51 protein-coding genes and 2 tRNA genes (1 of these 53 cut by a window edge) are annotated in these 56,884 nt (G+C 68.8%); 28 read left to right on the plus strand and 25 right to left on the minus strand.

The window, feature by feature from the left end; genetic code table 11:
* Window positions 1-101 precede the first annotated feature (101 nt).
* Both D9R02_RS02300 and D9R02_RS02305 read left to right on the plus strand, forming a co-directional pair.
* Entirely contained in the window at window positions 102-563 is a 462-nt protein-coding gene (locus tag D9R02_RS02300; protein WP_101888173.1) for a hypothetical protein, read from the plus strand.
* 318 nt (window positions 564-881) lie between these two features.
* On the plus strand, window positions 882-1,691 hold the full coding sequence (locus D9R02_RS02305; RefSeq protein WP_121566264.1) for a hypothetical protein: 810 nt from the start codon (window positions 882-884) through the stop codon (window positions 1,689-1,691).
* A gap of 199 nt (window positions 1,692-1,890) precedes the next feature.
* On the opposite strand, the gene D9R02_RS02310 is transcribed toward D9R02_RS02305, so the two are convergent.
* The gene (locus D9R02_RS02310) at window positions 1,891-2,265 is read right to left on the minus strand and encodes a hypothetical protein (RefSeq protein WP_019310451.1); all 375 of its coding nucleotides are present in this window, start codon (window positions 2,263-2,265) and stop codon (window positions 1,891-1,893) included.
* Window positions 2,266-2,409: 144 nt separating this feature from the next.
* On the opposite strand from D9R02_RS02310, the gene D9R02_RS02315 reads away from it, so the two are divergent.
* From D9R02_RS02315 to D9R02_RS02330, 4 genes are all read left to right on the plus strand, one after another.
* Window positions 2,410-3,240 carry an aldo/keto reductase gene (locus tag D9R02_RS02315; protein WP_070637260.1) on the plus strand — a complete coding sequence of 277 codons (831 nt, stop codon included), beginning with the start codon at window positions 2,410-2,412 and terminating at the stop codon, window positions 3,238-3,240.
* A gap of 125 nt (window positions 3,241-3,365) precedes the next feature.
* On the plus strand, window positions 3,366-4,877 hold the full coding sequence (locus tag D9R02_RS02320) for a peptide MFS transporter (protein WP_070637262.1): 1,512 nt from the start codon (window positions 3,366-3,368) through the stop codon (window positions 4,875-4,877).
* A gap of 197 nt (window positions 4,878-5,074) precedes the next feature.
* The gene (locus tag D9R02_RS02325; protein ID WP_019310448.1) at window positions 5,075-6,574 is read left to right on the plus strand and encodes an APC family permease; all 1,500 of its coding nucleotides are present in this window, start codon (window positions 5,075-5,077) and stop codon (window positions 6,572-6,574) included.
* A 49-nt stretch (window positions 6,575-6,623) separates the two neighbouring features.
* Window positions 6,624-7,034, plus strand: coding sequence for a universal stress protein (locus tag D9R02_RS02330; protein ID WP_070637263.1), 411 nt, complete (start codon window positions 6,624-6,626; stop codon window positions 7,032-7,034).
* 277 nt (window positions 7,035-7,311) lie between these two features.
* On the opposite strand, the gene D9R02_RS02335 is transcribed toward D9R02_RS02330, so the two are convergent.
* The gene (locus D9R02_RS02335) at window positions 7,312-8,157 is read right to left on the minus strand and encodes a phosphatase PAP2 family protein (RefSeq protein WP_019310446.1); all 846 of its coding nucleotides are present in this window, start codon (window positions 8,155-8,157) and stop codon (window positions 7,312-7,314) included.
* Between the two features lie 272 nt (window positions 8,158-8,429).
* Between D9R02_RS02335 and D9R02_RS02340 the strand changes: the two genes are divergently transcribed.
* The 3 genes from D9R02_RS02340 to D9R02_RS02350 all read left to right on the plus strand — a co-directional run bounded on the left by D9R02_RS02340 (window position 8,430) and on the right by D9R02_RS02350 (window position 13,360).
* Window positions 8,430-9,722, plus strand: a complete 1,293-nt coding sequence (locus D9R02_RS02340; RefSeq protein WP_121566265.1) for an ROK family transcriptional regulator — start codon at window positions 8,430-8,432, stop codon at window positions 9,720-9,722.
* A gap of 344 nt (window positions 9,723-10,066) precedes the next feature.
* Window positions 10,067-11,497 carry a sugar porter family MFS transporter gene (locus D9R02_RS02345; protein ID WP_121566266.1) on the plus strand — a complete coding sequence of 477 codons (1,431 nt, stop codon included), beginning with the start codon at window positions 10,067-10,069 and terminating at the stop codon, window positions 11,495-11,497.
* Between the two features lie 201 nt (window positions 11,498-11,698).
* The gene (locus D9R02_RS02350) at window positions 11,699-13,360 is read left to right on the plus strand and encodes a thiamine pyrophosphate-dependent enzyme (RefSeq protein ID WP_102613343.1); all 1,662 of its coding nucleotides are present in this window, start codon (window positions 11,699-11,701) and stop codon (window positions 13,358-13,360) included.
* A gap of 78 nt (window positions 13,361-13,438) precedes the next feature.
* On the opposite strand, the gene D9R02_RS02355 is transcribed toward D9R02_RS02350, so the two are convergent.
* Entirely contained in the window at window positions 13,439-14,692 is a 1,254-nt protein-coding gene (locus tag D9R02_RS02355; protein ID WP_029603341.1) for an MFS transporter, read from the minus strand.
* A gap of 106 nt (window positions 14,693-14,798) precedes the next feature.
* Here D9R02_RS02355 and D9R02_RS02360 point away from each other — a divergent pair, with 106 nt between their 5' ends.
* Window positions 14,799-15,800 carry a zinc-binding dehydrogenase gene (locus tag D9R02_RS02360; RefSeq protein WP_102613342.1) on the plus strand — a complete coding sequence of 334 codons (1,002 nt, stop codon included), beginning with the start codon at window positions 14,799-14,801 and terminating at the stop codon, window positions 15,798-15,800.
* Between the two features lie 12 nt (window positions 15,801-15,812).
* Here the strand turns inward: D9R02_RS02360 and D9R02_RS02365 are convergent, their stop codons facing one another.
* Window positions 15,813-16,469 (minus strand): DedA family protein, encoded by a 657-nt coding sequence (locus tag D9R02_RS02365; RefSeq protein WP_039101575.1) that lies wholly within the window; start codon window positions 16,467-16,469, stop codon window positions 15,813-15,815.
* Window positions 16,470-16,879: 410 nt separating this feature from the next.
* Between D9R02_RS02365 and D9R02_RS02370 the strand changes: the two genes are divergently transcribed.
* A complete protein-coding gene (locus tag D9R02_RS02370; protein WP_070637269.1) occupies window positions 16,880-18,037 on the plus strand; it encodes an alpha/beta hydrolase in 1,158 nt (385 codons plus the stop codon).
* A gap of 19 nt (window positions 18,038-18,056) precedes the next feature.
* On the plus strand, window positions 18,057-18,737 hold the full coding sequence (locus D9R02_RS02375) for a hypothetical protein (protein ID WP_121566267.1): 681 nt from the start codon (window positions 18,057-18,059) through the stop codon (window positions 18,735-18,737).
* A gap of 12 nt (window positions 18,738-18,749) precedes the next feature.
* Here the strand turns inward: D9R02_RS02375 and D9R02_RS02380 are convergent, their stop codons facing one another.
* The 3 genes from D9R02_RS02380 to D9R02_RS02390 all read right to left on the minus strand — a co-directional run bounded on the left by D9R02_RS02380 (window position 18,750) and on the right by D9R02_RS02390 (window position 21,914).
* Window positions 18,750-20,000 (minus strand): MFS transporter, encoded by a 1,251-nt coding sequence (locus tag D9R02_RS02380; protein ID WP_259463895.1) that lies wholly within the window; start codon window positions 19,998-20,000, stop codon window positions 18,750-18,752.
* A gap of 404 nt (window positions 20,001-20,404) precedes the next feature.
* Window positions 20,405-21,253, minus strand: coding sequence for a rhomboid family intramembrane serine protease (locus tag D9R02_RS12225; protein ID WP_223110077.1), 849 nt, complete (start codon window positions 21,251-21,253; stop codon window positions 20,405-20,407).
* Window positions 21,254-21,359: 106 nt separating this feature from the next.
* Window positions 21,360-21,914, minus strand: a complete 555-nt coding sequence (locus tag D9R02_RS02390) for a peptidylprolyl isomerase (RefSeq protein ID WP_180956145.1) — start codon at window positions 21,912-21,914, stop codon at window positions 21,360-21,362.
* Between the two features lie 159 nt (window positions 21,915-22,073).
* Between D9R02_RS02390 and D9R02_RS02395 the strand changes: the two genes are divergently transcribed.
* Window positions 22,074-22,985 (plus strand): hypothetical protein, encoded by a 912-nt coding sequence (locus D9R02_RS02395; protein ID WP_039101580.1) that lies wholly within the window; start codon window positions 22,074-22,076, stop codon window positions 22,983-22,985.
* A 94-nt stretch (window positions 22,986-23,079) separates the two neighbouring features.
* On the opposite strand, the gene D9R02_RS02400 is transcribed toward D9R02_RS02395, so the two are convergent.
* The 11 genes from D9R02_RS02400 to dnaA all read right to left on the minus strand — a co-directional run bounded on the left by D9R02_RS02400 (window position 23,080) and on the right by dnaA (window position 35,932).
* Window positions 23,080-24,375: an Nramp family divalent metal transporter gene (locus D9R02_RS02400; RefSeq protein WP_019310433.1), complete on the minus strand. Its 1,296-nt coding sequence runs from the start codon at window positions 24,373-24,375 to the stop codon at window positions 23,080-23,082.
* 282 nt (window positions 24,376-24,657) lie between these two features.
* Window positions 24,658-24,730 (minus strand) — tRNA-Ala (locus D9R02_RS02405).
* Window positions 24,731-24,781: 51 nt separating this feature from the next.
* Complete coding sequence (locus tag D9R02_RS12230; protein ID WP_019310432.1) at window positions 24,782-24,904, minus strand: hypothetical protein; 123 nt, start codon at window positions 24,902-24,904, stop codon at window positions 24,782-24,784.
* Window positions 24,905-24,953: 49 nt separating this feature from the next.
* Window positions 24,954-25,027 (minus strand) — tRNA-Ile (locus D9R02_RS02410).
* A gap of 91 nt (window positions 25,028-25,118) precedes the next feature.
* Window positions 25,119-25,604: a DUF3566 domain-containing protein gene (locus tag D9R02_RS02415; RefSeq protein WP_019310431.1), complete on the minus strand. Its 486-nt coding sequence runs from the start codon at window positions 25,602-25,604 to the stop codon at window positions 25,119-25,121.
* Window positions 25,601-28,315, minus strand: coding sequence for a DNA gyrase subunit A (gene gyrA, locus D9R02_RS02420; protein WP_070637273.1), 2,715 nt, complete (start codon window positions 28,313-28,315; stop codon window positions 25,601-25,603). The genes D9R02_RS02415 and gyrA overlap by 4 nt, the downstream gene beginning before the upstream one ends.
* 77 nt (window positions 28,316-28,392) lie before the next feature.
* Window positions 28,393-30,456: a DNA topoisomerase (ATP-hydrolyzing) subunit B gene (gene gyrB, locus D9R02_RS02425; protein ID WP_101888160.1), complete on the minus strand. Its 2,064-nt coding sequence runs from the start codon at window positions 30,454-30,456 to the stop codon at window positions 28,393-28,395.
* Between the two features lie 250 nt (window positions 30,457-30,706).
* Window positions 30,707-31,300, minus strand: a complete 594-nt coding sequence (locus D9R02_RS02430) for a DciA family protein (RefSeq protein WP_019310428.1) — start codon at window positions 31,298-31,300, stop codon at window positions 30,707-30,709.
* Window positions 31,293-32,507 carry a DNA replication/repair protein RecF gene (gene recF, locus D9R02_RS02435; protein ID WP_019310427.1) on the minus strand — a complete coding sequence of 405 codons (1,215 nt, stop codon included), beginning with the start codon at window positions 32,505-32,507 and terminating at the stop codon, window positions 31,293-31,295. Before recF ends, D9R02_RS02430 begins: the two co-directional genes overlap by 8 nt.
* Window positions 32,508-32,511: 4 nt before the next feature.
* Window positions 32,512-33,636, minus strand: coding sequence for a DNA polymerase III subunit beta (gene dnaN / locus D9R02_RS02440; protein ID WP_019310426.1), 1,125 nt, complete (start codon window positions 33,634-33,636; stop codon window positions 32,512-32,514).
* Between the two features lie 601 nt (window positions 33,637-34,237).
* Window positions 34,238-35,932 carry a chromosomal replication initiator protein DnaA gene (gene dnaA / locus D9R02_RS02445; RefSeq protein WP_121566269.1) on the minus strand — a complete coding sequence of 565 codons (1,695 nt, stop codon included), beginning with the start codon at window positions 35,930-35,932 and terminating at the stop codon, window positions 34,238-34,240.
* Between the two features lie 595 nt (window positions 35,933-36,527).
* On the opposite strand from dnaA, the gene rpmH reads away from it, so the two are divergent.
* From rpmH to D9R02_RS02480, 7 genes are all read left to right on the plus strand, one after another.
* On the plus strand, window positions 36,528-36,665 hold the full coding sequence (gene rpmH / locus D9R02_RS02450) for a 50S ribosomal protein L34 (RefSeq protein ID WP_012399425.1): 138 nt from the start codon (window positions 36,528-36,530) through the stop codon (window positions 36,663-36,665).
* A gap of 25 nt (window positions 36,666-36,690) precedes the next feature.
* Window positions 36,691-37,032 (plus strand): ribonuclease P protein component, encoded by a 342-nt coding sequence (gene rnpA, locus D9R02_RS02455; RefSeq protein WP_039101584.1) that lies wholly within the window; start codon window positions 36,691-36,693, stop codon window positions 37,030-37,032.
* Between the two features lie 66 nt (window positions 37,033-37,098).
* Complete coding sequence (gene yidD, locus D9R02_RS02460; RefSeq protein WP_224764933.1) at window positions 37,099-37,533, plus strand: membrane protein insertion efficiency factor YidD; 435 nt, start codon at window positions 37,099-37,101, stop codon at window positions 37,531-37,533.
* On the plus strand, window positions 37,530-38,513 hold the full coding sequence (yidC, locus tag D9R02_RS02465) for a membrane protein insertase YidC (RefSeq protein WP_121566270.1): 984 nt from the start codon (window positions 37,530-37,532) through the stop codon (window positions 38,511-38,513). Before yidD ends, yidC begins: the two co-directional genes overlap by 4 nt.
* Before the next feature lie 13 nt (window positions 38,514-38,526).
* The gene (locus D9R02_RS02470; RefSeq protein ID WP_039101587.1) at window positions 38,527-39,075 is read left to right on the plus strand and encodes a Jag family protein; all 549 of its coding nucleotides are present in this window, start codon (window positions 38,527-38,529) and stop codon (window positions 39,073-39,075) included.
* A complete protein-coding gene (rsmG, locus tag D9R02_RS02475) occupies window positions 39,072-39,806 on the plus strand; it encodes a 16S rRNA (guanine(527)-N(7))-methyltransferase RsmG (protein ID WP_082019302.1) in 735 nt (244 codons plus the stop codon). Before D9R02_RS02470 ends, rsmG begins: the two co-directional genes overlap by 4 nt.
* A gap of 268 nt (window positions 39,807-40,074) precedes the next feature.
* The gene (locus D9R02_RS02480; RefSeq protein ID WP_121566271.1) at window positions 40,075-40,938 is read left to right on the plus strand and encodes a ParA family protein; all 864 of its coding nucleotides are present in this window, start codon (window positions 40,075-40,077) and stop codon (window positions 40,936-40,938) included.
* A gap of 442 nt (window positions 40,939-41,380) precedes the next feature.
* Here D9R02_RS02480 and D9R02_RS02485 read toward each other — a convergent pair whose 3' ends face one another.
* Window positions 41,381-41,716, minus strand: a complete 336-nt coding sequence (locus D9R02_RS02485; RefSeq protein WP_101888157.1) for a hypothetical protein — start codon at window positions 41,714-41,716, stop codon at window positions 41,381-41,383.
* Between the two features lie 331 nt (window positions 41,717-42,047).
* Here D9R02_RS02485 and D9R02_RS02490 point away from each other — a divergent pair, with 331 nt between their 5' ends.
* Window positions 42,048-43,352, plus strand: coding sequence for a ParB/RepB/Spo0J family partition protein (locus D9R02_RS02490; protein ID WP_438819410.1), 1,305 nt, complete (start codon window positions 42,048-42,050; stop codon window positions 43,350-43,352).
* A 144-nt stretch (window positions 43,353-43,496) separates the two neighbouring features.
* On the opposite strand, the gene D9R02_RS02495 is transcribed toward D9R02_RS02490, so the two are convergent.
* The 6 genes from D9R02_RS02495 to D9R02_RS02520 form a co-directional block, all read right to left on the minus strand.
* Entirely contained in the window at window positions 43,497-44,810 is a 1,314-nt protein-coding gene (locus D9R02_RS02495; RefSeq protein ID WP_121241589.1) for an N-acetylmuramoyl-L-alanine amidase, read from the minus strand.
* A gap of 154 nt (window positions 44,811-44,964) precedes the next feature.
* Window positions 44,965-45,300, minus strand: coding sequence for a thioredoxin (gene trxA, locus D9R02_RS02500; protein WP_059281291.1), 336 nt, complete (start codon window positions 45,298-45,300; stop codon window positions 44,965-44,967).
* Between the two features lie 116 nt (window positions 45,301-45,416).
* Window positions 45,417-46,400, minus strand: a complete 984-nt coding sequence (gene trxB / locus D9R02_RS02505; protein ID WP_223246088.1) for a thioredoxin-disulfide reductase — start codon at window positions 46,398-46,400, stop codon at window positions 45,417-45,419.
* Between the two features lie 247 nt (window positions 46,401-46,647).
* Window positions 46,648-48,489 (minus strand): hypothetical protein, encoded by a 1,842-nt coding sequence (locus D9R02_RS02510; protein WP_121241591.1) that lies wholly within the window; start codon window positions 48,487-48,489, stop codon window positions 46,648-46,650.
* A 65-nt stretch (window positions 48,490-48,554) separates the two neighbouring features.
* Window positions 48,555-50,210: a murein biosynthesis integral membrane protein MurJ gene (gene murJ / locus D9R02_RS02515; protein ID WP_019310412.1), complete on the minus strand. Its 1,656-nt coding sequence runs from the start codon at window positions 50,208-50,210 to the stop codon at window positions 48,555-48,557.
* A 65-nt stretch (window positions 50,211-50,275) separates the two neighbouring features.
* Complete coding sequence (locus D9R02_RS02520; RefSeq protein ID WP_029603333.1) at window positions 50,276-50,776, minus strand: NUDIX hydrolase; 501 nt, start codon at window positions 50,774-50,776, stop codon at window positions 50,276-50,278.
* Window positions 50,777-50,941: 165 nt separating this feature from the next.
* Between D9R02_RS02520 and D9R02_RS02525 the strand changes: the two genes are divergently transcribed.
* From D9R02_RS02525 to rpsR, 7 genes are all read left to right on the plus strand, one after another.
* A complete protein-coding gene (locus D9R02_RS02525) occupies window positions 50,942-52,366 on the plus strand; it encodes a CCA tRNA nucleotidyltransferase (RefSeq protein ID WP_235005093.1) in 1,425 nt (474 codons plus the stop codon).
* A 213-nt stretch (window positions 52,367-52,579) separates the two neighbouring features.
* Window positions 52,580-53,839, plus strand: coding sequence for a glycosyltransferase 87 family protein (locus tag D9R02_RS02530; protein ID WP_029603331.1), 1,260 nt, complete (start codon window positions 52,580-52,582; stop codon window positions 53,837-53,839).
* A gap of 15 nt (window positions 53,840-53,854) precedes the next feature.
* Window positions 53,855-55,006, plus strand: coding sequence for a hypothetical protein (locus D9R02_RS02535; protein WP_121241596.1), 1,152 nt, complete (start codon window positions 53,855-53,857; stop codon window positions 55,004-55,006).
* 51 nt (window positions 55,007-55,057) lie between these two features.
* Window positions 55,058-55,447 (plus strand): TM2 domain-containing protein, encoded by a 390-nt coding sequence (locus D9R02_RS02540; protein ID WP_039102103.1) that lies wholly within the window; start codon window positions 55,058-55,060, stop codon window positions 55,445-55,447.
* Between the two features lie 130 nt (window positions 55,448-55,577).
* Window positions 55,578-55,883, plus strand: coding sequence for a 30S ribosomal protein S6 (gene rpsF / locus D9R02_RS02545; RefSeq protein WP_012399407.1), 306 nt, complete (start codon window positions 55,578-55,580; stop codon window positions 55,881-55,883).
* 121 nt (window positions 55,884-56,004) lie between these two features.
* Window positions 56,005-56,631 carry a single-stranded DNA-binding protein gene (locus D9R02_RS02550; RefSeq protein ID WP_059281287.1) on the plus strand — a complete coding sequence of 209 codons (627 nt, stop codon included), beginning with the start codon at window positions 56,005-56,007 and terminating at the stop codon, window positions 56,629-56,631.
* Between the two features lie 66 nt (window positions 56,632-56,697).
* Window positions 56,698-56,884 carry the 5' portion of a 30S ribosomal protein S18 gene (rpsR, locus tag D9R02_RS02555; RefSeq protein ID WP_012399405.1) on the plus strand. It continues 50 nt past the right edge of the window, so the window shows 187 of its 237 coding nt (coding positions 1-187); its start codon is at window positions 56,698-56,700; the stop codon falls past the right edge of the window.

Consider the following 56,884-nt stretch of genomic DNA (forward strand, 5'->3'; position numbering starts at 1 on the left):
TCTCCCTCGTGTGTCTGCGCCCGGGCCCCCGCCGCCGGACCCGGCAGACGGACGGCATCGCGCGCCCCCGGGCGCAGACACACGAGGGAGAGCACCAGAGCATGACCCAGCAGCACGACGCCGCCCGCACCCTCACCCGGCGGACCCTCGCCAAGGGCGCCGCGTGGTCGGTTCCGGTCATTGCGGCGGCGTCGGTTGCGCCGGCGCTTGCCGCGTCCAGCCAGTGCCAGCCCGCGCTCCGGTTCAGCGGGGGCATGTTTTACGACTTCGGCACCATCGATTCCGGCACGGGGAGGACCAATCAGTACCTGACCCTGGGAGGTCAGACCTACGTGGACAACCTCCCACCCGGAGTAATCGTCACGGACATCAGCTACACCTTCTGGATGGAGAACCAACAGGGGCAGGGCAGTAGCGGCCCGGGGGTGTTCTGGATGGGAAACTCCACCGCTAGCACGCGCAACACATGCTCGAACGGGACCTGCAATGCCTCTTGGTCCCCCCACATCTGGCAGTGGATTCCGGTCACGGGTCACCAACACCGTCAACAACACGACTGTTGAACACCCAAATGCTGGCCCGCTGCCTTCGTGGGATGTCAACATGTTCTGGTCAGCCGCCCAAGACACCGGAAACCGGTACAAGGTCGACTCTCAGACTGGGTGCAGGAATTTTGATTCAGGACCTTCTGGCCGGTTCCGCGTGGATTACACAGGGGTGGTAGCCCTCACCACGGCCGATGTGCGCAACGGCAAGAAGAGAATTCGGTCATTCGCGGAAGTCACGGCCACTTTGAACACGGGTCAGAAACTCACCAAGTCCTACCCCGTGGTCTATACAGGCTGATCTACCCCCCTCCCCACTCCCTCATAATGGACCCCATGGATTCCCACGCCACCTGGCCCGCGCCCGTCACCGTGAACGACCGGGGGTTCGACGCCGCCGCGCTGCGCCAGCTGAGGAAGGCGCCCTCTCCCGCGAGCGGCGACGAGGCGGGGCGGCCCCACGCGTCGTCGAGCACGGAGGCCGGGGAGACGGGCGTGGCGGCGGCCGAGTCGGCTGGTTCCCACGAGAGCGCGGTGACGTCTGCCGAGGCGGGCAGCGGGGCGGCGTCGTCGGACGGCGCGGCGGCGGACGGCCCCGGTGGCAGCGCACCTGCCGCGCGGAAACCGCCCGTGGGCGAGCGGCTGGTGGCGTCCCTGCTGCTCGTGATCCCGCTGGTGTCCGCGCTCGTGATCGTGCTGAGCGGAATGCGCTTCGCGGACACCCGCAACGGGCTGTGGCTGGGGGTCGTCGCCGTGGTCCTGGTGGCCGCGGCGCTGGCCTGGGTGGCCGTGCTGCGATGCTCCTTTGCCAAGGCGCAGGGGCACCTGGCCGCGCGGCTGCCCGGCGTGATCGGCTACGGCGTGGGCATCGTCCGCGAGCTGGACGTGGAGTCGCCCTTCGACGAGAACGGTGTCTCGGACACCGTGACCGCGCACCTCACCGTGCGCGTGAACCCCACGCAGGGTCCCGCGTTCACCGGCACCCTGGATGCCGTGTACGCCGTGGCGGACGCGGAGAAGCTCGAGGTGGGCTCCCACGGCCCGGTGCGCTACCTGCGCTCGGACCCGGAGAACACGGTCAGCATCGAAACCCGCCTGCCCGCGGAGAAGGTGCAGCAGATCTACCGTGCCGCCGCGATGAACTGACCACCGACCGTTCTTGCGGGGAGGAGGGCCCCAGGCCCTCGCGCCTCGCCGGAGGAGGACAGACGGCGGACCGGGCCCGCACGCGCCCGCCGTGACGAGCTGGCCCGGGCGACAACCGGTGATGGCGGGACGGCCACCGGCCCGGATCTGGACTCTGCGAGAGCAGTTCCGGAGTGGGAACGGTCCTGGCCGACGCCGCTCAGAACTCGGCGCGGTCTCTGGCGGGGGCTGCGGAGGGACGGACCGCCGAGGAACCGCCCTGCGCGGACGTCCCCGCCGATGCTGCGGAGCGCCCGGAGACCGAGTGCTGGGCGCGTGCGGGGGAGACGACGTCGTGCTGGTCGGTCTCCGGCTCCGGGTCCTCGACCACGCGGGTGCCGGTGCGGCGAGCGCGCGCGGGGAGGTCGTCGATCGCGGTGATGCTCACAGCCATGACGTTGAGGGCGATCCCCAGGATGGTGAGGATCCACGCGAGCACCGCCAGCGAGCCCACGGCGCACAACAGCCCGATCACCACCAGGGCCACGGACGTGAGGTAGGCGGGGGTCTTGACACGCTGGAAATCGAACTTCATGGATCCATTTCACCACGTTTCCCTGACCGCCCCGCCCGGTCGTGGGACAGCTGGGGGAACTTCACCCACAACTTAACTGCTTGTCAGACCCGGCCACCGCGCAGTTGACTGGGAGGTAGTTGTCAACGAAAGGATTCAGTAACGATGTCCAAGAACCAGACCCTCCAGCTTAATGACGGAAACACCATCCCGCAGTTCGGCTTCGGCGTGTGGCAGGTGGACGCGGACGTGGCGGAGGACGTGGTGAGCCAGGCCCTTAAGATCGGCTACCGCCACATCGACACCGCCAAGATCTACGGCAACGAGGAGGGCGTGGGCCGCGCGATCGCCAGCAGCGGCATTCCGCGCGAGGAGCTCTTCGTGACCACCAAGCTGTGGAACGACGACCAGGGCTACGAGTCCACCCTCGAGGCCATGGACAAGTCCCTGGAGCGCCTTGGCCTGGACTACGTGGACCTCTACCTCATCCACTGGTCCCAGCCGGAGAAGGGCAAGTACCTGGAGACCTGGAAGGCCTTCCAGGAGATCAAGGCCTCCGGCAAGGCCCGGTCCATCGGTGTCTCGAACTTCACGGAGAAGGCGTTGCAGGACGTGCTGGACACCGGGGTGGCCCCCGCCGCGCACCAGATCGAGCTGCACCCCTACTTCAACCAGCAGGCCCTGCGCGAGCTGGGTGCCCAGCACGGCATCGTCACCGAGGCGTGGTCCCCGCTGGGCCAGGGCAAGGCGGACCTCCAGGACGAGACCATCGGGAAGATCGCCGAGGCGCACGGCGCCACCCCCGCCCAGGTGGTCATCGCGTGGCACCTGGCCATCGGCAACGTGGTGTTCCCCAAGTCCGTGACCCCTGAGCGCATCCAGGAGAACTGGGACGCACAGAAGCTCACGCTCACCCCGGAGGAGATCGAGCAGATCAACGGCCTGACCCGTGACAACGGCCGCATCGGCCCGGATCCCGCGGACTTCAACGACTGACTCCGCACGGTTCGCGACTGCCGTGTGACGAAGCCCCCGGGTGTCCTGCCTCACAGGAACCCGGGGGCTTCGTCCTGTGCGTCGGAAAGCAGTTCCCCGGGCATCCGGGTGCATCATGGTGACCCATGAGTCACAGCACACCAGGCAGCGGCCTCACCGGCAACGCGCCGAACGATCCGAACCCGACCATCGACCCGCACAACCCCGCGGGCAGAAGAACCTTCTTCGGTCAGCCCGGCATGCTGGCCAACCTCTTCTCCGTGGAGATGTGGGAGCGCTTCTCCTTCTACGGCATGCAGGCCCTCGTCCTGTTCTACATGTACTACCCGGCGGCGGAGGGTGGTCTCGGCCTCGACCAGGGTGTGGCGACAGGCATCGTGGGCGCCTACGGCGGCACCGTGTACCTGTGCTCCATCCTGGGCGGCTGGGTGGCCGACCGTCTGATCGGCTCCGAGCGCACCATGCTCGCCTCGGCGGTGCTGATCATGGTCGGCCACATCGCCCTGGCACTGATCCCCAGCGTGCCCGGTCTGGCCATCGGCCTGCTGTGCGTGGCCGTGGGTTCCGGTGGTCTGAAGACCACGTGCGTGAACCTGGTGGGCACGCTCTACGAGCGCGACGACCCGCGCCGTGACGCCGGCTTCTCCATCTACTACATGGGCGTCAACATCGGCGCCCTGTTCGGGCCGCTGCTCACGAGCTTCGCGTGGGGCACCTGGGGCTTCCACGCCGGCTTCGGCATCGCCGCCTTCTTCATGGCGCTCGGCCTGGTGCAGTACTTCCTCACCCGCAAGGGCCTGCCGGACTCCGTGCACACGGTGGCCAACCCCCTGCCCCGCTCGCAGTACGGCAAGTGGATCGGGATCGCCCTGGGCTTCGTGGTCGTGGTCCTGGTGCTGCTCTTCACCGGGATCCTCAACCCCGGCAACCTGTCCGGCGCCGTGGTCCTCATCTCTCTCGTGGCGGCCATCGCCCTGTTCGCCATCATGCTGAAGGACAAGGGGCTCTCCCCCGAGGAGCACTCCCGGGTGGTCGCCTTCATCCCCCTGTTCATTGCCACAGCGGCATTCTTCGCCCTGTTCCAGCAGCAGTTCACCGTGCTGGCCGTCTACGCGGACACCCGCCTGGACCTGAGCCTCTTCGGCCTGGAGTTCAAGCCGTCCGCGGTCCAGTCCATCAACCCCGTGTTCATCATCCTGTTCGGCATGGTGTTCGCGGGCGTGTGGACCAAGCTCGGAACGCGCCAGCCCAGCACCCCGGTGAAGTTCGGCATCGCCCTGCTGCTGATCGGTGCGGCGTTCCTGCTCTTCATCACCCAGGCGGACACCGCGTCCGTGTTCGTGGGCTGGATCGTGCTGATCCTCCTCGTTGCCACCCTGGGCGAGCTCTTCCTCTCCCCGGTGGGGCTGTCCCTGGCCACCAAGCTGGCACCGCGGAGGTTCCCGGTGCAGATGGTTGCCCTGTACAACCTCTCGGTGGCGCTGGGCACTGCACTGTCCGGCTCGCTGGCCGAGTTCTACAGCCGCGAGAACGAGGTCGCCTACTTCGGCACCATGGGCGCGGTCACCATCGTCCTCGGTGTGGTCATGCTGCTGGCCGCCAAGCCCATCCTCAGGATGATGCGCGGCATCCGCTGATCCAGCTCGTCGCGTGAGAGCGCGTCCCGCCCCACCCAGGGCGCGGGGCGCGCTCTTTCCACTCCTGCCGCAGTGCCCCCTGCGGCGCGCAGCATCCCTTAGGGTTACCTGTACGCAATGAGCCGCGGATCACAGGTCGAACCCCCGAGCGGGTGAACCGTGCGCGGCCGCACTCTGGTCGATCCGCGGAGGACAACATGAGCAGTTCAGCTACGCCGAACGGCGCCGCACCGGCGTCGTCGGCCACGGGCCGTGACACGGCCGCAGCCGGGGGCACGGACCCCTCGGGAGAGAACCACGAACTCAAGCGGGTGATGGGCCCAGGCCTGCTCCTGCTGTTCATCGTGGGCGACATCCTGGGCACCGGCGTCTACGCCCTGACCGGCAACATCGCCGGTGAGATCGGCGGCGCCGCGTGGGCCCCCATCCTCGTGGCGTTCGTGGTGGCCACCATCACCGCGTTCTCGTACCTGGAACTCGTGACCAAGTACCCGGGCGCCTCCGGTGCGGCGCTCTACACGCACAAGGCCTTCGGCATCCACTTCCTCACCTTCCTGGTGACCTTCGCGGTGCTGTGCTCCGGACTGACCTCGGCCGCCACCGCGTCGAGCACCGTGGCGGCGAACTTCGCCAAGGGCTTCCACCTGGACCTGAGCCCGTTCGGCATCACCCTCGTGGCCGTGGGCTTCATGGCCCTGCTCGCACTCGTCAACCTGCGCGGCGTCTCCGAGTCCGTGAAGCTCAACGTGGTGCTCACCGTCATCGAGCTCACCGGCCTGCTGATCGTGATCCTCGTGGGCTTCTGGGCGGCGTTCCAGGGCAACGCGGACTTCAGCCGCACCATGATCTTCGAGACCGCCGAGGACAAGAACATGTTCCTGGTGCTCTCCTCGGTGACGTCCCTGGCGTTCTTCTCCTTCGTGGGCTTCGAGGACTCCGTCAACATGGTCGAGGAGACCAAGGATCCCACCCGCAACTTCCCGCGGGTCATGCTGTTCGGGCTGTGCATCACGGGCGTCATCTATGTGGTGGTGTCCCTGTTCACCGTGGCGATCGTTCCCATCGGTCAGCTCAGCGAGTCCACCACCCCGCTGCTGGACGTGGTCAAGATCGGTGCGCCCAACATCCCGATCGACACCATCTACCCGTTCCTCACCATCTTCGCGGTGGCGAACACCGCGCTGATCAACATGCTCATGGCCTCGCGCCTGCTCTACGGCATGGCCAAGCAGGGTGTCATCCCCGGGTTCCTGTCCAAGGTCCTCCCCGGGCGCCGCACGCCCTGGACGGCCATCCTCTTCACCACCGCGCTGGGCATGCTGCTGATCGTGATCGTGAACAACATCATGGGCAAGAGCACCGCGTCCGCGCTCGGTGGCACCACGGCCCTGCTCCTGCTGGGCGTGTTCACCGTGGTCAACGTGGCCGCCATCATCCTGCGCCGCGACCGCTCCCAGGAGGGCCACGACTACTTCCACGCGCCGCGCGTGCTCCCCTACCTGGGTGCCGTCACGTGCGCGTTCCTGCTGGGCCCGTGGGCGCAGGACACCATCGAGTACCAGATCGCCCTGGTGCTGATCGCCCTCGGCGTGGTGCTGTGGCTCGTGAACTTCCTCTACGCCCGCCTGTTCACGGGGCGCCGCACGCGCTTCCAGCACCCCGAGGACATCGCCCACCTCGAGGACGTGGACCGCTGAGGTCCCCGGCCCACCCCAGAACCCACCACGTCACGGACCAGGAGACCCCATGAACATCGTTGTCGGATACCTGCCCACCCCCGCCGGGCGCGCCGCGCTGCGTGCCGCCATCGACGAGGCCAAGCTGCGTGCCGCGGACCTCATGGTGGTCCAGGGCCACCACACCAAGCGGTGGGGCCGCCACACTGGTCCGGAGGAGACCGAGACCGCAGTGAGGGAGGACCGCGCCGCGCTGGACGCGAGCGGCGTCGCCTACGAGCTGATCCCCATGGCGGACGACGCCGACCCGGCGGACGTCATCCTCGACGTCACCGACCGCACGCACACCACGCTGCTGGTGATCGGCACCCGCCGGCGCACGCCGGTGGGCAAGCTCATCATGGCGCCCACCACCCAGCGTCTGCTGCTCGAGGCCGGGTGCCCCGTGCTGTGCGTGAAGGCCGAGTACACGCAGGACTGACACGCCGCTGGACTCCCCCGGGAAATACCCCGGGACGTCCACGGCGGCGCTGAGGGCCGTGCGACGGGTGCACGCCGCGAGTTCTTCCCGAGACCGGGGCTGCGGGCACATCTCAGACTCCGCGCGCAGGACCGCACGACGACGGCGGGCCGAACCTTCCAGAGGTTCGGCCCGCCGTTCGTCGTGGGCGCGCGCACACCATGTCCTGACGCGTCCGCCAATGCTCAGCGCGGGTCCACCCGCCACCGGCAGTGGGCGCGCGAGGGGGGCGCAGGGATCAAGCCGCTCGGTCCGAGCGCCGCGGATCGTGGGTGTCGGAGGATCCCGTGACGCGGCGGGCCGTGGAGCCGTGCGCCTCGGTGGGAACCGCCGCCCGGGTCGCGGCACGGCGCGAGTCTGGTGCCTCGAGGGACACGCCCACCTGCTGCCACGAGAAGCCGTACGCCAGGGCGGGGACCACCTTGTTGGCCACGGCGGTTCCCACCATCACCCCGGCCCAGGCCACCGGCAGGGCGGCCAGGACGTCGAGGGGGTAGTGGGCCCCCGAGTACACGCGGGCGGCACCGACCACGGCCACTCCGAGGGTGCCCCACAGCAGCACGTTGCGCCGGGTCCGCCGGCGCGCGGCCACGAAACCGAGGGCGAGGACGATGGCGACCAGGGCACCCGTGTGGGACGAGGGGAAGGATGTGGATCCCGCAACCACTTCCAGTGGATCGCCGGACACCGCCGGCCGGGGACGTTCCACGAGCACTTTCACGAGCCCCACCGCGCCCCAGCCCGCGAGCGCGGTGATGGCGAACCCCGTGGCGTCGAGGGGGCGGCGTCGGATCACGGCCAGCCAGCCGATGACGGCCGCGATGATGAGAACCACCCCGCCGTTGGACAGCGTGAACTGCACCAGGGTGGCGATGCCGTCCAGAAGGACGTTGCGATGCTGGGAGAGCCCCTCGAGCAACGCGGTCTCCCCGTCGGTCACCTGCGGTGAGAGCACCAGCAGACGACCGATTGTCGCTGTCAGCAGCACCACGACCAGAGGAACGGCCACGCGGTGACGCAACTGCGGCAAGTGCCACGGGGACCCGCCCGGCGAGGGGGAAGTGTACTGCGCCGGATTGGTCATACAGCAATGGTGACACGAGACACCGTGTGAATCCTGGTGTCGGCGTGTCGTGCTCCGCGTGGCGCCAGCAGACGCTCGTTTCACGTGAAACAGCTTGTGAAAAGGCTACCCATAAGCATTGCATGTCTTGTACGCCATATTAGACGCCCGCTCCCGCGGGCCCCTTCCCGGCACCGGAGGACTTCCGCCCCACTTTCGCCCGGACTTCGTGTTCGTTGCCCGAACGTTGACTACACTCAGGCCACCACGAGCATTCGAGAAGGGAAGAGACGATGACGTCCTCACCCACGGCGCGGCCCGCGGAGCGCCCGGCCACGGGTCGGCTCCGTCCACCGCGTCCATCCCCCGTCGAGAGCCCCGACGAGGCGGAGTCCAACGCCGCGCGGGCCGACACCGCGGCACGGGTCGCCAGTCCCACCGCCCCGGGATCGCAGACGGCCCTGCGCGTGGCCAACCGGCGACGAGTGGTGGACGCCGTGCGCGAACTGGGGGCCGTGACCCAGGCGAGGATCGCGCGGGAGACGGCCCTGGCGCCGTCGACCGTCTCGTCGATCGTCAAGGAGCTCACCCGGTGCGATCTGCTGGCCGTGGAGCCGGATCACGGGGGACGCAGGGGTCAGAATGTGCGGTTCAGCCCCCGCGCCGGGCACCTGCTGGGGGTGGACGTGGGACACCGCCACGTGGCCGTGGCCGTGGCGGACCTCAACGTGGAGATCCTCGCCCGGAAGTGCTGCGAGCTGCCGCCCGACCACGGAGCCGCCGAGGTCCTCGAGACCGCGCGCCGCATGGCCGACGAGCTGCGGGACGAGCTCGGGATCTCCGCTCAGCGCTTCCTGCAGGCCGGGATCGCGGTGCCCGCTCCCGTGGCCGAACGAGGGCGGGAGCTGGACTCCGCGGCCATCCTGCCCCGCTGGGCGGGAATGGACGTCCAGGATCTGGCATCCCGGGTGCTGGACTGCCCCGTGGTCCTGGAGAACGACGCGAATGCCGGCGCGGTCGGCGAGCACTCCCTCGGTGCCGGGCGGGACGTGCGCGACATGGCCTACCTGAAGGTCTCCCACGGGGTGGGTGCGGGGCTGGTCCTGGGAGGTCGGCTCTACCGCGGCGCCACGGGCTCCGCCGGGGAGATCGGCCACGTCACCCTGGACGAACGGGCCGGGCTCTGCCGCTGCGGGAACAGGGGCTGCCTCGAGACCTTCGTGTCCTCCGCCGCCGTGCTCGGTCTGGTGCACTCGTCGGGACGCCCGCTGGGGACGGTGCCGGACGTGGTGGACGCGGCCCTCGCGGGAGACCCGGGCTGCACCCGGGTGGTCGCGGATTCCGGGGGACTCATCGGCGGGGCCGTGGCCCAGCTGTGCAACCTGCTCAACCCGCAGCTCGTGGTCGTGGGCGGGGACCTCGCCCGCGCCGGGGACCTGCTGCTCGAACCGCTGCGACGGGCCGTGGAGAAGTACACCCTGCAGCGCGGGGACCGGGTGCGGATCACCACGTCCGAGCTGGGCCCGTTGGCGCACCTGACCGGCGCGCTGCTGCTCGCCCGGGCGGGGACCCCGCTCCCCGTGTGAGCCACCCGGTCCCGCCGGGTGGCTGTGGCCGGCCCGCGGTGCCTCCGCCCACGGGGCCCGGCGCGAGAGACCTCCGCGGGGCCTGATGCGATGTGGTGCGTCCGCCCTCTGAGCCGGAGCAGACATGACGCGCCGTTGTGTTCGACTCATGGACATTCTGTGATGCGAGTCCTACGCTGGGGTCACCGTCCACACCGGCGGCCGCTCCACATGCCTCCACGGTCACGGAGGCCCGGTCCTCGCCGACCGCGCCCCCTGGTCCCGCGCGTCCAGCTGTGCACGGCGGACGGCGGGGCACGGTATCCACCGAGCGTTGAAATTCACGACAGCAAGGGAGCTGTGGGATGAGCCAAGCGGCGCAAGCACACCCGACGGAACACCACCAGACGAACACCGCGGCGGTGGTTCGCATCACCACCGTGGCCGCCTTCGGTGGCCTCCTCTTCGGATACGACTCCGCCGTGATCAACGGCGCCGTCTCCTCGATCCAGTCCACCTTCGACGTGGACCCCGGACCGCTCGGCTTCGCCGTGGCCGCCGCCCTGCTGGGTGCTGCGGTGGGTGCCTTCTTCGGCTCCCGCATCGCGGACCGCACGGGCCGCATCCCCGTCATGAAGGTCGCGGCCCTGCTGTTCCTACTCTCCGCGATCGGCTGCGGCCTCACGCAGTCCATCGAGTGGCTCATCTTCTGGCGCGTGATCGGCGGCGTGGGCGTAGGCGTGGCCTCCGTGATCGCTCCCGCCTACATCGCCGAGGTCTCCCCCGCCCACCTGCGCGGGCGGCTGGGGTCCCTGCAGCAGATGGGCATCGTGCTGGGCATCTTCCTGTCCCTGCTCGTGGACGCCCTGCTCGCCAACTGGGCCGGCGGAGCCTCCCAGGAGCTGTGGCTCGGGCTGGCCGCGTGGCGCTGGATGTTCCTGATCATGGCCGTCCCCGCCCTCCTCTACGGCATCGGCTCCTTCCTGATCCCGGAATCCCCGCGCTTCCTGGTGGCTGCCGGCCGCGAGGACGAGGCGCGCAGCGTGCTGTCCCGGATCCACGGTGACGACGCCGTGGACGTGCGCGTGGACAAGATCCGCACCACCGTGAACAACGAGCGCAAGCCGCGCTTCTCCGATCTGCGCGGTTCCATGGCCGGGCTCAAGCCCGTGGTCTGGGTGGGCATCGGCCTGGCCGCCCTGCAGCAGTTCGTGGGCATCAACGTGATCTTCTACTACTCCAACACGCTGTGGGAGTCCGTGGGGTTCAAGGAGTCCGACTCCTTCGCCATCTCCGTGGCCACCTCCGTGGTCAACGTGCTCGTGACCATCGTGGCCATCTTCCTGGTGGACAAGGTGGGGCGGCGCCCGCTGCTGCTCGTGGGCTCCGGCGGCATGGCCGTGACCCTTGCTGCGATGTCCTTCGTCTTCGCCACCGCCGGCAAGGAGATGGTGGACGGTCAGCTCACCCCGGTCCTCGGCCCCGTGGCGGGCCCGGTAGCTCTCGTGGCGGCCAACCTCTTCGTGGTGTTCTTCGGCGTCTCCTGGGGCCCGCTCATGTGGGTGCTGCTCGGCGAGATGTTCCCCAACCACATCCGCGGTGCGGCTCTCGCCGTGGCCGGCGCGGTGCAGTGGCTCGCCAACTGGGCCGTGACCGTCTCCTTCCCCACCATGTCCAACAACTCGCTGGGCCTGACGTACGGGATCTACGCGTTCTTCGCCGTGGTGTCCCTGGTGTTCACCATCAAGATGGTGCGCGAGACCAACAACGTGGAGCTCGAGGACATGCACGACTGACCTGTTCCCCCGCACCACACCGTCCGCCCCGGCCTGCACCTGCGCAGACCGGGGCGGACGGCGTCCGCGGCCCTGTCCGTGTCGCATGCTGGACGCATTTCCGTGCGCTTTCCTGCCGTCGGGTATTTTGCGAAGAACACTCGTGGGCGCTGCGGCCTTCCGGTCCCGGCGCCCGTCCTGACGGCGAAAAGAGACCTTCCCATGACGCAGCCAACCGCCACCGCAGCTCCGGGCCGTATGTCCGCCGGGCACGTGATCGTCGAGTCCCTCGCGGCGCACGGCGTGGAGCGCGCGTACGTGGTCCCCGGGGAGAGCTACCTGGACGTTCTCGACGGCCTGCACGACTCCTCCATCGAGACGGTGGTGTGCCGCCACGAGGGCGGAGCGGCGTACATGGCGGAGGCGGACGGGAAGATGAACCAGGTCCCCGGGGTGGCCATGGTGACCCGCGGCCCCGGTGCGGCCAATGCGCACGTGGGCCTGCACACCGCGTGGCAGGACTCCACCCCCATGGTGCTGTTCGTGGGGCTGATCCCGTTCGAGCACCGGGAGAAGGAGGCCTTCCAGGAGTTCGACCCGCACCAGTGGTTCGCCTCGGGCGCCAAGCGCGTGATGGTGCTGGACCACGCGGAGCGCGCCTCCGAGTACGTGGCCGAGGCCATGTTCGCGGCCCGTTCAGGACGGCCCGGTCCCGTGGTGGTGGGGCTCCCGGAGGACGTCATCACCCGTGAGATCGACGCCACGCTGCACCCGGAGATCCCCGTGGCCGGCGGCGGCATGACCGTGGACGACTGGAAGGCCCTCGAGGCCGCGCTGCAGCAGTCCATGAAGCCCCTGTTCGTGTTCGGCGGCAACGACTGGAGCACGGAGGGCGCCGAGCGGTTCACTCAGTGGCTCGAGGAGCACCACATCCCGGCCGCCGCCGAGTGGCGCTGCGAGGGCACAGTGCCCTTCGGATCCCCCTCCTACGTGGGCCCCATCGGGTACGGGCGCCCCAAGCCCACGTTCGACCTCATGGAGGAGACCGATCTGCTGGTCTTCGTGGGCACGGTCCCCGGAGACGTGATCACCAACGGGTTCCTGGTGCGCCAGGACTGGTCCAAGAAGAACTTCATCGTGACCATGGATCCCTCCATGCGCGGTCGTTCGGGCGCCGTGACCTACCAGATCGTGGCCAAGCCGGACGTGTTCGTGAGGGACCTGGTGCGGATGAACCTTCCGGTCAAGGACTCGTGGCGGGACTGGTGCCACCGCATGCGGCAGCAGCAGGTGGACTTCTGCACGCCCCAGCCGTGGCCCGAGCAGGACGGCCCCGCCACCATGGACGCCGTGATGACCGAGCTGACGCGGACCCTCCCGGAGGACGCCATGGTCACCTTCGGGGCGGGTGAGCACACCAACTGGGCGCACCGCTACTTCCCCACCAACGGGTACGCGTCCATGATCTCCGCGCGCAACGGGTCCATGGGGTACTCGGTGCCCTCCGCGGTGGCGGCATCGCTGAACTTCCCGGGCCGCCGGGTGATCTCGATCGCCGGGGACGGCGAGTTCCTGATGAACGGGCAGGAGCTGGCCACGGCCGCCCAGTACGGCGCCACCCCGCTCGTGATCGTGATGGACAACCAGGAGTACGGCACCATCCGCACCCACCAGGAACGCCAGTACCCGGGTCACGTGTCCGGGACGCAGCTGAAGAACCCAGACTTCGCGGCCATGGCCGCCGCGTTCCACGGCGTGGGCATCCGGGTGGAGTGGCAGTCGGAAATCCCCGGGGCGCTGGAGCGGGCATACCGGGCCATCGACGAGGACCACACGTTCGCGGTGATCCACGTGGTCGTGGAGCAACGCCAGAAGGCATACTGATCCGCACATAAATACAGGTCAGCAAGGCATCACGACGCCGCCGCGAGCCTCCCTGCGAGGCTCGCGGCGGCGTCGTCGTCAGCGCAGCGGGTGCTCCGCCTGGTCCCGGTGCATCCGGCCCACGACGACCGCCACGACACCCAGGGCGGGGGTCAGCAGGGCCACGCCCCAGAAGATGGCCTCGGGTGGGACCACCTGCGAGACCGGGCCCGCCACGGCCATGGAGATGGGCATGAGCAGCAGGGACACGAAGAAGTCCAGGGAGGAGATCCGCCCGAGCATGTGCGAGGGGACCCGACGCTGCAGCAGGGTGCCCCAGATGACCTGGCCCGCCCCGCCGGTGGCGCCGAACACGCACAGCGCGCCCGCCATGACCCACCACGAGCCGGTCATTCCCACCAGGCCGAAGGGCAGCGTGCCGAAGCCCCAGAGCCAGATCATGGTGGTGAGATACTTCCGCGGCAGCTGGAGGGAGGCCATCACGCTGGAGCCCACCGCCGTGGAGATGCCGTAGAGACCCAGCATGGCGCCGTAGTCCGCCACCGTGCCCCCCAGCCGGTCCACCACGAGGAACGGGACGAGCACCTCGAGCGGACCCATGAACATGAAGATTGCACTCATGGCCCAGAGCAGGGTCCACAGCAGCCACGGTGTGCGCACGCAGTACTGGAAGCCCTCCAGCATCTCGCGCAGCATCGAGGACTGCGACGCCGCCGCGTCCTGCGCGCCGTCACCGCCCCGCTCCGGGAGCCGCAGCCGCAGCATGAACACGAGCGCCACGGCGTGGCACACGGCGATGGCCAGGACAGAGGCCCCGGGCAGCGCCAGACCGGTGAGCGCACCGCCCACGGCGGGGCCTGCCGCGAGCTGCAGCAGGGGGCGGGCCGTGCCCTCCACGCCGTTGGCCGCGAGCAGCTGGTGGACCGGCAGAATCCGGGGCAGCGCGGCGGAGTAGGCCGGGTAGAAGAAGCCCACGGCCCCGGAGAACACGAAGGCCGCAACGCCCAGGTGCCACAGGGCGAGGGTGTCCGTCCAGGTGAGGACCACGATGGTCGTGGCCGTGACCAGGTTGGTGACCTCCACGCACCGAAGGATCACCGTCAGTCGGAACCTGTCCGCAGCCACTCCCCCCACGAGCACGAAGACGACCATTCCCACGGCCCCTGCCGCCGTGACCAGGGACAGGTCCACGGCCGATCCCCCGAGCTCCATGACCCGGGCCACCATGGCCACGGCCCACAGCCCGGACCCGAACACGCTCACGCCCATGGCCAGGGCGAGCACCGTGTAGGCGCGCGAGGAGAAGGGGGCGAGGGCCCGGGGAAGTTTCACCGTCACAGGCTATCGGCAGCCGGAGACGCCCCGCGTGTGAGCCGGAACTCACCATGGCGTAGCGTGCAGAGTGACCAGCACACCTGCACCGATCCGAAGGAGCACCATGCGCGCCACCCACGTCCCCAGCCCCGGAACCGTCGTGGTGAAGCAGTGGCCCGATCCCGAGGCCACGCAGGACGGCGAGTTCGTGGTCAAGATGGTCGCGGCGTCGGTGTGCGGCTCCGACCTGCACTCCGTGCTGCACGGGACGCTCCACCCGCGGGGCCCCGAGCTCCCCGGCTACCCGGGTCACGAGGGAGTGGGCGTGGTCACGGAGTCCCGCTCGGAGAAGTTCCCCGAGGGCACCGCGGTGCTGTGCCTCGCGCCCGGGGAGCTCGGCGGCGCCTTCGCCGAGTACATGCTCCTGGACGAGGACCACGCGGTGGCGCTGCCCCCGGAGGTGGACCCCACGGACCTCACCGAGATGCGGCGCTACCTCATGGCCCAGCAGATGGGCACCTGCATCTACGCCATGAACCTCTACTGGCCCACCGAGGTGCCGCCCCGGCGTGCCGGGACCTGTGTGGTCATGGGAGCGGGTTCCGCGGGGCTGTTCTTCCTGCAGGACGCCCTGCGGCGGGGCTTCGAGCAGGTGATCGTCTCCGACAAGGAGGAGTCGCGGCTCGAGATCGCCCGGCAGCTGGGTGCCCGCACCGTGCACGTGCCGCACGAGGAGCTGACGGCCGTGGTCTCCGAGGCCACTGGCAACACGGGTGCGGACCTCGTCATCGAGGCCGTGGGCTCGGACGCCCTGCGCGCGGAGGCCGTGGAGATCGTGGCCGACCGCGGAATCGTCGGGTGGTTCGGCCTCTACGAGAGCTTCGAGTCCGCACCCGTGCCGGTCTACGAGGTCTTCCGCAAGTCGGTCCGGCTCCAGGGCTCCGTGGCCGCCCAGTCCGAGCCCGGTCTCGTGTCCTTCCACGAGGCCGTCCGGCGCATCCGGGACGGCGAGGTCACCGTGGACTACTGCCTGGGCCCCGTGCACCCGCTCGAGGAGACCATCGACGTGCTGCGCACGGCCGAGCGCGGCGGGGACGGCCACGTGAAGTTCACGATCGTGCCGTAGGCCCCGCGCGGGTCAGCTCTGCACGCTCCTGCCCCGCATACTCGTGATGATCTGGACGGCCACCGGGATCAGCGAGAGGAACACGATCAGGATGGCGATCAGGTCCACGTGGTCGCGGATCAGCGGGATGCCGCCCAGCAGGGAGCCCGCCACCACCATGATGGTGACCCACAGGAAGCCGCCCAGCACGTTCCAGCCCACGAACTGCCGGTAGGGGTGGCGTGCGGCCCCCGCCACGAGGGGCACATAGGTCCGCACGATGGGCACGAAGCGCGCGAGCACGATCGACCGGCCCCCGTACTTGTGGAAGAAGTCCTCGGTCTGGCGCAGGTACGCGGTCTTCAGGAACCGGGCGTCGTCCTTGAAGAATCGCCGCCCGTACCGGTGCCCCAGGAAGTACCCCACCTGGTCTCCGGCCACCGCGGCGATGAACGGCACCAGGATCATGAGCCACAGCGGAATGTTCAGCGCCTCGTGCAGCAGACCGCCCGTGAACAGCAACGAGTCGCCGGGCAGGAACGGGAACAGCAGCCCGGACTCGATGAAGACGATCACGGTCATGCCGGCCAGGGCCCAGGGTCCGAGCTGCTGCAGCAGCTGCTCGGGGTCCCCCAGTGGGAGCAGCTGGGGCGCGAGGGCTCCCGCAGTCTGCGTCAGTTCAAGCGTCATGGTGACCCATTATGCGCCCTCGGGACCGGGTCGCCGCGGCGGGGGTTCACGACGCCGCCCGGACCGTCCACGCTCCCGTCACCCGATTCCCGGGGCGCGTTCCACGGGGCGCGTTTCCCCGGGCTCGCTTTCCCCGGGCTCACTTTCCCCGGGGCCCGTCGTACCTGGGCAGGCGGGTCCGGAGTCCCCGTGCGGCTTCCTCGCCGGCCGAGCTCCGGCCGGGAGTGCGCTGGTGTGCACCTGGCAGCAGCCCCCTTGTTTTCTGCCAACACCCTGCCGTGTTCCGTGCCGTGCCCGTCCGGCACTCCGGATACCTATGCTGTCCCCGTGCGATGATCCAGTCTCCGTGGGGAGACCACCGGTCGTCCCACGGAGTCCACGGACAGTCCACAGGAAACGAGCAGTGTGCCATGGCGTTCTTCGAGCTGACAGGGTGGCCCCTCTTCGTCGTCGTCGCGGGAGCGGCGCTGGCCCTGCTCGCGGTCACGGTGGTGGTCCTGCCGCGCCGTCGTGGGCCCGGGCTGGGGAAGTACCTGCTCCAGCTGGTGTGCGTGGTCCTGGTGGTCCTGCTGACCCTGGTGGGTGTCTTCCTGAAGATGAACATGGACAACCAGTGGTACTCCAGCTGGGGTGACCTGCTCTCCAACGGCGGGGGGCCGGTGACCACCGCGACCGTCGGCGCCGTCCCGGCCGCCGTGACCACGCCCGCGAAGGATCTTCCCCACCAGCCCTTCACCGCCGCGCAGACGAACCCCGCCAGCAGCTCCTTCTTCGGGTCGCAGGTGGATGCGGCCAGCACCTCGGGGCAGTGGGTGCACTTCACCCTTCCCGGCCGGGAGTCGGGGATCACACAGGATGCCACGGCCTGGCTGCCGCCCTCCTACATGGCGCAGCCGCAGCGCGCCTACCCCGTGATCACCGCGTTCACCGGGTTCCCCGGGGACGTGCGGACCTACACCAAGGCCATGGACATCGGCCACCACATCCGCTCCGCGGTATCGGGCGGCACCATGCGGGAGGCCATCGTGGTGATCCCGGACGTCTACCCGGGCAACAACGACACCGAGTGCGTGGACAGCGACCACGGGCGGTGGGAGACGTACGTGAGCAAGGACGTGGTGTCCTGGATCCACGAGAACCTGAGGGTCTCGAGCGATCGGGCGGCGTGGTCCACCCTGGGCTACAGCGCGGGTGGCTGGTGCTCGGCCATGTTTGCCGTGCGCCATCCCCAGATCTGGTCCAGCAGCGTGAACCTGGCGGGCTACTTCGCGCCCATGTACAGCCCTGGACAGCAGTGGAAGACCGCGGATCCGGCGGCCTACGACCTCGCCTCGGTGGTTCGCCGCGACACGCCGGACGTCCGCCTCTGGTTCTTCTCCGGCGGTGAGGACACGGTCTCGGTGAACGCCGTGCACGGATTCGCCCCTGCCGTCTCCGCCCCCACAAGCCTGGAGACGAACATCTCCCAGAGCGGTGCCCACCGGGTCGCCCTGTGGGAGGCCCAGCTGGACTCCTCCCTGGCGTGGCTGGGCCGCACGTCCCCGGCGTTCGCGCCTCTGCCCGCGTGAACGGCCTCGGGAACCGGATATGAACGCGGGGGAATACACCGGAACGGTCCTCGCCACGGCGCTGGGCGGCTTCGACCCGGCGCCCATGGTCATCATGGCCGCAGCCCTCGGGGCGGGGGTGCGGCGCCGCCACATCATGGGCGCGTCCGCCCTCCTGCTGGGAGGGACCGCCGCGTGGGGCGTGGCCCTCACGCTTCTCGCGGGCCCTCGCCTGCAGAGCGTGGACTGGTGGGCCCTGGTGCGCCACGGCGGCACCGCCGCGTGGGTCGAGGTCGGTCTCGCCGTGGTGGTGGGCGGCTACGCGCTGTGGCGGGCCGTCTCGCGCCGCCGGGCCCGGGGAGAACCGACCCCGGAGAAGCCCGCCGCGAGCCCGTGGGCCCTGTACGCCACGTCACTGGTGTTCGTGGGGATCGTGGTGCTCGACATCCCGTTCGACATCCACGTGGCGGTCGCCGCTTCCCAGCCCCTGCCGCGGGTGGTCATCGGATGGGTGGCGTGGGCCCTGCTGAGCCAGATCGCCCTGACCGCCCTGGTCCTGCTGACCCTGCTGGGCCGGTTCTCCACGGTCATGCGGCGCACGTGGGCAGCCGTCGCGCCCAGGATCACGGTGGTCGTCACTGCCCTGCTGGGACTGGCGTCCCTGCTCATGCTGCTGGACGCAGGTCTGTTCCTGTGGGCGGGACGGTTCCTGATCGAGTGATCCGGGCCCTGCTCAGACCGCCGTCTGGGAGGCTGTGACGGGGTGCCCGGCCGCCAGGCGGCGTCGTCGGTCCGCCTTCTGCCGCTGGACGCCCGCGAGCGCGAGCAGCCCGCCCACGATGGACAGTGCGCACGCCACCACGGCGGGTGAGCGGTAGCCGAAGCCGGCGGAGATCACGACGCTGCCCAGCAGGGCCCCGATCGAGTTGGCCACGTTGAAAGCGGCGTGGTTCAGGGACGCGCCCATCAGCTGGGCGGAGCCCGCGGCCGTGATGAGCCAGCTCTGGATGCTGGGCATGATGAACGAGTTGACCAGCGCCATCACGAAACCGGCCACGAAGATTCCCACCGGGGAGCCGCCGAGGATCCCCATGAGCAGAAGTGCCAGGGCCAGTGCCGGGAAGCCCACCGCCATGGTGCGCCGGGCGCTGCGGTCGGCGCTGATGCCGCCGAGGGCGTTGCCGATCGTCATGCCCACGCCCACCACCGCGAGCAGCCACGGGATCGCGCCGGCGGACAGCCCCGCGAGCTCACGGCCCATCTGGGTCAGGTACGTGTAGATCGCGAAGAACCCGCCGAAGCCCACCGCGGCCACGCCCATCACGATCCACACCTGGGGCAGGGCGAAGGCCTTGAGCTCACCCCGCCGGCTGGCCCCGACCACGGGCTCCTGGCGGGGAACCGTGAACCACAGGCCGATGACGGTCGCGGCGAAGACCAGGGCCACCGCGCCGTACGCCATCCGCCATCCCCACGCCTGGCCGACGGCCGTCATGACGGGTACGCCCACCACGTTCGCCACCGTGAGACCGGACAGCGCGAGGGCCACACCCTTGGCCTGGTTGCCGGGGCCCATGACGGTGGCGGCCACCAGGGACGCGAGCCCGAAGTAGGCACCGTGAGGCACGCCCGCCAGGAAGCGCAGCACGACCAGGGACTCGAACGAGGGTGCCAGCGCGGAGGCCAGGCTGCCCGCGAGCAGCGCCGCAGCCATCACCAGGAGCATGACCGTGCGCGACGACTTCGCCGCCAGGAAGGAGATCACCGGGGCCCCCACGACGACGCCGGCCGCGTAGGCGCTCACCATCCAGCCCGCCCGGGCGATCCCCGTCTCCGGCGACTGCCCGTAGAGCTGCGGCATGAGGTCCTGGGCGATCTGCGGGAGCAGGCCCATGGAGGCGAATTCGGTGCAGCCGATGCCGAAGCCGCCCAGCGCCAGGGCGAGCAGGGCGAGTCGGCGGCGAGCAGGAGTCAGCTGGGTCATGACCACGCGGCCTTTCGAGGATCCGGGAGCGAGGGGCGGCACGGGGGCTGCCGTGCCTCTCGGGGCGGCTCTTCGCACGCGACGGCGGGTACGGGATGAGCGGGCGGCGGCGGACGGCACACATTCGTCGCGGCGCACACACGGACAACGCGCGCGGAGGGGGAATTATTCGCGCTGGGGGCCCATGTGCGGGAGGTCACCGGCGCCTTCTCCCCACCCGGTGCACGGACGTTTTCCACAGGTGTGGAGAAAAGTGTGAATATCTTCCGGCACATGTGTGGATTGGAAGCCACGAAACCCGGAAAACCGGTATCCACAGGGTTGTTCACAGGTGTGGAATTACAGATGTGTAAGTTGTTAACAGGTGTGGACAAGCCCTGTGGAGAACAGCGCTGAACACGTCGTCAGATCCTCCGCCGCAGCCGCGGCAGCATGAGCGCCGCCACGATCGCGCCGGTGACGAGCCCGCCCAGGTGGGCCTGCCACGCCACCCCTCCCACCAGGAATCCGAAGGCCAGGTTGATCACGATCAGCACCGTGATGGGCACGATGCTGTTCTCGAAGTGCCGCATGAACACGAACATGGCGCCGAACAGCCCGAAGATGCCGCCGGAGGCACCGATCACGAGCACCCAGGGATCACCGAGCAGCAGCACCCCCACCGAGCCGCCGAGCACGGAGAGCAGGAACAGCACGGCCATCCGCCACGCTCCCAGCAGCGGCTCCAGCATCCGGCCGAAGAGGTACAGGGTGTACATGTTCAGCAGCAGGTGCACCGGAGAGGGCATCGCGTGCACGAAACCGCTCGTGAGCATCCGCCACGGCTGGGAGGCGGTGAGGGCGGGGGCGTAGCCCAGCACGGTGGAGAGGTCGTAGGGCGTGAACAGGCGCGTGAGCCACTGCAGCGCCCACGTGCCCGCGCAGATGCCGATGAGCGTCCACGTCACCGGCCAGCCACTGCGTCCGCGCCCCCTCCGGGAACGCCCGCGGGAGGGCGCGCCGCCCCCGGCAGGGTCGTGCTGCCCCGCGTTGGACGGTCCGTGGCCGTGCGGCCCGTACCCGTGCGGTGCCGGGCCCTGAGCGGCGCCGTTGCCCTCCCGGGGGTCGCGCGGCTGCTGCCCGGGGAGGTACTGGCCGTAGCGGGGCGCCGGCACACCACCCGGGGGAGCTCCGTGTCCTCCCCCGGGGCCCAGGCTCCCGTGCGGGTGGGCAGGTCGCGGGTCGAACTCATCACCGGCGTGGTCGTCACTCATGTCATCTCCGACATATCAACTGGTGGGGCGGGTCATCGCCCCCGGATAGACGTGGAGCCCACCCGGTGACCGGGTGGGCTCCACGCTGTGTGGTCTCGAGTGGGACTCAGAGAGCTTCCACGTCGATGGAGGTGATCACGCAGTCCTCCACGGGGCGGTCCTGGCCGCCGGTGCGGACGGTGTTGAGCTCGTCCACGACCTTCTTGGAGTCGTCGTCCGCCACCTCGCCGAAGATGGTGTGCTTGCCCTGCAGCCAGGTGGTGGGGGCGGTGGTGATGAAGAACTGCGAGCCGTTGGTGCCGCGTCCGTTGCGGGTGCCGGCGTTCGCCATGGCCAGCATGTACGGGGCGTTGAAGTTCAGCTCGGGGTGGATCTCGTCGTCGAAGTTGTAGCCCGGGCCGCCGATGCCCTGGCCCAGCGGGTCCCCGCCCTGGATCATGAAGTCCTTGATGATCCGGTGGAACACGACGTCCTTGTACAGCGGGCCGGACTGCTTCTCACCCGTGCGGGGATCGGCCCACTCCTGGGTGCCGTCCGAGAGACCCACGAAGTTCTTGACCGTCTTGGGGGCGTGGTTGCCGAAGAGCTCCACCACGATGTCCCCGTGGTTGGTGTGGATGGTGGCCTTGTGCGTGGCAGTAGCGGAAGTCATGGCTGTCATTCTGGCACGGGTGTCACGAAGCCGTCAGGACGGCCGAAAGGTGTTCAGCGCACAGTGAAAAGGCCCCCGGGCAGCCCGATCCCCGGGAGTCTCCCAGCTCACAGAACGTATGCTGGGAAGTGGAGATTCACATCATCGCCACTGTAGGAGGGAGACATCATGAGCGTGTTCAAGAGCAAGGCTCAGAAGCAGGCCGAGGCCACCAGCAAGGCGGCCGGGCACAAGGTCGTCCACGCGGGGGACTGGCTGTCCACCGAGATCGCTGAGCTCGGCGAGAAGCTGCAGCACGGTGTGGAGGCCGGCGCCACCGCCCTCGCGAGCGGCGTCGAGGCCACGAGCCCGTACGTCCAGGACGGTCTGGGCAAGGCCCAGAGCTTCGGCGAGGACGCCCGCAAGCGCAGCGAGAAGGCCAAGGCCGCGGGTGTCGCGGCTGCCGCTCCCCTCGCCGCCAAGGCCGCCAAGAAGACCGCCACCGGTCGTGCCGCCGCCCAGGAGAAGTACTCGGGCGCCGTGGCCGCGCTGGCCGCCAAGGTCGCGGACGCGGACACCTCGGACCAGTTCGACGCACTCGTCACCAAGCTGACGGGCGACAAGAAGACGGTCAAGCGCATCCAGAAGGCCGCCAAGAACTCCGCCAAGGAGTACGCCAAGCAGCAGAAGAAGGCCCAGGGCGGCCACAAGGGCCTGCTGGTCCTCGGTCTGCTCGTGGCCGGTGGCGTGGCAGGCGTTGCCGCATGGCGCGCCTCCCGTCCGGTGCAGGATCCCTGGAAGACCCCGGCCACCGCGTCGCCGCGCGTGTCCGCGTCCCCCGTCAACACCAACTCCACCGTGGCCGCCGGCACCGGTGTGAAGGTGGACGACGTCAAGGACCCCACGTCCAGCGCACACCAGGGGGGCACCGCCACGCAGGCGGCCCACCGCGCCACGGACGGCGTGAAGTCGGTGGCCGAGGACGCCAAGCAGACCGTCAACGAGGTCAAGGAGCAGATCAAGGGCTCCAAGACCGATGACACCAAGCTGGGTTCCGCGGACAACGCCTCCAAGCACAACCCGGGCAACACCAAGCACTGAGGTTGCGCAGGATCCCCGCCGGGGATCCCGCGGCCACAGCACGACGCCGCGCTCCTCGTTCGAGGGGCGCGGCGTCGTCGTTGTCAGGGCCGGGTCAGGAGAAGATCCCGGCCACGGTGTCGTAGGTCTGGTAGACGCCCAGAATGATGAACAGCACCGCGCACACCACCAGCACGGCGTTGGTGAACATGCCGTTGCGCCACTTCTTGGGGGTGCGGGACGTGTTGAGCAGCCCCAGCAGGGTGACGGCCAGGAACGGCATGAACAGGGCGCCCAGCACGCCGTAGAGCAGGATCAGGAACACCGGCTTGTCCAGCAGCAGCAGGAGCATGGGCGGGAAGGTGAGCCACAGCAGGTAGAACTTGAAGTACTTGCCGCCGGTCCTCGTGTCCGGGTGCCCACTGGGCCTGTTCCGGACGTTGCCCCAGTAGTCCGCGAACATGAGGGACACACCGGACCACACGCCCACCACGGAGGAGAACGAGGCGGCCCAGAATCCCACGAGGAACGTCACGCCGATCACGTCCCCGTAGCGCTCGCGCAGCACCTTGTCGAGGTCCAGCAGCCCCTTGTCCCCGGCACTGATCGCGTAGCCCGCCGAGTAGAGCACCTCGGCACCCACCACGAGCATGGCCAGCACGAAGATGCCGGTCATGGTGTAGGCCACCACGTTGTCGAGCTGCATGACGCGCATCCACCGGGGCTGGTGCCAGCCCTTCTCCCGCAGCCAGTAGCCGTACGCGGCCAGGGTGATGGTGCCGCCCACCCCACCGGCCAGCGCCAGCGTGTACACCACGCCGCCCTGGGGGATCACGGGGATCAGCCCGGTGATCATCTCGGGGATGTCCGGCACCGTGATGACGGCCAGGCCCACCATGACCACGAACATGATGCCCACCATGGCCGCGGTGATCTTCTCGATGACCGCGTACCGTCCGAGCCACACGATCCCGAACCCCAGCACGCCCATGATCATGGCCCACGCCCACAGCGGCAGGAACGGGAACAGGGCCGCCAGGGGCAGCGCGGACGAGGACATGGCGGTGGCTCCGTACACGAAGCCCCAGATGATGATGTACGGGCCGAAGTACCAGGAGGTCCAGCGACCCAGGGACCGCCAGCCCTCGAAGATGGTGCGGCCACTGGCCAGGGAGTAGCGCCCCGCTCCCTCCACGAGCACGATCTTCATGATGGTGCCGGCCACGACCGCCCACAGCAGGGTGTAGCCGTACCGGGAACCGGCGGTGAGGGTGGCCACCATGTCCGCGGCCCCCACGCCCGTGGCGGCGACCACCAGTCCGGGGCCGATCAGCTTCCACCGCTCGATCCGCTCGAGCGGCTCGTGGGGATCGACCGAGGCCAGGGGCTGCAGGGGGGTCTTGTCGCGCATGGGGAGACTCCGCACTTCGATATGGGGCACGTCACAGGTGGGGACCAGTCTGTCACGGCCCCGCGCTCCTCGGTGACAGTCGCGTTCCACGGCGGGCCGCCCGTGCCGCGCAGGAGGCGCCCCCGGGAACCGGCGGGCCTGAGGCACCCGGTGCCCCGGCGCCGTCGGCCCCGTGCATGTCCCTCTGTCGGTGCCGGCGGCCCTGCGCGGCCCCCCGCTCACCTGCTGGGGAACGAGAAGAACCCCGGACACCTCATTGCAGAGGCGTCCGGGGTTCGAGTGTGGAGCCTAGGAGATTCGAACTCCTGACATCTGCCTTGCAAAGGCAGCGCTCTACCAACTGAGCTAAGGCCCCGTATTCAGTTGCGGCGCTCCTCCGCCGGGAGGAACGCCGTGCCCGCGGTTCTCAGTCCACGGGATCCACTGCCGAATTCCACGCGTCCCGCTTGGCCTCGGCACCGCGCCAGGACTTCACAGCGGCCACCGTCAGTCCGGTCAGGGCAACCAGTGCCGCAATGCGTGACTTCACAGGGATCCTCCGGTCGAGCAGAACTCGCGGTGGGTGGGAATTCGATGGGTGGGCGTACCAGGAATTGAACCTGGGACCTCTTCGTTATCAGCGAAGCGCTCTAACCGTCTGAGCTATACGCCCTCAGCGTGGCCGGAACAGAGCATTCTCTGGCTGGCCACGCCAAGACTTTACCGGAGGTTGGTCCCCGCACCAAATCTGTGCGGGCCGGGGATCAGTCGTCGGTGAGGGTCACGCCGATGCCGCCGATCAACGACGCCGCGATGTTGTACAGGATCGCTCCCAGCACGGAGAGCGCAGACAGCAGGATCACGTTGACCACGGAGATCAGGGTGGAGAACAGCGCCGTGTTGCCGAGCGACAGGAACTTCTTGATGTCCGCTCCCTCCGCACTGCCACCGAGCATGGAGAGCAGCTCGTTGATGCCCTGGAAGAGACCGGTCAGATCCAGCACGAGCCACAGCACGAGGGACGCGACCACGGTGATGATCCCCAGGGCCACGGACAGCAGGAACGCCAGCTTCAGGACGGACCACGTGTCCACCTTGGAGACCACCAGGCGGGCGCGGCGCACCTTGGCCCGGGGGGCGGGTCGCACGAGCCCCTTGCCGGAAGTCTTTCCGTTCTGCTGGGGCTTGGACTTCTTGGGGGAAGAAGTCGTCGCGGGCTTGCCCGCTTTCGAGGCCGAGCTCGCGCTCATGCGTCACCTCCGTTGTCGTTGTCCTCCAACGCTACTGCATCGTTCTGGCCGTCGGAGTCAGCCTGGCCGTCCCCGGTGCCCTCCGGGACGACGTCACCGGATCCGGTGTCCCGTCCCTCACCGACGACGCCGCCCGGCCCGGTGCCGTGCGCCGCGTCCTCCTCGGCCACTTCCTTCTCGATCTCGCGCTCCGCGTTGCGGGCCACACCCACGATGGTGTCCTCGGGGCCCGGCTTGGCGAAGATCACGCCCATGGTGTCGCGGCCGCGGGCCGGCACCTCACTCACGGTGGAACGGACCACCTTCCCGCTCTCCATGACCACGAGCACCTCGTCGTTCTCGCCCACGATCAGACCACCCACGAGGCCGCCGCGGACCTCGGCGAGCTTGGCCACCTTGATGCCCAGCCCACCTCGGCCCTGCACGCGGTACTCCTGGACGGAGGTGCGCTTGGCGTAGCCGCCCTCGGTCACCACGAACACGTGGGAGTCGTCGTGGACCACGTTGGCGGAGAGCAGCTCGTCACCCGAGCGGAACTTCATGCCCGTGACACCCGAGGTGGCGCGACCCATGGGGCGCAGGGCGTCGTCGTCGGCGCGGAAGCGCAGGGACTGGCCGTGGCGCGAGATCAGCATGACGTCGTCGTCCGTGTCCACGAGCATGGCCGAGACCAGCTCGTCGTCATCGCGAAGGTTGATCGCGATCACGCCGGCGGAGCGGTTGGTGTCGTAGTCCGTGAGGCGGGACTTCTTGACCAGGCCGTTGCGGGTGGCCAGCACCAGGTACGGCGCGTCCTGGTACGAGCGCAGCTCCATGACCTTGGCGATCCGCTCCTCGGGCTGGAACTCCATGAGGTTGGCCACGTGCTGGCCCTTGGCGTCCCGCCCGGCCTCCACGAACTCGTAGGCCTTGACGCGGTAGACCCGGCCCAGGGTGGTGAAGAACAGGATCCAGTGGTGGGTGTTCGTCACGAAGAAGTGCTCCACGACGTCGTCCCCGCGCAGCTGGGCGCCCTTGATGCCGCGGCCGCCGCGGTGCTGTGCGCGGTACTCGTCCGCGCGGGTGCGCTTGACGTAGCCGTCACGGGTGATGGTGACCACCACCTGCTGCTGCGGGATGAGATCCTCCATGGAGACGTCCCCGTCGAAGCCGTACAGCACCTCGGTGCGGCGGTCGTCCCCGTAGCGCTCCACGATCTCCGCGAGCTCCTCCGAGATGATCTCGCGCTGGCGTGCCTCGGACGCGATGATCTCCTCGTACTCGGCGATCAGCCGCTGCAGCTCCGCGTGCCGGTCCTGGATCTTCTGGCGCTCCAGGGCGGCCAGGCGCCGCAGCTGCATGTTGAGGATCGCCTGGGCCTGCGCCTCGTCGATCCCGAGCAGCTCCATGAGCCCGCTGCGGGCCTCCTCCACCGTGGGGGAGCGGCGGATCAGGGCGATGACCTCGTCCAGGGCGTCCAGGGCCTTGAGCAGGCCCAGCAGGATGTGCGCCTCCTCCTGCGCCTGCTTGAGGCGGTACCTGGTGCGCCGCACGATGACTTCCATCTGGTGCGTCACCCAGTGGTGCACGAACGCGTCCAGCGACAGGGTGCGCGGCACGCCGTCCACGAGAGCGAGCATGTTCGCGGAGAAGTTCTCCTGCAGCTGCGTGTGCTTGTAGAGGTTGTTGAGCACCACCTTGGGCACGGCGTCGCGCTTGAGCACGATGACCAGGCGCTGACCGGTGCGCCCGGAGGTCTCGTCGCGCATGTCCGCGATGCCCTGGACCTTGCCGTCCTTGACCAGGTCCGCGATCTTGATGGCCAGGTTGTCCGGGTTGACCTGGTAGGGCAGCTCGGTGACCACCAGGCACGTGCGGTTGTGGATCTCCTCCACGCTGACCACGGCGCGCTGCGTGATGGAGCCGCGGCCCGTGCGGTAGGCCTGCTCGATCCCCTTGTGCCCCAGGATCTGGGCGCCGGACGGGAAGTCCGGGCCCTTGACCCGCTTGATGAGCTCCTCCAGCAGGGTCTCGCGGTCCACGTCCGGGTTCTGCAGGTACCACTGGACGCCGTCCGCGACCTCGCGCAGGTTGTGCGGCGGGATGTTCGTGGCCATGCCCACCGCGATGCCCGCGGAACCGTTGACCAGCAGGTTCGGGAACCGGGACGGCAGCACCGTGGGCTCCTGCTGCTTGCCGTCGTAGTTGTCCTGGAAGTCCACGGTGTCCTCGTGGATGTCCCGGACCATCTCCATGGCCAGCGGCGCCATCTTGGTCTCGGTGTACCGGGGTGCCGCGGCGCCGTCGTTGCCCGGGGAGCCGAAGTTGCCCTGCCCCAGCGCGAGCGGGTAGCGCATGGTCCAGTTCTGGATCAGTCGCACCAGGGCGTCGTAGATCGCGGAGTCGCCGTGGGGGTGGTAGTTGCCCATCACGTCTCCGACGACGCGAGCGCACTTGTTGAACGAGCGCTCCGGGCGGTAGCCGCCGTCGTACATGGTGTAGAGCACGCGGCGGTGCACGGGCTTGAGGCCGTCCCGCACGTCCGGCAGCGCACGGCCCACGATCACGGCCATGGCGTAGTCCAGGTAGGAGCGCTGCATCTCCGTCTGCAGGTCGATCTGCTCCACGCGGTCCGAGGTCACCTCGAGGTCGTCCACCACGACTCCCTCGACCGCCTCGGGGGTGTTCTCCGGATCCACGGGGCCGGGGCCTGCCTGCGTCTCGTCACTCATGCGTTGCTGTCCGTTTCTGCTGGTCTCTCACGGTCCACTGTTCATGCCGGCAGGGGAATATCCGGCGGTTGACATGCCTAGATGTCGAGGAACCGAATGTCCTTGGCGTTCTGCTGGATGAACTCCCGACGGGACTCCACGTCCTCGCCCATCAGCACCGAGAAGACCTGGTCCGCCGCGGCGGCGTCGTCCATGGTGACCTGCAGCAGCGTGCGGTGCTCCGGGTCCATGGTGGTCTCCCACAGCTCGGTGTAGTCCATCTCGCCCAGACCCTTGTAGCGCTGGATGCCGTTGTCCTTGGGCAGGCGGCGGTTCTCCGCGAGACCCTTGGACAGGGCGGCGTCGCGCTCCGCGTCCGAGAACACGTAGTCGTGCGGCGCGTTGGACCACTTGATGCGGTACAGCGGCGGCTGCGCGAGGTACACGTAGCCGTGCTCGATGAGCGGGCGCATGAAGCGGAACAGCAGCGTGAGCAGCAGCGTGGTGATGTGCTGGCCGTCCACGTCCGCGTCCGCCATCAGCACGATCTTGTGGTACCGGGCCTTCTCGATGTCGAAGTCGTCCCCGATGCCCGCGCCGAACGCCGTGATCATGGACTGCACCTCGGCGTTGGACAGTGCACGGTCCAGCCGGGCGCGCTCCACGTTGAGGATCTTGCCGCGCAGCGGGAGGATCGCCTGGTGCGCGGGGTCGCGGCCCTGCACCGCGGAACCACCCGCGGAGTCGCCCTCCACGATGTAGATCTCCGAGAGCGTGGGGTCCTTGGACGAGCAGTCCTTGAGCTTTCCGGGCATCCCACCGGACTCCAGCAGACCCTTGCGGCGCGTGGTCTCGCGCGCCTTCCGGGCGGCCAGGCGGGCCTGGGAGGCGTAGATGGCCTTGCGGACAATGTCCTTGGCCGGGTTCGGGTTGCGCTCCAGCCACGCCCCGAAGAGCTCGAACATCTCGCGCTGCACGAAGGTCTTGGCCTCGGAGTTGCCCAGCTTGGTCTTGGTCTGGCCCTCGAACTGCGGCTCGGAGAGCTTGATGGAGATCACCGCGGTGAGACCCTCGCGGACGTCCTCGCCCGTGAGGTTGTCGTCCTTGTCCCGCAGCAGCTTGTTCTCACGGGCGTAGCGGTTGATCAGCGTGGTCAGTGCGGTGCGGAAGCCCTCCTCGTGGGTGCCGCCCTCGTGCGTGTTGATCGTGTTGGCGTACGTGTGCACGGACTCGTTGAACGCCGTGGTCCACTGCATGGCCAGTTCCAGGGACATCTTCTTGTCCTGGTCGTCCACCTCCAGGGAGATCACGTCCTGGTGGATCAGCTCCGCCTTCTTGGAGGAGTTCAGGAACGTCACGTAGTCCAGCAGGCCGTCCTCGTAGCAGTAGACCACCTGGCGCGCGCCGGCCGCCGCGGCGTCGTCGTCCGCGCCGGCCGTGCCGCCGTCCTGTCCCTCGAGGGGGCCGGTGGCGTCCGCGACAGTGTCCCCGGCGATCTCCTCGCCGGTCTCGTCCGTGGCGCGCTCGTCCGTGAGGGAGATCCGCAGGCCCTTGTTCAGGAACGCCATCTGCTGGAAGCGCGCACGCAGGGTCTCGAAGTCGAAGTCCACGGTCTCGAAGATCTCGGCGTCCGGGTAGAAGACCTGGGTGGTGCCCGTCTCCTCCGTGGCCTCGCCCTTGACCAGCTCACCCTGCGGGCGGCCGCCGTTGGCGAAGCTCATGCGCCACACGTGCCCCTGGCGGCGGACCTCGGTGTCCACCCGCGAGGACAGGGCGTTGACCACGGAGATGCCCACGCCGTGCAGACCACCGGAGACGGCGTACCCGCCGCCGCCGAACTTGCCGCCCGCGTGCAGGATGGTCATCACGACCTCCACGGTGGGCCTGCCCTCGGTGGGGTGCATGTCCACGGGGATGCCGCGGCCGTTGTCGGACACGCGCACGCCGCCGTCCGCCTGCAGCGTGACCTCGATGTGGTCGCAGTATCCGGCCAGGGCCTCGTCCACGGAGTTGTCGACCACCTCGTAGACCAGGTGGTGCAGACCCCGGGGCCCGGTGGAGCCGATGTACATCCCCGGGCGCTTCCTGACCGCCTCGAGACCTTCCAGGACGGTGATGTCGCTCGCGCCGTACTCGTGCTGTGGGGAGTCCTCTGTAGCCACGGGGTTTCCGGTCCTCCTGCGTAATCGTTGGCGATCGTCGCCCGGCCCACATGAGTACAGCCGATGAGACGGTTCGCGGCTCATCGGCTGGCGGGACGAAGAGATCTGTGACTTCTCATTCTAGCGGATGTTCCCGCGGATCAAGCCCTCAACGGCCGCCAGACGCCCCGGAACCCCGCCGTGATGGGTGACGTCATTTCCGGGGCCCGGAGCGGCTCGCGGGATTCTGGCGGGTTTTGGGCGGATCCGCCTACCCGTACGTGTCCCGGGGGCCTCGACCCTGCACCGCCCAGCGTCCCCGCTTCCAGCTGGGCCCCACAGGGCCGTGGATCTCCAACCTGGTGACGATGCCCTCGCCGAGCTTCTCGGCGAAGCTGCGCAGGATCTCGGACTGGATCAGCCGCAGCTGGGTGGCGTACGCCGTGGAGTCGCAGCGCACCCGCACCACCGTGTCCTCGAAGTGCTCGGGCCACGTGTGCTCCGCGTTGCGCGGACCCACCAGGGAGGCCCAGTCCGCGAGCACGCTGCTCACGTTCACGGGGGTCTTCCACCCGCGGTGGGTCATGAGCGTGTCCACCACCGAGGACAGCGGCCGGGGGTCCCGCGCCGAGCGTCCCGGGCCGGAGAATCCCCCCAGCTGCCGGGGGTCCGTCCCGTAGCGGTTCCTGCTGCGCAGCGCCGGGGAACCGGTCCCCTCCTCCATGGCGGTTCCGAACGCCCGCATGTTCTTGGCCGCGGCCGCGGTGGACAGCGGCTTGTCCCCGCGGTCCTGCGCCGCCTTCCGCGCCCGCTGCAGGGCCACGGCCGCGGCGTCCACCACGTCCCGGTGCACCGTGTCACTCATCTCCGGCGCCCTCGTGCTGGTCCGCTCCGGCGGACGACGCCGCCGCGCCGCGTTCCCGGACCACGCCCGGCTCCACGTCCAGGACCGTGTGGGAGCTCTCGAGCAGAGCCGCGGGAAGGTCCTCGTCCACGGCCGCCGTGACGAGCACCTGTTCCGCCTGCCGCACGAGCTCCGCCAGCCGACTCCGGCGGCGGGCGTCCAGCTCCGCGAACACGTCGTCCAGGATCAGCACCGGAGCGGCACCCGGGGACGGGTCGTCGGCCACGTGCACGTACCAGGACCCCAGGCGCAGCGAGAGGGCGATGGACCAGGTCTCCCCGTGGGACGCGTAGCCCTTGGCGGGTGTGTCTCCCAGGCGGATCAGCAGATCGTCCCGGTGCGGACCCACCAGGGTGATGCCGCGCTCGCGCTCCTGGCGCTCCACGCGTTCGAAGGCGTCCATCATGAGCCCGTGGAGATCCGCCACGGTGAAGTGGGCGAGGGCGTGCTGGTCCGCGCCCGGGGCCACGGAGGAGCTCTCGTACTCGAGCCTGACGTGCTTGGGGCCCTCCGTGAGCTGCTGGTAGGCACGGTCCACCTCGGGCTCCAGGGCCTCGAGGAGCTGGAGCCTCGCGGCCATCAGAGCCGCGCCGGCCCGTGCCAGCTGGTCGTTCCACACCGCGAGCGTCGCCCGGTCCGAGTCCGAGAAGGCCCGGGAACGGCGAGTGGACTTGAGCAGGGCGTTGCGCTGCTTCAGCGCACGGTCGTAGTCCGAGCGGGCCGCGGAGAGCACGGGCCGCATGGCCGTGGCGAGGTCGTCCAGGAACCGCCGCCGGTGGGACGGATCACCCTTCACCAGGGTGAGGTCCTCGGGGGAGAACAGCACGGTGTGCAGTGTCCCGAGCGCCTCCCGGGCGCGCACGGGTGCGGCGCGGTTGATCCGCACGCGGTTGGCCCGCGCCGCATTGAGCTCGTACTCCAGCACCGTGCGCTGCCCACCGCGGTTCACCCGCAGCCGGATGATCGCACGCTCCGAGCCCGTGGCGATCAGGGGCCCGTTGCCGGAGACACGGTGGGAGGCCAGGGACGCGGCCCAGTCGACCGCCTCCACGATGTTGGTCTTGCCCACGCCGTTGGGACCGGCGAACACCGTGAGTCCCGGGGTCAGTGCGAGGTCCAGACCGGCGTAGGTCCGGTAATCCAGCAGCGAGAGGTGGTCTACGAACACACGATCACTGGTTGGGCAGACGGACCGGCATGAGCAGGTACTTGTAGTCCACGTCATCCTCGCCGTCCGGCTCTGCCTGCGCGGAGAGCACGGCGGGCTTGGGCGGAGCGGTGAACGAGAACCGCACGTAGGCCGAGTCGAACGCGTTCAGTCCCTCGGACAGGTACGTGGGGTTGAACGCCACGGTGATGTCGTCCCCGTTGAGCTGCGCGTCAAGGACCTCGGAGGCCTGGGCATCCTCACCGGTGCCGGCGTCGAGCGCCACCTGGCCCTCGCTGAAGGCCAGCCGCACCGGGGTGTTGCGCTCGGCCACGAGGGACACGCGGCGCACGGCCTCGACGAGCTCCGAGGTGCGCACCACCGCGGTGATCGGGGTGTTCTCGGGGAACAGCGAGCGGATCTTGGGGTACTCGCCGTCGATCAGCAGGCTGGTGGTGCGCCGACCGCCGGACTCGAAGCCCACGAGCTCGGTGTTCTCGGCCAGCGCCATGTTGACGTCCCCGGCAGAGCCGAGGGTCTTGGCGACGTCGTTGAGGGTCTTGGCCTTGATGAGTGCCGCGGTGGACAGCGTGGGATCGGTGGGGCGCCACGTGAGTTCGCGCATGGCCAGGCGGTACCGGTCCGTGGCTAGGAGGGTCATCTTCTCGCCCTCGATCTCCATGCGGATGCCGGTGAGGATCGGGAGGGTGTCGTCCTTGGACGCCGCGATGTTCACCTGCGCGACGGCGTGGGCGAACTCGTCACCGGCCACCACGCCCGAGAGCTCCGGGAGGCCCGGCAGCTGGGGGTAGTCGTCCACCGGCATGGCTGCGAGGTTGAACTTGGAGGACCGGCACGTGAGGGTGACCTTTCCGCCGTCGGCCTCGAGCTGAACGGGCGCGGAGGGCAGCGAGCGGCAGATGTCCGCGAGCAGGCGACCCGAGACGAGGGTGGTTCCCTCCTCCATGACGTCCGCACTGATGGTGAGGCGAGCGGAGATCTCGTAGTCGAAGCTCGCGATGGACAGGGACCCGTTCTCCGCCTTGATGAGCAGACCGGACAGCACGGGAACGGGGGGCCGCGGGGACAGCGAACGAGCAGTCCAGGTGACTGCTTCAGCCAGTACGTCGCGCTCGACCGAGAACTTCACGAAGGTGCCCCTCTGTTGGCTTTGGACAGGAGTGTCTTCCCTGCATGGTATCCGCCACGGAGGACGCCTCCCCAACGGGGTGAGGTGGTGGGGAGATCGTGTGCGCCGCCGTCGCGTCGGGGATTCGTGTAATTACAGAGATCCTCGAGGGGCGCACGGGGTGGATCGTCCGGATTTTTGTTATTCGGTGGATCTTTCTTTAAGGGTCAGAAGTGTTAATAACCCCTGTGGGTTCTGTGGATAACCGCCTGCATCCCAGCCGTCGAGCGGCTCCACGGTGTTGATGCACTGTGGATCGGCGGCCACCTGCCTGTGACCGCTCAGTGCAGAACTTCCGCGTGATTCCGGGGATTCCACAGCACTGCCCACCGATTCGCAGACGTTCTCCACCGGCCCAGGCTCGTTGTCCACAGATTTTTCCACACCGCCTCGTTCTCGCCCGTGCACAGGCCGTCCACACAGGGCCCTGGCGCTGTGGAACGCGCCTCCAGAAGCGCGGGGTGGAGCGGTCCGTGCCTGTGGACGAATCACAAGAACGGGGCCCCGGACATGGCCAGGGCCCCGTGGAGGATCTCTGCGGTGCGGGTGCTCGCCGCCGGGCTCAGCCCTCGCGCGACTGCTGCTTGATCCGGTTGGTCAGTTCCGTGACCTGGTCGAAGATCTGTCGACGCTCCGCCATGAGGGTGCGGATCTTGCGGTCGGCGTGCATCACGGTGGTGTGGTCACGGCCCCCCAGCTCCTGCCCGATCTTGGGAAGGGACATGTCCGTGAGCTCGCGCAGCAGGTACATGGCGATCTGCCGAGCCGTCACGAGGGTCCGGGTGCGGGACTTGGACTTCAGCTCGTCCAGGGTGATGTTGAAGAACGCCGCAGTCTGGCCCAGGATCGACGCCGCGGTGATCTCCTGCCCGCCGTCGTCCGTGATCAGGTCCTTGAGCACCAGCTCGGCGAGGGGAAGATCCACGGGCTGCTTGTTGAGCGACGCGAACGCGGTCACCCGGATGAGCGCGCCCTCGAGCTCGCGGATGTTCGTGGAGATGTGGGACGCGATGTACTCCATCACGTCGTCCGGGGCATCCATGCCTTCACTGATGGCCTTCTTCCGCAGGATCGCGATGCGCGTCTCAAGCTCCGGCGGCTGCACGTCCGTGATCAGACCCCACTCGAACCGGGACCGCATGCGCTCGGCGAAGCCGGTGAGCTGCTTGGGAGGCATGTCGGAGGTGATGACGATCTGCTTCTCGTGGTTGTGCAGCGCGTTGAAGGTGTGGAAGAACTCCTCCTGCGTGTGCTCCTTGCCCGCGAGGAACTGGATGTCGTCGATCAGCAGGAGGTCCACGTTGCGGTAGATGCCCTTGAAGGACGAACCCTCGTCGTCCCGGATGGAGTTGATGAAGTCGTTGGTGAACTCCTCGGAGTTCACGTACCGCACCCGCATCTTGGGATAGAGCCGCTTGGCGTAGTGGCCAATGGCGTGCAGCAGGTGGGTCTTGCCCAGGCCGGAGTCCCCGTAGATGAACAACGGGTTATATGCCTTGGCGGGGGTCTCCGCGACCGCGAACGCTGCGGCGTGGGCAAAACGGTTGGACTGGCCGATCACGAAGGAGTCGAACACGTACTTGGGGTTCAGCCGGGCGGAGCTGTCCCACTCGGAATCGGCGGGGCTGGTGTCCGAGCCGTTGCCGGTGGTGAGCACCTCCCGCGGCGCGGGGACCGGGGTCTGCTCCCTGCGGGGCGGAAGTCCTCCGAACTCCGCATCCCGACCGGGTGGGGCAACGGACGGCTCTGCGCCGGGACGGGTCGAGAACCGGCTCTCGGGATCCGCCGCCTGTTCCTGGGGAGTGAGGAACGAGCCCGGCGCGCGCTCCGCCTCGATCTCGGTCAGCGAGGGCGCGCTGGGTCCGCGCTGCTGGGTGGAGCTGGACTCGGTGTCCGCCCGGCCACCGTCCGCCGGGGCGCGGTGCGTGCGATCAGCGCTGGCGCGGCGGGTGTCAGCCGGGGGCCGCGACGGGCTCGGCTGCATCTCGAGCTCCGGGTCCACCACGAAGGCCACCAGGGTGTCGGCGCCGAAGACCCTGTGCACGGTGTCGTCCAGGATCTCGGACATGGGTCGGTGCTGGAGGAACTCGCGGGTGACCTCACTGGGAACGGCCACCAGGAGCGTGGAGCCCATCAGCCCACGGGGTTCGCACAGCGCGATGTTGCCGCGTGAGCGCCCGGTCACCCGGGGATTCTCGTTCATGAAGCGGACACACTCTGCCCACTGCTCGGACAGTGTCTGGTTGTCCTGCTGCATGAGCGACTCCTGACGTGTTGGACCGGGAACGGCCCAGTTTTCCACAGAGTTGTTCACAGCGGTGGATAAACCTCGTGGGGGGTGGCCGTGGGGTTCAGCCTAGATCAGGTGTCACGGCACTTCATAGCCCGAATCCGCGGGCAGGTGGAACTACAGACGTGTAGTTCGCGCCTGGGGATAACCTGCCGCGCCACGGCGCGGACCGGCCGTTTTCCACATGCCCTGCGGACCGTGGATGCACAGCTGTGGAAGTGCTGTCCGCCGCGCGTGCGACCCCTTCGGGAGAGCGGGGTGCGGGTCTGCGGGCCGGGTGGCCACCGGCAGGGCAGCTCCGGGTCGGGCCCTTCGTGGCGGTAACGGCGCGGTGCCCGCTGGCCGGCGGCGGGAGCTCTGGTCGGCGACGGCCTCGGACCCGGGGGCGGGCGGCGTCGAGCCCGGTATTTGACCCGGCTGGCCCCATTGACTACTGTGGATAGGTCTTGTGCGTGCAGCATCGCGATCTCTGCATGCCCGCACGCCCCCAGAAACCTACCGCGTGCGCCCCCTGCGACTTCTCGCAGTCGGCTCACCGTAGTCCAACCTCATGGAGTGACTAATGCCCAAGCGGACTTTCCAGCCGAACAACCGCCGCCGCGCCCGCAAGCACGGCTTCCGTGCTCGCATGCGCACCCGCGCCGGCCGCGCCATCATCGGTGCCCGCCGCAGCAAGGGTCGCGCCAGCCTCTCGGCCTGAGCCCCCGCGTCTCGAGGTTCGCGTCATGCTGCCCACTCGGCACCGGATGCGGACCTCGGCGCAGTTCACGACCACCGTACGTTCCGGTGCCCGCAGCGGTCGCCGGAACGTCGTCGTATCCGTGCGCATGCACACGGGTGAACCGTCCCGCGTGGGGTTCGTGGTCTCCAAGGCCGTGGGCAACGCGGTGACGCGCAACAAGGTCAAGCGCCGGCTGCGCGAGCTCAGCGCGAGCAGCGTGCGGGACCAGCCCCACGGCATGGACGTGGTGGTGCGGGCCCTGCCCCCCGCTGCGGCCGCGGACTGGGACGAACTGGGCAGCGACTACCGGGCCGCATTCACGGCCGCGGTGCGGCGGGCACGATGACGCTCACAGCTGGTCCCGGGCACCATGCCGTAACGTGCCCCGTGGACGATCGAGAAGGAGGCGCACGTGACACCACGGGTGACTCCTGAGCAGCTGCTGGCACGCGCCCCGCACGAGTTCAACACCTCGGGTGGTGTGCTCGGCGCGGTCAAGCAGGCTCCGCAGAACCTTCTGATCGCCCTGCTCAAGCTCTACAGGACCATCGTCTCCCCGCTCTACGGGGACGTGTGCCGCTACTTCCCCTCCTGCTCCGCCTACGCGCTCGAAGCCGTCACCGTGCACGGTGCTGTGCGCGGACTGGGGCTGAGTGTTATGCGGCTGCTGCGCTGCCACCCCTGGGCCGCCGGGGGGATCGACAGGATCCCGGGGGGTGGCCGGGAGTTCCCGACCCTCGCCACGACCCCCAGAATCGTTCTGCTCAACCACCCGAACCTCGTGCGTGAGTACACGCACGACTGTCAGGCCCGCCACCATGCGGCTCAAGGAGCCAACGCTCGATGAACTTCTTCGACCTGATTCTCTTGCCCTTCAAATGGATCGTGTCCGCAGTCCTGTGGGTGTTTCACGAGCTGTTCACCCTGATCGGTGCCGATCCCACGTCCGGTCTCACCTGGGTGCTGTGCATCGTGGGTCTCACCCTGGTGATGCGGACGCTGACCATCCCGCTGTTCCTCAAGCAGATCAAGTCCATGCGCGGCATGCAGGAGCTGCAGCCGGAGATGGCCAAGCTGCAGGCCAAGTACAAGGGCAAGAAGGACCAGCTCTCCCGCCAGGCCATGGCGGAGGAGCAGATGGCCCTGTACAAGAAGCACGGCTCCAACCCGTTCGCGGCGTGCCTGCCCGTGATCGTGCAGATGCCCATCTTCTTCGCCCTGTTCCAGGTGCTGCGCTCGGTCCCCCAGGCGGCCGCCAACAACGAGGCGATCCACCTCCTCACGCCGGAGATGGTCCACCAGTTCAACGAGTCCACCATCTTCGGCGCCCCGCTGTTCTCCACACTGATGCAGCCGGGTGACGGCAACCACACCGCCACGGTCATCCTGGCGATCGTGATGATCGTGGCCATGAGCGCCACCCAGTTCATCACGCAGAAGCAACTGACTGCCCGCAACATGAGCGACACTGCCAAGGCCTCGCCCATGTACCGCCAGCAGCAGATGATGCTCTACCTGTTCCCCATCATCTTCGCGGTGGGCGGCATCAACTTCCCCCTGGGCGTGCTCGTCTACTGGACCGTCTCCAACCTGTGGTCCATGGGCCAGCAGTGGTGGGTCATCCGCAACAACCCCACCAAGGGTTCCCAGGCGGAGCGCGAGCTCAACGATCGGCGCGCCGCCAAGGGTCTGCCCCCCGTGGGCATGACCAAGAAGGAGCACGAGGAGAAGGTCGAGGAGCAGCGGGTGCGTGCGGCTGCCGGCCAGCGCAACCAGCCCGTGTCCAAGAAGCGTCAGAAGCAGCAGACCAAGAAGAACAACGGCTGAGAGGTCTCCCGCCATGAACGAGACGGACAACGCCCAGGACACGGCTCTGGAGGAGACCGTGGCACCGGAGTCGCAGGTGGACACTGCCCCGCTCTCCCCGCTGGAGGAGGAGGGCGAGATCGCCGCGGACTACATCGAGGAGCTCCTCGACACCGCGGACATCGACGGTGACATCGACATCGAGGTGCGCGACGGCCGCACCTACGTCTCCGTCGTGGCCGAGGACGACGACGCCGATCTGCGGGCTCTCGTGGGCCAGGACGGTGAGATCGTGGAGGCTCTTCAGGAGCTCGCCCGCCTGTCGGTCCTCAGTGCCACGCAGCGGCGCAGCCGCCTGATTCTCGACGTGGCGGGTCACCGGGACGAACGCGCGGCCGAGCTTCGTTCCCTGGCCGACGACGCCGTGGCCAGGGTCCGCGCGGACGGCGAGAGCGTGCACCTGCCGCCCCTGTCCCCGTACGAGCGCAAGATCGTGCACGACGCCGTGGCGGAGGCCGGGCTGGTCTCCGAGTCCGAGGGCGACGGCGCTGGGCGCCACATCGTGATCTCGGCCGGCGTATGAGCGCCCAGGAGTCCAACGGACGGCCCGCGGGGCCGTCGGCCGGAGGGGCAGGCGGTTCCGGCCAGGAACCCGCTCACCGGGCCGCACCGGAGCCCCAGCCGGCTCCACCACTCGGGGACCTGGAACCTGCGGCGCGGGCCATCTTCGGCCCCCGGCTGGACCTTGCGCGGCGCTACACGGAGCACCTGGCCTCATCCGGGATCGTACGCGGTCTCATCGGGCCCCGGGAAGCCCCGCGCCTGTGGGAGCGGCACGTTCTCAACTGCGCCGTGGTGCAGGAGCTCATCCCCGCTGACTCGCGCGTGGTGGACGTGGGGTCGGGGGCGGGTCTGCCGGGTCTGTGCCTGGCCATCGCCCGCCCGGATCTGCAGATCACCCTGGTGGAACCGCTGGAACGGCGCGTGGTGTGGCTCGAGGAGGTCGTCTCCGACCTCGAGCTGGACAACGTCCGGGTGCTGCGGGCCCGCGCGGAGCAGGCCAAGCAGGATGTCGGCGCCGTGGACGTGGTCACGGCGCGCGCCGTGTCAGCTCTGGTCGGTCTCGTGGACATCACCCTCCCCCTGCTGAAGGGCCGGGGTGAGCTGCTCGCCCTCAAGGGCCGGTCGGCGGAGGACGAGCTCACGAAGGCGTCCAAGAAGTTGGGGCGCTTCGGTGTCAGGGAGTCGGAGGTTCTGACCGTGGGCGAGGACCTGCTGGCCGAACCCACCACGGTGGTGCGCCTGGTGCTCTGACCTGCCTCTGGCACCAGGGTGCGGGGACGGATGCGGATAAGCTACGAGGAGCACGCATCAGCCATGAAAGGGACCGTCGATGACCACCCCGGAGCACGACCCGCAGGCCGTGAAACGCGGACACGATTTCGGGTTGCCGCCCGATCCCGCTAATCAGTCCAAAAAGGTTGTCCCGGATCGCGGCAAGCATGTTTCACGTGAAACAGACGCTCACGCCGGTCTTGCAGCACAGGATGCGGTGGCTGATACCGCTCTGGGGAGGAAACTCGTGGAAGAGAACAAGCGTCGCGCCAAGCTCAAGAACGTCCACTTGGAGCATCCGAAGAACACTCGCTTCATCACCATCAGCAACCAGAAGGGCGGCGTGGGCAAGACCAGCACGTCCGTGAACCTGGCGGTGGCGCTGGCCCAGCAGGGTCAGCACGTGCTGGTGGTCGACAACGACCCCCAGGGCAATGCCTCCACTGCCCTCGGCATTCCCCACGGAGCGGATGCGGACTCGGTGTACGACATCCTCATCGACGAGGTGCCCGTGGCGGACGTGGTCAAGGAGTCTCGCGAGATGGAGAACCTGTGGGTACTCCCCGCCACGATCGACCTCGCGGGCGCGGAGATCGAGCTGGTGTCCGTGGTGGCTCGCGAGCAGCGTCTGCAACGAGCTCTCGCGGAGTACGCGGAGTCACGCGAGCAGAACGGTTTGCCGCGGCTGGACTACGTGTTCATCGACTGCCCCCCGAGCCTGGGTCTGCTGACCATCAACGCGTTCGTGGCGGCCACGGAGGTGCTGATCCCCATCCAGTGCGAGTACTACGCTCTGGAGGGACTGAGCCAGCTCCTCAACAACATCAAGATGATCCAGAAGCACCTCAACCCCCAGCTCACGGTTTCCTCCATTCTGCTGACCATGTACGACGGCAGGACCAACCTGGCGTCGCAGGTGGCAGACGAAGTGCGTCAGCACTTCCCGGACGAGGTGATGGAGACGATGATCCCGCGATCTGTGCGGATCTCGGAAGCACCCAGCTATCAGCAGAGTGTCATCACCTACGACCCGAGCTCCACAGGCGCGCTCTCCTATCTTGAAGCGGCGGCTGAACTGGCCGCGCGGGAGCCTGGCACTTCCCAGAGATGAGGCCTCACGTGAGTCGGCGCCACCGACAGGTTCACACGAGGTGGCGGCCGAGCATGCAGGACAGCTGAGACCACCGGCCAGGTCGCGGATAATCTCACTGGCGGATGCGGCCCACAATGGGATGCCCCGATGTTTCACGTGAAACATTGGGGCATCCTGCTGTTCGCAGTGGGGGATGTCGAGCGACGCCGTGACTGATTCGGGACGCCCCAGGACATGGCGGGGAATGCTTCCGTCAACGCGTGGGGCGAACCCCACCACGACTACGATGGACAGCACATCATCGGTGAAAGGACATGAACGTGGTCGAACGACGTCGGGGGCTTGGGCGAGGTCTTGGTGCCCTCATCCCCAGTGGAGAACCGGAGACTCAACGCAAAGCTGCGGGGAGCCAAAACGAGGCCACCGATGAGCCCAGCAAGCCGGAAAGCGGTCGACGACGTCAGCGAACCGGCTCGGTCGGCGGCGCAGAGGCATCCAAGACATCCGGGAACTCGAAGAACGCGGCCTCGACCGGCAAGGCGCCCAAAACCGGAACGGCAGGCAAGGGCGCGCCTTCATCGAAGCGAACGACGACAAGCGACAAGGCGACCTCCCGTTCTTCCGGGACTGACGCGGTTAAGAAGGCCGGGTCTGGAGCCAAGAAGTCCACGACGGCCACGGCAGTGGAGGCGCGCAGTGCTGCGGGGGCCGAGGAGATGGACAAGAGCACGAGGACGACGGCCGGCAAGGCGTCCTCGGACGGCGCAAAGACCGTGGGGGCCAGGAAGTCCTCCAATGGTGGTGCCGGTGCCGGCGCCGCAGCCGTCGGCACGGGGAGTGAGCGGAAGAACGCGGTCAGCCCCGAAGGCCCAGGCGCACATGCTGATGTCGAGCAGTCCGCTACGCCCAGTGACCGCGCGGCAGAAACCACGCAGGACTCCGCAAGGCATGACAGCTCAGGCCGGAAGGACCACGAACGGGATAGCGATGTTTCACGTGAAACATCCAGTGCAGCCGCGTCCCGGCCGGGCGGTCGTTCCAAGGACTCGACAGGTCGACCAGCTCAACGCCGTCGCGACATGGGGCAGGCACTGCGAAGCACAACGAATGTGAGCCGGCCCGTGGACATGTTCTTCCTGCCGTCCGATCCAGACTCCTTCTCCGATGCCCCGTCCAGCCCTGTGGGCACGTCGGGAGTGACGCCGGACGGTGACGGGGACACTTGGCGAGCAACGCACCGCGAAGGTGCGTCGAGTGTCTCGGAGACATCCACGCCGACTTCCGGGCGCGATTCCTCCATGGCGCCCGAGCCCACTACGTCTCCTGCGGACGACCAGAAAAACCGTACCGATGTGGCTTCCAAACAGGACAGTTCCACCGGGACGAGCGATGTTTCACGTGAAACATCCGCCGCGAAGGGCTCTGACACCTCGGGGTCACAGGGCATTGGAGAAGATGCCACGGTGGAAGGCGCGCGGACCCGAGACGAAGACACTTCTCCGCTGGCCGAGAGCTCTCCGGAGACTGCGCCCGATTCAAGCGCAGGTATGCCCACGGATGATGCAGGCACCACCGAAGTGAACGATAACGGCGGCGACCTGCGAGTCGTTCCGGGTGCTGCCTTCGCCGAGTTGGCGGTGACGGACATCCACCCCAACCGCAAGCAGCCACGGCAGGTGTTCGACGAGGACGAGCTGGCGGAGCTGGCCTTCTCGGTGAAGGAACTTGGGGTTCTCCAGCCCATCGTCGTGCGTCCCAGCCGCGACGGAGGTCCGGAAGCCTATGAGCTGGTCATGGGTGAGCGCCGTTGGCGGGCGGTTCAGGCTGCTGGGATGAGCACCATCCCCGCGATCGTCCGGGAAACGGCCGATGACGAATTGCTCCGGGATGCACTGCTGGAGAACCTGCACCGCGCCCAGCTGAATCCCCTGGAAGAGGCGGCCGCGTACCAGCAGCTGATGGAAGAATTCGGTGCCACTCAGGAGCAGCTGTCGGAGCGCATCGGGCGGTCCCGCCCGCAGATCTCAAACACGTTGCGACTGCTGCGTCTTCCTGCACTGGTGCAGCGACGTGTGGCGGCCGGTGTACTGAGTTCCGGTCACGCTCGCGCTCTGTTGGCGCTGCCGGATCCCGCGGAGATGGAACGTCTGGCTCAGCGCATTGTGGCGGAAGGTCTGTCCGTGCGCGCGACGGAGGAAGCGGTGGCGCTCTCCGACGGCCTCAAGCGCCAGTCCACCAGGCGCAAGGCACCGAGCACGCGACACGACGACCGTCTGGGCTACATCGCTGATGCCTTCTCGGACAAGCTCGACACCAGCGTGAAGATTCAGCTGGGCGCTCGTAAGGGCAAGATGACCATCGAGTTCGCGTCGGTGGAGGACCTGAACCGCATCATCGACGTTCTGGACCCCAAGCTCGATTCGGAGAGCTGAGCGCCAGAAGGTTCCTCGAGGCATCCCGAGCACACAGAAGGCCCTGATGTTTCACGTGAAACATCGGGGCCTTCTGTGTCCTCAAGCTGTAGTGGCCGCGCACGCACCCCGGGCAGAGAGGGGTGCTGAGGCAGGGCACATCGCTCAGACCGAAGGGTCGCTGTGCACCTCAGTACGAGGGTTCACCCGGTAGTAGGCTTCGATGTCCGCGAGACTCATGGTGCCCGTGGCAGTCGGCTCCGGCGCGGGAGCCGTGACGCGCTGGAGCCCGCACAGCAGCGATTCGGCCAGACGAGCCCGGTAGGACGCGGTGCGCAGCTGCTCCCGCTCCACGGGGCTGGAGAGATAGCCCAAGTCCACCCAGGCGGTGGCTGCCCCTGCGCTGCGCAGCGTGCTCCACTGCCGGGCGTGGCTGCCCAGGTCCAGGGCGCCGGTTCGGGCCACGAGTTCCCGGAGGATCATGTCCGAGGCCTTGTGGCCGATGGGTGCGTAGGACTGTCCGGTGGCGGGGTCGCCCCAGTAGAACGTGGCGACGCCCTGAGCATGTGGGGAGCGGTTCCAGTCGCACTGCAGGCACAGCACCACGGCCTGGGGATGCGCTGCCAGGGCCTCCTGCTGCGTCCGGACGCTCACACGACCGCCCGCCGTGCGGTTCCCTGAGTCCGGTCCCGGGGAGGAAGAAGTGCTCTCGGACTCCTGGTCCCATGGTGTGACGGCAGGATCGTGCTCCGTGCGTGGGTGCTTCGGCTCCTCCTGGGGCGAGGAGCCCCCGCAGGAGGAGGGATCCACCAGCACGGGCACGGCCCCCACGTTGCGCAGCAGGTCGTAGGCGCGGACCGCCACGTCCATCGTGATCTCTTCCTGGGCCGTGGTGAACTCGGGGGGTGCGGCATCGGGTGCTGTGGCGGAGCCCGCGGCGGAAGGGACCAGAACGACCTCCCGTCCGCGAAGCGCCTCGTGCAGCGACTCCAGCCGCCGGTGGTCGCGCAGGGAGAAGGCCTTGGCGGTGGTGATCTTCTTGCTCACGCGGGCCAGTCCCGTGAGCGTCTCCCGGTCCACGACGCCGTCGACCTCGGTCCCGAGGCTGCTCTGCAGCTCCTTGACCGCGTACTCGGTCTGGCGCGTGAACGTCCCGTCCAGGTGTCCGTAGTAGAAACCCAACAGGGACAGGTTGGTTTGCAGCTCTTCCACGTCGTCACCGTGCAGCGGCCGCTCCTCCTGCAGGAACAGCGGCCGGTCTCCCAGGGAGTACTGCGCATCGTTGAGCGCCGCCTCGGTGTCCGGCCCCACCACACCGTCCACGATGAGGCCCTTGCGCTGCTGGAAACCCCTCACCGCCCGGTCCACGTGACCGTCGAAGACCGAGGGATCGCGGGCGGTGTCGGGCGCCAGCTCGGTGTCCTGCGCGCCGGCGCGCAGCAGCCTTTCCCTGAGCCCCAGGACCCGTCGATCGGACACGCCGTGGCGAAGCGGTGCTCCTGCGGTGGGTTGCGGCACGTGGGCCTCCCTGCTGTTGGTCGTCCCGCTCGTGCGGGCTTCTGGTCTGGGGTGAATGATGTCAGAGAAAACCCGGGCCCGCGCACCGGCGGTGCGCTGACCCGGGCGGGTGGTCTCACGCGGAGGGGGTGAGGTACTCCCCGAACTCCTTCTCCAGCGCGGACTTGGGCTTGGCGCCCACGGAGGTCTTGGCCACCTCGCCGTCGGCGAAGAGGTACACCGCGGGGATGGAGGTGATGCCGTACTGGGAGGCGATCGCGGGGTTGTCGTCCACGTTGACCTTGACCACGTCCACCTGGTCGGCGTACTCGGCGGCCAGGGCGTCCAGGACGGGGCCGAGCTGGCGGCAGGGGCCGCACCACTCCGCCCAGAAGTCCACGATGGTGGGCTTGGAGTTCTCGAGGACCTCGGTCTGGAAGGTGGCGTCGGTGACGTCCTTGGCTGAGCTCATGTCTGGTTCCTTTCGTCGGTGTCGCCCGGACGGTTATGTCCGGAGGGTTCCGCGGGGACGGGTCCGGGCGGAGGAGTGGGGTCAGCGACCAGGGGGTGCACGCGGCCCCCGCCGGCTCAGCTGTCCAGCGCCGCCAGGTAGTGCTCTACATCCACGGCGGCCACGCAGCCCGAGCCCGCGGCCGTGATGGCCTGGCGGTAGGTGGGGTCCACCACGTCGCCCGCAGCGAAGACACCGGGCAGCGAGGTGGTGGAGGAGCGGCCGTCCACGGCGATCGTGCTGTCCACCGTGAGCTCCAGCTGGTCCCGCACGAGATCCACGCGCGGGTCCGAGCCGATGGCCACGAACAGCCCGGTGACCGCGAGTTCCGAGGCCTCGCCGGTGACCGTGTCCTCCAGGGCGAGGGACTCCACCTTGTCCGCACCGTTGATGCCCGTGACCCTGGTGTTCCACAGGATCTCGATCTTGGGGTCGTCGAACGCGCGCTGCTTCATGATGTCCGAGGCACGGAACTCGTCCCGGCGGTGGATCAGCGTGACCTTGTCCGCGAACTTGGTGAGGAAGGTGGCCTCCTCGATCGCGGAGTCACCACCGCCCACCACGGCGATGTTCTGCCCCTTGAAGAAGAAGCCGTCGCACGTGGCGCACCAGGAGACACCGTGTCCGGACAGCCGCTCCTCGTCCTCGAGCCCCAGCTTGCGGTAGGCGGAGCCCGTGGAGATGATCACGGCGCGCGCCCGCAGGACCGTGCCGTCCTCGACGGTCACGGTCTTGACCTCACCGTCCAGCTCCACCGAGACGACGTCCTCGAAGCGGATGTCCGCGCCGAAGCGTTCCGCCTGCTGCTGCATGCTGTCCATGAGCTCGGGGCCCATGATGCCGTCCACGAACCCGGGGTAGTTCTCCACCTCGGTGGTGTTCATGAGTTCGCCGCCGGCGGTCACGGAGCCCGCCAGCACCACGGGCTTGAGGTTGGCCCGTGCCGTGTAGATCGCGGCGGTGTACCCCGCGGGGCCGGAGCCCACGATGACGACGTCGTGGACGGCGTCGTCACCCGGGGCCGCGGCCGGGGCGGTGGACGGCTGGGCGGCGCCGCCCACGCCGATGTTCACGGCGCTGGAGAAGATGCCGGGCTGGTTGCTCACTGCTTCGAAGCCTTTCCCTGGGTCACCGCGTTCGCGGAGGTCGACTACACGTCAGAACGTGGGGAGCACGCTCAGATATTCCACCCTGTGGGGCGTCCTGGGCTGGTCGCGCCGCACGGGGGACGACGACGCCGCACCGCGGGTTCCCGGGGCCTGGACAGCCCCGTGGGCCCACCGTGGGGACCACCCGGACCCCGTGGGGTCAGCGGACGTCCACCTCTCCGATCCGCAGACCGAAGGGGTATCCGCCAATGGGGTTGCTCAGCTGGGGCAGCTCGGTCCACTGGACCAGCACGTACTGGTGGGGCGTGCTGCGGGCGGCGTCCGCGAGCGCAACGGTGGCCTCGGGGCCGGTGAAGGAGCCCTTGCCCACCTCCTGGGCGCCCTCGAGAGAGGGCTGGTCCGAGACGTAGACGGTGAACTGGCCACCGGAGCCGTCCGCCTGCTGGATGGTCAGCTCCTGGGCCGTTGCGGGTTCCTTCAGCTGCACCGCGAGACCCACGCTGTCCGCAAGGTTGCCGAACTGCGCGCTGGAGAACCCGTAGCTGAGCCAGTAGGTGGCGGGATCGCCGTCCGTGGCCTGGTTCAGGGTGGCGTCCGTGTCCGCCATGAAGTTCGGATCGGAGGTCAGCCGGGAGGCGGAGGCCACGTCCGGCGCCGCCGCGGCGCTGGGTGCGGCCGTCGCGGCGGGAGAGCCGCTGGGATCCGCCGGAGCCGCGGTCTGCTCCGGTGCTCCCTCACTGGTGAACTGGCTCGTCAGGGTTCCGAGTCCCCGGAACCCCAGGACAATGGCGGCAATCAGCACAATGGCCAGCAGGAGCAGCAGGAGCCAGCGCAACGGCCCCTTGCGGGAGTCCTCCGCGGTGGAGCCGTCGGTGCCCGGTGCGCCCCCGGCGCCCGTGCCCGTGGCGGCCGCACCGACCGTGGCCGTGCTGGTGGGTGAAGACGCGGTGTCCGAGCCTGCGGGGTCCGGCTCCGGATCAAGCCCCTGCCCGCTCCGCTGATCCGCAGCACCCGCCTCCGCGGCTCCTCCGAGAGCGGCGTCTGCCCCCGCAGCTCCTCCGAGAGTGGCCCCGACACCAGCGGTGCCCGCGACGGCAGCTCCCGCACCGGCGGTCTCACCGGTGCTCTCATCGGCCGTTCCCGCGGTGGTCCGCCCCGTGGCCCGCCCCGCGGTCCTCTCGTCGGTCCGCGCGGTGGAACCTGCGGTGGCTCCCTCGGCGCGGTCCCGGGATGCGGCGGCCGGAGCGGCGTCGTCGAGGGGTCCGGGCGCGTCAGGGGACCCGGCGGCGTCGCCGGACGGGACGGCGCGTGAGCCGCCGTGGCGCTCGTCCAGGCGGTCCGGCTTGCCCTCGGTGCGCTCGAAGCTCTCGTAGCGGTTGTCGCCGTCGTACGTGGGGTCGATGGCGCCGGCGGCCACCGTGGCACCACCGGAGCCGCCGCGGGAGGCCGCGCGGTCGAACATGGTGGAGCGCACGGCACCCGGGCGGACCTTGCGCGCGAGGCCGAGCCTGTTGCGCACGGACGGTGCGGGCGGCGCCGAGGAGTAGTCGTCGTAGTCCGAGGCGCTCCAGCGCGTGACGGCGGGCTCCTCGTCCTGGGGCTTCTCCGTGCGGGGTGCGACGCTGCGCTGCGGCTGGGTGGGATCCGGCTCCTCGTAAATGTAGGACGCGGAGGACGCGGTGCGCGCGTCCCCGAAGATGTCGTCGGAGAGGGAGTAGTCGTCCGAGTGCTGGTCCGCGAACAGCAGCGCGTCCAGCAGGTCCGCGGCGGGTGCGTAGGACGTGACCAGGTAGGTGGCGTCCTCGGTCTGGCCCATGTCCAGGACCTGGAAGCCGCTGTGCCCGGAGCCGGCCGCGAGGGAACGGGCGTTCTCCACCACGGTGGACTCGTGCGCGGGCGCGGGAACCAGGATGGACACCCGACGGCGCAGGATCTGGTCCTCGCCCTGGAGCACGTGGTCGTGGTCGGCGGTGCTCAGCAGCGACGCGCTGACCTTGTAGCGGCCGCCCAGGACGGTTCCGAGCGCAATGGGCTGGGACACGGTGGCTCCCTCTGATTCGGGCGCCGCGGCGGTCGCACGGACGCGAGAACGAACTTTCCGGCAGTCTACCGGCCGAGCTTGGCCTTCAGCGGGGCCACGAGGGACGCGAACTCCTGCACCCGGAAGACCTTCAGGGCCACCGCGTAGCCCACGGCCATGGCGATGCCTCCGACCGCGATGGTGACCAGCGCCGTGACCTGCCGGTGCCACGGGAAGCCGTCCGTGCTGTAGCCGCCCATGAGCCACAGGGCCGCCACGCCGACGAGCCCCGCAACGAGGGAGGCCGCCAGAATCCGGGCGTGCGAGCCCACGATGCGGGACAGGCCGTAGTCGCCGATCCGCCGCTTGAGCGCGTAGTGGTAGATGACCGTGGCCAGGATGTTCTGCAGGGCGTAGCACCCGGCCACGGCGAACACCATCTGCTCGGGCGGGACGGAGTGGGCGATGACCACGGCGCCGACCACCGTGAACACGGACACCGCGAGCTGCACCATGAACGGCGTGCGGGCGTCCTCCTGGGCGTAGAACGCGCGGCCCAGCATGAACGCCGTGGACATGAACGGTGCGCCGATCGCGATCACGGTGATGACCTGTCCGATCACGGCGCCCGCCGCGGGGACACCGCCGGAGAACAGCATGCCCAGCGGTCCGGCGTAGACGATCAGGGCCACCATGCAGAACACCGTGGCCACGCCCGTGACGCGCAGGCTCGAGGAGAGGGAGGACACCAGGGACTCGCGGTCGTGCTCCGCGGCGGCGGCCGCCATCCGGTTGAACAGCACGGTGGCGATGGACAGCCCGATCACCCCGTGGGGCAGGGCGTAGAGCATCGTGGCCTGGTCCAGCACGGCCGTGCCCGCGATCGGGGCGGGACCGCCCGGGCCGGCGGGAACGTCGGAGCGCGCTCCGGTGGGAATGGCCGCCGTGCGGTACAGGGCCATGAAGGCGAGGTTGGCGATCACGCCGGTGGCCAGGGTCCAGCCGCCCAGCCGACCCGCGGCGGACAGCCCGATCCCGCGCCACCCGAAGCGCGGGCGGATGCGCAGACCCAGGCGGGCGAGCGGCCAGAACAGGATGAAGGCCTGGGCGGCCACGCCCACCGTGGACATTCCCACGAGCCAGAACGTCTGCGCCGACGTCCAGTTCTCCAGCGTGTGCGGGGTGGTGCGGAACGGGCCGAACAGGTAGATGAACACCAGCAGCGAGGCGATCGCGATGACGTTGTTCAGCACGGGCGCCCACATGTAGGCCCCGAACGCGCCCTTGGCGTTGAGCACCTGGCCCACCACGGTGTAGAGCCCGTAGAAGAAGATCTGGGGGAACGTGATCACCGCGAACATGGTGCCCATGGCCAGCTGCTCCTGGGACCAGCCGGGGCCCATGAGCCGCATGATGGGCCCCACGCACAGCAGCACGGCGGCGGTGATCACCAGCAGGGCGATCACGGCGAGCGTCAGCAGCCGCGAGATGTAGTCAGCGCCCTCGTCCTCGGACTTGGACGCCTTGATGATCTGCGGCACCAGAACCGCGTTGAACACGCCGCCGGCGATCAGCACGTAGATCAGGTTGGGCAGGGTGTTGGCCAGCTGGAACACGTCCGCCATGGTGGCGGCGGAGCCGATGGCCACCGTGATCAGGAAGGTCTTGACGAAACCCAGGATCCGGGACACCAGGGTCCCGGAGGCCATGATGGCGCTGGCGCGCGCCCCGGAGCTCTGCATGGAACAAGGCCTCCTGCACGAAGGGTGGGACCGTCCGCGGCGCGGCACGGGTCGAACGGGACACCTTACAACTGGTGGATGATGTATTCCCGGGCGATGTCGGCAATGCGCCGCTCGTTGGGGAAGGACAGCTTGCGCCCGAGGTCGTCGATGCCCGCCCACGCCACGTCCACGGCCTCGTGGTCGGGATCGTTCTCGGTGGTCAGAAATCCGCCGGTGGCCTCCAGCAGGAAGTGGTGGACGGTCTTGTGCACACGGTGCCCGGAGACGGTGAACCAGTAGTCGATGCTGCCCAGCGGGGAGAGCACCCGGCCCCTGATCCCGGTTTCCTCCTCGATCTCCCGCACGGCGGCTTCCTGGTTGGTCTCCTCACCCTCGGGATGCCCCTTGGGGAGGCACCACTCCAGGCGCCCACCGCGGTTGATGCGAGCGATGATGGCCACCGGATGCGTGGGGTCGGACAGGTTGACCACGATCCCACCGGCCGAGACCTCTTCCACCGTGGGCAGCGCGGAGACCGGTTGGTTCGGTCGCCTCTTGGGCGCGCTGGGTACGGGGAAAGCCATGCCGTCTACCTTAGCCACAATCACCTGGCACTCCCTGACGGCCGCCGGAGGCCCCCGCCGCAGCCCCGGCAGGGCAGTCGAGGAGCCGTGGCGCGACCCCGCCCCGGTTCGGTGGCGGCGGCCGGCGAGGCCGCTCGGGGCCGTGATGCGATAATGGCTCGCATCATGACGCAGCTGCTGGACACCTCCTCCCTCCATCCCGTCTCCCTCGAACTGGGTCGGCTCTTCGCCGCCTCCGGGCACGACCTGTCCCTCGTGGGCGGTCCCGTCCGCGATCTGCTCCTGGGGCGGGAGGCCCTGGACCTGGACTTCACCACGGACGCGGATCCCGATCAGACCCTGGCCGTCATCCGTGACTGGGCGGACGCCCACTGGGAGATCGGACGGGACTTCGGGACCATCGGGATGCGCAAGGCGGGCATGCAGCTGGAGATCACCACCTACCGTGCTGAGGCCTACGACCCCGACTCGCGCAAGCCCACCGTGGCGTTCGGGGACGACCTCACGGAGGATCTGCGCCGCCGTGACTTCACGGTCAACGCCATGGCGCTGCGGCTGCCGGACATGGAGCTCGTGGATCCCTTCGGGGGCATCAAGGACCTGCACGCGGGTGTCCTGCGCACCCCCGGAACCCCGGAGGACTCCTTCACGGACGATCCCCTCCGCATGATGCGCGCCGCCCGCTTCACGTCCCAGCTGGGTCTGACGGTGGCGGAACCGGTGCGGGAAGCCATGACCGCCATGGCCCAGCGGATCGAGATCGTCTCCGCGGAGCGCGTGCGCGAGGAGCTGGTCAAGCTGATCTGCGGCGCCCACCCGCGGCGCGGCGTGGAACTCATGGTGGACACCGGTCTCGCGCAGATCGTGCTGCCCGAGGTGCCGGCGCTGCAGCTCGAGACGGACGAGGCCCACCACCACAAGGACGTCTACCAGCATTCCCTCACGGTCATGGAACAGGCCGCAGAGAAGGAGACGGACCCGGCGGGCCCCGTTCCCGCCCCGGACTTCGCGCTGCGCTTCGCCGCGCTGATGCACGACGTGGGCAAGCCCGCCACCCGGCGCTTTGAGCCGTCCGGGGCGGTCAGCTTCCGCCACCACGAGGTGGTGGGCGCCAAGCTCACACGCAAGCGGATGAAGGCGCTGCGCTTCGACAACGAGACGATCAAACGGGTCACCCGCCTGGTGGAACTGCATATGCGTTTCTACGGATATGGGGAGGCGGACTGGACCGACTCCGCGGTGCGCCGCTACGTGCGGGACGCGGGGAGCGAGCTCGAGCGGCTGCACCGGCTGACCCGCTCGGACGTGACCACCCGGAACCGGCGCAAGGCCGCCCGGCTGGCCGGGCACTACGACGAGCTCGAGCGGCGCATCGCGCAGCTGGCGGAGCAGGAGCAGCTCGACGCCGTGCGCCCCGAGCTGGACGGGCAGCAGATCATGGAGATCCTGGGCATCCCGCCGGGACCCCAGGTGGGGCGGGCCTACAAGTACCTCCTGGAGCTGCGCCTGGACGAGGGGGCGCTCGGGGAGGACGAGGCGCGGGAGCGGCTGCTGCGGTGGGCCCGTGAGAAGGGCATCGGGGGCTCCTGAGCTGAGCGGCGGCGTCGTGCCGAGGGGCGGGGCACTGCGCCACCCCGGTGTGGTCCGGCGCTGGGGCCGCGCCACAGGCCCGGTGCCGCGCGCCGTTCCACCGGGCAGGTGTTGCCCGGCGCCGCGCGCCGCAGAGTGACATGACGCCCGAGAACGCGCACCCGCGTGGAACACTGGTGATCGATTCCCCGCCCACGTCCTAGGAGACCCCGCATGAGCCTCGAAGGTGCGCGCAACAGGTCCGGAGCGAGTGCCGGCCTGATGCTGCTGGGCGTGGGGCTGTACACCGTGATGATGGCCTACCTCATCCGCATCCCGTGCCACGTGCCGGAGTGGAACGTCGCGGAGCAGGTCCCGCAGCTGTGCGCCACCGTGATCGACGCGGGCGATCTGGGGGTGCACTCGTCGGACGTGGCCGGAGGCTTCTTCACGGGCGGCCCCACGGGGGACCAGCCCGTGCTGGTGGGCATGATCACCACGATCATCGGGTGGTTCGCCTCCAACCTGTCCTCCCTGATGGGCCTGGACGTGGGGCAGGGCTTCTACCTGGACCTCTCGGTGGTGCTGCTGGCGCTGGTGTGGCTGGCGATCGTGGCCGTGGTGTCGTCGCTGAGCGGCAACCGCAGCACGGATGCGCTGGTCATGGCGCTGTCCCCCGTGGTGGTGCTGGTGGGCTTCCAGTCCTGGGACCTGTGGGCCGTGCTCTTCATGATGCTGGCCGTCCTGGGCTACGTGCGCGGCAACCCCGCCGTGGCCGGGATCATGGTGGGTTTCGGCGCGTCCGTGGCCTTCTTCCCGGTGGTGGTGCTTCTGGCCATCCTGATCATGGCCGCCCGGCACCGGTTCCTGAAGGACATCGTCTCCGCGCTGCTGTGGGCCGTGTTCGCGTGGGCGCTGATCAACGGCACGTACATGCTCACGGCCTGGGACCGGTGGCTCGCGCAGTTCAACGAGATGGTCCGCTCCGACACGGGCAGCTCCTCCCTGTGGAACGTGTGGGGCTCCACCGTGGAGCCTCGCACCGGAGTCTCCCTGGGCGCCGGGGACGGTGGCCAGTTCGTCCTGCTGAGCATGGTGCTGGCCCTGGTGTTCGTCCTGCTCGTGGCACTGCTGAGCAAGCGTGAACCCTCCGTGGTGCAGGTGACGTTCCTGCTGCTGGCGCTCTACATCCTGCTGGCCAAGGAGTACTCCCTGACCTACGTGCTGTGGCTCGTGCCGCTCGTGATCCTGTGCCGGCGCAACTGGGTGGAGTTCGCGCTGTGGCAGGTGGTGGAGACCCTCTACTGGGCCACCGTGGTGCTTCCCAGCTCGGCGTGGCCCACCCTGCCCTGGGTGCAGGAGTTCGGGTGGAGCGCCCAGGACCTGCTGGCCGTGGTGCGCTACGCGTTCCTCGTGTACCTGGTGGTGGCCGTGGTGGTGGACATGTTCCGGGGCCGCAAGGCGGCGGCCCTGGGCGCCTCCGCCGTGCAGTAGCCCGCCGCGGAACCCATGAGCAGACACGAACCCGAGGCCCTCGAGAACCTGGCGCTGCCCACCCTGCGCGCCCTGGCCGTGCCGCTCGTGGTGGTCCTCGCCCTCGTGGTCGGCATCGTCACGGTGTGGACCTCCGCCGCGAACTGGTTCCTGGTGGCTCGGGACCCGGAGTCCCCCGTGGACACCTACCTGAGCCACCTGGAGGGCGGCAGCTCCCGGCAGGTCATGGCGCCGCTGCTGACCACGGAGGACGACGGGCTCGACCAGGTGCTCACCAACCCCGCGTACCGAGCCGCGGGCAACCGCCCGCAGCGCCACGAGTTCGTGGGCACCCGGGTCACCGGGGACACGGCGGTGGTCACTGTGGACGTGGGCCTGGGGGACGGCTCCGTGGTCCGGCGCGCCTACACCGTGCACCTCGTGACGGCGTGGGGGCCGTTCAACGACGCCTGGCAGCTGCGCGAGCGCGAGCACGCGCCCGTGACCGTCCGCCTGCCCGCCGCCGTGGACGCGCTGGCCGTCAACGGGCAGAAGGTCCGCCCCGAGGGCACCGCGATCGGGTCGGACCCGGACGCCCCTCCTGGCGGTCCCGCCCGCACCTGGCGCTTCGAGGGCCTCCCCGGTCAGTACGACGTCGCCCTGCCGCAGGACTCGTACCTGCTGGCCGGGAAGCATGCCGTCACGGAGATATCTCTTGCGGATCCGCGTCCGGCCGAGGCGGGCATGACCTACGAGGCCTCGCCACGCATGTGGGAGGAGGTGGAGCGCGAGGTGCAGAACACCCTCAGCACGTGCGGCAGCGTGGTGCGTTTCGACGCGGCCACCTGTCCCGTGCCCCGGAAGGCCGAGCGGGCGCCGTCGTCCGGGGGTGGCGCACCGACCGGGACGAGCGGTCTGGCGGACGGGGTCTCCAACGTGCGCTGGCAGCTCACCTCGCGTCCCGCGCTGCTGCTGGAGCCCGACGCGCGGGATCCCCTCACCTTCCACGCGGTGCCCTTCCGGCAGGCGCAGGCCCGGGTCACGTGGCTGCAGAACGGGCGGCAGATGGTGGAGACGGTGTCCTTCGAGATCGAGGTGACGGCCCGCACCACCGGGGAGCACCTGGACACCGACGTCCGGTTGCGCTCCCCGCTGACCCACGCCCAGGCGGGCCCTCGGCCCTCCTAGACTGGAGACAGCCGAGACACCGCAGTGCAGCACGAGGACAGGGGAGCCACCATGGCCGAGGAACCGGAGTACTACCGCGCGCAGCCCATGCCGCCGCGGGGCGGGGCCGGTCCGGGCTCGCCGTACGGCAACACCGCCGGCGCCTCCTGGGGAGGCCCTACGGTCAACGTGAACGTGGTGGGTGGCAAGTCCACGCTGCTCGCGTACGTGCTGTGGTTCTTCCTGGGCCAGTTCGGGATCCACAAGTTCTACCTGGCCCAACCGTTCCAGGGCCTGATCTACCTCACCCTCGGGGTGGCGGGGTGGGCCACCGTGGGCATCATCATCGGATGGTTCCTGCTGATTCCCCTGTGGCTGCTGCTGCTCGTGGACATCTTCGTGATCCCGGTGCGGGTGGGCACTCTCAACGCCCGGCTGGCCCGGCGCGTCAGTGGCTACTGAGGCTCCGCTGTAGTAAAGTGGGCAAGTCTGTGTGCCGTGCGCCGTTTCTCGTGCCGGCACCGACAACGCACAGAACCTCCTGCTGCGGAAGGACCGCAGCCGCTCAGCCCGAAGGAGGTGGGTTCTTTACATGCGTGAATACGAACTGATGGTCATCCTCAACCCCGAGGTGGAGGAGCGTGCCGTCGAGCCGACCCTCAAGAAGTTCCTCGAGGTCGTCACCAAGGAGAACGGCACCGTCGACAAGCTCGACATCTGGGGCCGTCGTCGCCTGGCCTACGAGATCCAGAAGAAGTCCGAGGGGATCTACGCCGTGGTGAACTTCACCGCCGAGCCGCAGACCGCCAAGGAGCTGGACCGTGTCCTGAGCCTGAACGAGGCCGTGATGCGCACCAAGATCATCCGCCCGGAAGAGCAGAAGATCCACGGCAAGTGAGCTGACGTGCGGTTCACCCGGACTGCACACCGCACTCTCCCCGGCAGCCCTCACGGGCTCCGTGAGATGCTTGTCAACCCACTGAGTCTCGCATCCAGCGTCCACACATCCGGAGGTTCACATGGCTGGCGACACCGTCATCACAGTGATCGGAAATCTGACCGCAGACCCCGAACTTCGCTTCACCCCGTCCGGAGCCGCCGTGGCCAACTTCACCGTTGCGTCCACCCCGCGCGCCTTCGACCGGCAGAGCAACGAGTGGAAAGACCAGGAAACTCTTTTCATGCGCTGCTCGGTGTGGCGTGAGGCAGCCGAGAACGTGGCGGAGTCCCTCACCAAGGGCACCCGCGTGATCGTCCAGGGCCGCCTCAAGGCACGCTCGTACGAGACCAAGGAAGGGGAGCGCCGCACCAGCACCGAGCTGGAAGTGGACGAGATCGGCCCCTCCATGAAGTACGCGACCGCCAAGATCAACCGGAACTCGCGCGGCGGAGGAAACTCCTACGGCGGGAACCAGGGCTTCGGTGGCGGTCAGGGCGGCTTCGGAGGAAACCAGGGCGGCGGCCAGGGAGGGTTCAACGACTCCCAGGGCGGCGGCGGTGGTTTCAACCAGGGCGGCGGGTTCAACGGGAACCAGGGCGGCCGTGGCGGCCAGCAGCGACCGCAGCAGGGCGGTGACCCCTGGGGTCAGTCCTCCGGCGGGAACTACGACTGGGGCGCCGACTCCGAGGACGAGCCCCCCTTCTAAACGTCAACAATCCACCCCATCCCGCAGGTTCGCCTGCGGGCTCCGCACCAGAAAAGGAGCACCACGATGGCCAAGGCTGAAATTCGCAAGCCGAAACCAAAGCAGAACCCGCTCAAGGCGGCTGACGTCACCGAGATCGACTACAAGGACGTCGCACTGCTGCGCAAGTTCATCTCCGATCGCGGAAAGATCCGCGCTCGCCGCGTGACCGGCGTGTCCGTCCAGGAGCAGCGCAAGATCGCCCAGGCGATCA

It is taken from the genome of Kocuria rhizophila, assembly GCF_003667225.1.
Lineage (GTDB): Bacteria > Actinomycetota > Actinomycetes > Actinomycetales > Micrococcaceae > Kocuria > Kocuria rhizophila.

Bases quoted from the DNA above. Each gene is read 5' to 3' on its own strand.
- D9R02_RS02300 (WP_101888173.1), top strand. From the start codon at position 102: ATGACCCAGCAGCACGACGCCGCCCGCACCCTCACCCGGCGGACCCTC.
- D9R02_RS02305 (WP_121566264.1), top strand. From the start codon at position 882: ATGGATTCCCACGCCACCTGGCCCGCGCCCGTCACCGTGAACGACCGG.
- D9R02_RS02310 (WP_019310451.1), bottom strand. From the start codon at position 2,265: ATGAAGTTCGATTTCCAGCGTGTCAAGACCCCCGCCTACCTCACGTCC.
- D9R02_RS02315 (WP_070637260.1), top strand. From the start codon at position 2,410: ATGTCCAAGAACCAGACCCTCCAGCTTAATGACGGAAACACCATCCCG.
- D9R02_RS02320 (WP_070637262.1), top strand. From the start codon at position 3,366: ATGAGTCACAGCACACCAGGCAGCGGCCTCACCGGCAACGCGCCGAAC.
- D9R02_RS02325 (WP_019310448.1), top strand. From the start codon at position 5,075: ATGAGCAGTTCAGCTACGCCGAACGGCGCCGCACCGGCGTCGTCGGCC.
- D9R02_RS02330 (WP_070637263.1), top strand. From the start codon at position 6,624: ATGAACATCGTTGTCGGATACCTGCCCACCCCCGCCGGGCGCGCCGCG.
- D9R02_RS02335 (WP_019310446.1), bottom strand. From the start codon at position 8,157: ATGACCAATCCGGCGCAGTACACTTCCCCCTCGCCGGGCGGGTCCCCG.
- D9R02_RS02340 (WP_121566265.1), top strand. From the start codon at position 8,430: ATGACGTCCTCACCCACGGCGCGGCCCGCGGAGCGCCCGGCCACGGGT.
- D9R02_RS02345 (WP_121566266.1), top strand. From the start codon at position 10,067: ATGAGCCAAGCGGCGCAAGCACACCCGACGGAACACCACCAGACGAAC.
- D9R02_RS02350 (WP_102613343.1), top strand. From the start codon at position 11,699: ATGACGCAGCCAACCGCCACCGCAGCTCCGGGCCGTATGTCCGCCGGG.
- D9R02_RS02360 (WP_102613342.1), top strand. From the start codon at position 14,799: ATGCGCGCCACCCACGTCCCCAGCCCCGGAACCGTCGTGGTGAAGCAG.
- D9R02_RS02365 (WP_039101575.1), bottom strand. From the start codon at position 16,469: ATGACGCTTGAACTGACGCAGACTGCGGGAGCCCTCGCGCCCCAGCTG.
- D9R02_RS02370 (WP_070637269.1), top strand. From the start codon at position 16,880: ATGGCGTTCTTCGAGCTGACAGGGTGGCCCCTCTTCGTCGTCGTCGCG.
- D9R02_RS02375 (WP_121566267.1), top strand. From the start codon at position 18,057: ATGAACGCGGGGGAATACACCGGAACGGTCCTCGCCACGGCGCTGGGC.
- D9R02_RS02380 (WP_259463895.1), bottom strand. From the start codon at position 20,000: ATGACCCAGCTGACTCCTGCTCGCCGCCGACTCGCCCTGCTCGCCCTG.
- D9R02_RS12225 (WP_223110077.1), bottom strand. From the start codon at position 21,253: ATGAGTGACGACCACGCCGGTGATGAGTTCGACCCGCGACCTGCCCAC.
- D9R02_RS02390 (WP_180956145.1), bottom strand. From the start codon at position 21,914: ATGACAGCCATGACTTCCGCTACTGCCACGCACAAGGCCACCATCCAC.
- D9R02_RS02395 (WP_039101580.1), top strand. From the start codon at position 22,074: ATGAGCGTGTTCAAGAGCAAGGCTCAGAAGCAGGCCGAGGCCACCAGC.
- D9R02_RS02400 (WP_019310433.1), bottom strand. From the start codon at position 24,375: ATGCGCGACAAGACCCCCCTGCAGCCCCTGGCCTCGGTCGATCCCCAC.
- D9R02_RS02415 (WP_019310431.1), bottom strand. From the start codon at position 25,604: ATGAGCGCGAGCTCGGCCTCGAAAGCGGGCAAGCCCGCGACGACTTCT.
- gyrA (WP_070637273.1), bottom strand. From the start codon at position 28,315: ATGAGTGACGAGACGCAGGCAGGCCCCGGCCCCGTGGATCCGGAGAAC.
- D9R02_RS02430 (WP_019310428.1), bottom strand. From the start codon at position 31,300: ATGAGTGACACGGTGCACCGGGACGTGGTGGACGCCGCGGCCGTGGCC.
- dnaA (WP_121566269.1), bottom strand. From the start codon at position 35,932: ATGCAGCAGGACAACCAGACACTGTCCGAGCAGTGGGCAGAGTGTGTC.
- rpmH (WP_012399425.1), top strand. From the start codon at position 36,528: ATGCCCAAGCGGACTTTCCAGCCGAACAACCGCCGCCGCGCCCGCAAG.
- rnpA (WP_039101584.1), top strand. From the start codon at position 36,691: ATGCTGCCCACTCGGCACCGGATGCGGACCTCGGCGCAGTTCACGACC.
- yidC (WP_121566270.1), top strand. From the start codon at position 37,530: ATGAACTTCTTCGACCTGATTCTCTTGCCCTTCAAATGGATCGTGTCC.
- D9R02_RS02470 (WP_039101587.1), top strand. From the start codon at position 38,527: ATGAACGAGACGGACAACGCCCAGGACACGGCTCTGGAGGAGACCGTG.
- rsmG (WP_082019302.1), top strand. From the start codon at position 39,072: ATGAGCGCCCAGGAGTCCAACGGACGGCCCGCGGGGCCGTCGGCCGGA.
- D9R02_RS02490 (WP_438819410.1), top strand. From the start codon at position 42,048: ATGTTCTTCCTGCCGTCCGATCCAGACTCCTTCTCCGATGCCCCGTCC.
- trxA (WP_059281291.1), bottom strand. From the start codon at position 45,300: ATGAGCTCAGCCAAGGACGTCACCGACGCCACCTTCCAGACCGAGGTC.
- murJ (WP_019310412.1), bottom strand. From the start codon at position 50,210: ATGCAGAGCTCCGGGGCGCGCGCCAGCGCCATCATGGCCTCCGGGACC.
- D9R02_RS02520 (WP_029603333.1), bottom strand. From the start codon at position 50,776: ATGGCTTTCCCCGTACCCAGCGCGCCCAAGAGGCGACCGAACCAACCG.
- D9R02_RS02525 (WP_235005093.1), top strand. From the start codon at position 50,942: ATGACGCAGCTGCTGGACACCTCCTCCCTCCATCCCGTCTCCCTCGAA.
- D9R02_RS02530 (WP_029603331.1), top strand. From the start codon at position 52,580: ATGAGCCTCGAAGGTGCGCGCAACAGGTCCGGAGCGAGTGCCGGCCTG.
- D9R02_RS02535 (WP_121241596.1), top strand. From the start codon at position 53,855: ATGAGCAGACACGAACCCGAGGCCCTCGAGAACCTGGCGCTGCCCACC.
- D9R02_RS02540 (WP_039102103.1), top strand. From the start codon at position 55,058: ATGGCCGAGGAACCGGAGTACTACCGCGCGCAGCCCATGCCGCCGCGG.
- rpsF (WP_012399407.1), top strand. From the start codon at position 55,578: ATGCGTGAATACGAACTGATGGTCATCCTCAACCCCGAGGTGGAGGAG.
- D9R02_RS02550 (WP_059281287.1), top strand. From the start codon at position 56,005: ATGGCTGGCGACACCGTCATCACAGTGATCGGAAATCTGACCGCAGAC.